Annotated in this window: 51 protein-coding genes (1 of these 51 cut by a window edge); 25 read left to right on the top strand and 26 right to left on the bottom strand. The window is 71.1% G+C overall.

The annotated features are described in order from the left end of the window. The 3 genes in view from GA0115233_RS12270 to GA0115233_RS12260 are tightly spaced (at most 1 nt apart) and all read right to left on the bottom strand, a layout consistent with a single transcriptional unit that may run on beyond the window. Positions 1-379, bottom strand: the beginning of a protein-coding gene (locus GA0115233_RS12270) for an AIM24 family protein (RefSeq protein ID WP_093720217.1). It extends 416 nt beyond the left edge of the window; the window shows 379 of its 795 coding nt (coding positions 1-379); the start codon lies at positions 377-379; the stop codon falls past the left edge of the window. After that, entirely contained in the window at positions 376-1,026 is a 651-nt protein-coding gene (locus GA0115233_RS12265; RefSeq protein ID WP_093720216.1) for an AIM24 family protein, read from the bottom strand. Before GA0115233_RS12265 ends, GA0115233_RS12270 begins: the two co-directional genes overlap by 4 nt. A 1-nt stretch (position 1,027) precedes the next feature. Next, on the bottom strand, positions 1,028-1,660 hold the full coding sequence (locus tag GA0115233_RS12260; RefSeq protein ID WP_093720215.1) for an AIM24 family protein: 633 nt from the start codon (positions 1,658-1,660) through the stop codon (positions 1,028-1,030). Between the two features lie 195 nt (positions 1,661-1,855). Here GA0115233_RS12260 and GA0115233_RS12255 point away from each other — a divergent pair, with 195 nt between their 5' ends. The 7 genes from GA0115233_RS12255 (at position 1,856) to GA0115233_RS12225 (ending at position 8,603) form a co-directional block, all read left to right on the top strand. After that, a complete protein-coding gene (locus GA0115233_RS12255; RefSeq protein WP_093720214.1) occupies positions 1,856-2,203 on the top strand; it encodes a DUF3817 domain-containing protein in 348 nt (115 codons plus the stop codon). Further along, positions 2,200-2,499 carry an MTH1187 family thiamine-binding protein gene (locus tag GA0115233_RS12250; protein ID WP_093720213.1) on the top strand — a complete coding sequence of 100 codons (300 nt, stop codon included), beginning with the start codon at positions 2,200-2,202 and terminating at the stop codon, positions 2,497-2,499. Before GA0115233_RS12255 ends, GA0115233_RS12250 begins: the two co-directional genes overlap by 4 nt. Positions 2,500-2,668: 169 nt before the next feature. Further along, positions 2,669-3,430: a hypothetical protein gene (locus GA0115233_RS12245; protein ID WP_093720212.1), complete on the top strand. Its 762-nt coding sequence runs from the start codon at positions 2,669-2,671 to the stop codon at positions 3,428-3,430. Continuing rightward, positions 3,427-4,107, top strand: coding sequence for a DUF4166 domain-containing protein (locus GA0115233_RS12240; RefSeq protein ID WP_093720211.1), 681 nt, complete (start codon positions 3,427-3,429; stop codon positions 4,105-4,107). The genes GA0115233_RS12245 and GA0115233_RS12240 overlap by 4 nt, the downstream gene beginning before the upstream one ends. Beyond that, the gene (locus GA0115233_RS12235) at positions 4,104-4,751 is read left to right on the top strand and encodes a TetR/AcrR family transcriptional regulator (RefSeq protein ID WP_093720210.1); all 648 of its coding nucleotides are present in this window, start codon (positions 4,104-4,106) and stop codon (positions 4,749-4,751) included. Before GA0115233_RS12240 ends, GA0115233_RS12235 begins: the two co-directional genes overlap by 4 nt. A gap of 90 nt (positions 4,752-4,841) precedes the next feature. Then, complete coding sequence (locus tag GA0115233_RS12230) at positions 4,842-6,644, top strand: glycosyltransferase family 2 protein (protein WP_250746923.1); 1,803 nt, start codon at positions 4,842-4,844, stop codon at positions 6,642-6,644. Between the two features lie 3 nt (positions 6,645-6,647). After that, positions 6,648-8,603, top strand: a complete 1,956-nt coding sequence (locus tag GA0115233_RS12225) for a kelch motif-containing protein (protein ID WP_093720208.1) — start codon at positions 6,648-6,650, stop codon at positions 8,601-8,603. Positions 8,604-8,607: 4 nt separating this feature from the next. On the opposite strand, the gene GA0115233_RS12220 is transcribed toward GA0115233_RS12225, so the two are convergent. Further along, on the bottom strand, positions 8,608-9,606 hold the full coding sequence (locus GA0115233_RS12220; RefSeq protein ID WP_093720207.1) for a glycoside hydrolase family 6 protein: 999 nt from the start codon (positions 9,604-9,606) through the stop codon (positions 8,608-8,610). A gap of 78 nt (positions 9,607-9,684) precedes the next feature. Next, entirely contained in the window at positions 9,685-10,668 is a 984-nt protein-coding gene (locus GA0115233_RS12215) for an ArsR/SmtB family transcription factor (protein ID WP_093720206.1), read from the bottom strand. 81 nt (positions 10,669-10,749) lie between these two features. On the opposite strand from GA0115233_RS12215, the gene GA0115233_RS12210 reads away from it, so the two are divergent. From GA0115233_RS12210 to GA0115233_RS12195, 4 genes are all read left to right on the top strand, one after another. Further along, the gene (locus GA0115233_RS12210; protein WP_107406428.1) at positions 10,750-12,012 is read left to right on the top strand and encodes an MFS transporter; all 1,263 of its coding nucleotides are present in this window, start codon (positions 10,750-10,752) and stop codon (positions 12,010-12,012) included. A 22-nt stretch (positions 12,013-12,034) separates the two neighbouring features. After that, a complete protein-coding gene (locus GA0115233_RS12205) occupies positions 12,035-12,544 on the top strand; it encodes a MarR family winged helix-turn-helix transcriptional regulator (protein WP_093720204.1) in 510 nt (169 codons plus the stop codon). Between the two features lie 64 nt (positions 12,545-12,608). Then, positions 12,609-12,941, top strand: a complete 333-nt coding sequence (locus GA0115233_RS12200; RefSeq protein WP_093720203.1) for a DUF3817 domain-containing protein — start codon at positions 12,609-12,611, stop codon at positions 12,939-12,941. A gap of 77 nt (positions 12,942-13,018) precedes the next feature. Continuing rightward, positions 13,019-14,719 carry an acyl-CoA mutase large subunit family protein gene (locus GA0115233_RS12195; protein ID WP_093720202.1) on the top strand — a complete coding sequence of 567 codons (1,701 nt, stop codon included), beginning with the start codon at positions 13,019-13,021 and terminating at the stop codon, positions 14,717-14,719. A 262-nt stretch (positions 14,720-14,981) separates the two neighbouring features. Here the strand turns inward: GA0115233_RS12195 and GA0115233_RS12190 are convergent, their stop codons facing one another. Further along, complete coding sequence (locus GA0115233_RS12190) at positions 14,982-15,608, bottom strand: TetR/AcrR family transcriptional regulator (protein ID WP_093720201.1); 627 nt, start codon at positions 15,606-15,608, stop codon at positions 14,982-14,984. Between the two features lie 202 nt (positions 15,609-15,810). Here GA0115233_RS12190 and GA0115233_RS12185 point away from each other — a divergent pair, with 202 nt between their 5' ends. The 4 genes from GA0115233_RS12185 (at position 15,811) to GA0115233_RS12170 (ending at position 20,071) form a co-directional block, all read left to right on the top strand. Beyond that, positions 15,811-16,782, top strand: a complete 972-nt coding sequence (locus tag GA0115233_RS12185) for a tetratricopeptide repeat protein (protein WP_093720200.1) — start codon at positions 15,811-15,813, stop codon at positions 16,780-16,782. Between the two features lie 655 nt (positions 16,783-17,437). Beyond that, positions 17,438-18,076: a DUF6230 family protein gene (locus GA0115233_RS12180; RefSeq protein ID WP_093720199.1), complete on the top strand. Its 639-nt coding sequence runs from the start codon at positions 17,438-17,440 to the stop codon at positions 18,074-18,076. Positions 18,077-18,207: 131 nt separating this feature from the next. Continuing rightward, positions 18,208-18,768, top strand: coding sequence for a DUF6114 domain-containing protein (locus tag GA0115233_RS12175; RefSeq protein ID WP_093720198.1), 561 nt, complete (start codon positions 18,208-18,210; stop codon positions 18,766-18,768). Beyond that, positions 18,758-20,071: a hypothetical protein gene (locus tag GA0115233_RS12170; protein ID WP_093720197.1), complete on the top strand. Its 1,314-nt coding sequence runs from the start codon at positions 18,758-18,760 to the stop codon at positions 20,069-20,071. Before GA0115233_RS12175 ends, GA0115233_RS12170 begins: the two co-directional genes overlap by 11 nt. Positions 20,072-20,175: 104 nt before the next feature. Here the strand turns inward: GA0115233_RS12170 and pyk are convergent, their stop codons facing one another. From pyk to pta, 3 genes are all read right to left on the bottom strand, one after another. Further along, positions 20,176-21,606 (bottom strand): pyruvate kinase, encoded by a 1,431-nt coding sequence (gene pyk, locus GA0115233_RS12165; RefSeq protein WP_093720196.1) that lies wholly within the window; start codon positions 21,604-21,606, stop codon positions 20,176-20,178. Positions 21,607-21,679: 73 nt separating this feature from the next. Then, the gene (locus tag GA0115233_RS12160; RefSeq protein WP_093720195.1) at positions 21,680-22,894 is read right to left on the bottom strand and encodes an acetate kinase; all 1,215 of its coding nucleotides are present in this window, start codon (positions 22,892-22,894) and stop codon (positions 21,680-21,682) included. After that, entirely contained in the window at positions 22,891-24,981 is a 2,091-nt protein-coding gene (gene pta, locus GA0115233_RS12155) for a phosphate acetyltransferase (RefSeq protein WP_093720194.1), read from the bottom strand. The genes GA0115233_RS12160 and pta overlap by 4 nt, the downstream gene beginning before the upstream one ends. Positions 24,982-25,214: 233 nt before the next feature. Between pta and GA0115233_RS12150 the strand changes: the two genes are divergently transcribed. Next, positions 25,215-26,240, top strand: a complete 1,026-nt coding sequence (locus GA0115233_RS12150; protein ID WP_093720193.1) for an ATP-dependent 6-phosphofructokinase — start codon at positions 25,215-25,217, stop codon at positions 26,238-26,240. A gap of 33 nt (positions 26,241-26,273) precedes the next feature. Here GA0115233_RS12150 and GA0115233_RS12145 read toward each other — a convergent pair whose 3' ends face one another. Further along, positions 26,274-27,005, bottom strand: coding sequence for a helix-turn-helix transcriptional regulator (locus tag GA0115233_RS12145; RefSeq protein ID WP_093720192.1), 732 nt, complete (start codon positions 27,003-27,005; stop codon positions 26,274-26,276). A 377-nt stretch (positions 27,006-27,382) separates the two neighbouring features. Then, positions 27,383-27,997 (bottom strand): maleylpyruvate isomerase family mycothiol-dependent enzyme, encoded by a 615-nt coding sequence (locus GA0115233_RS12140; protein ID WP_093720191.1) that lies wholly within the window; start codon positions 27,995-27,997, stop codon positions 27,383-27,385. Positions 27,998-28,081: 84 nt separating this feature from the next. Between GA0115233_RS12140 and GA0115233_RS12135 the strand changes: the two genes are divergently transcribed. Next, positions 28,082-28,570: a MarR family winged helix-turn-helix transcriptional regulator gene (locus tag GA0115233_RS12135; protein WP_093720190.1), complete on the top strand. Its 489-nt coding sequence runs from the start codon at positions 28,082-28,084 to the stop codon at positions 28,568-28,570. 112 nt (positions 28,571-28,682) lie between these two features. Here the strand turns inward: GA0115233_RS12135 and GA0115233_RS12130 are convergent, their stop codons facing one another. After that, entirely contained in the window at positions 28,683-30,098 is a 1,416-nt protein-coding gene (locus GA0115233_RS12130; RefSeq protein ID WP_093720265.1) for a cation:dicarboxylate symporter family transporter, read from the bottom strand. A gap of 152 nt (positions 30,099-30,250) precedes the next feature. Between GA0115233_RS12130 and GA0115233_RS12125 the strand changes: the two genes are divergently transcribed. Together GA0115233_RS12125 and GA0115233_RS12120 are read left to right on the top strand one after the other, a co-directional pair. Next, positions 30,251-31,900, top strand: a complete 1,650-nt coding sequence (locus GA0115233_RS12125; RefSeq protein WP_093720264.1) for an ATP-binding protein — start codon at positions 30,251-30,253, stop codon at positions 31,898-31,900. Beyond that, positions 31,897-32,586 (top strand): response regulator, encoded by a 690-nt coding sequence (locus tag GA0115233_RS12120; RefSeq protein WP_093720189.1) that lies wholly within the window; start codon positions 31,897-31,899, stop codon positions 32,584-32,586. The genes GA0115233_RS12125 and GA0115233_RS12120 overlap by 4 nt, the downstream gene beginning before the upstream one ends. On the opposite strand, the gene GA0115233_RS12115 is transcribed toward GA0115233_RS12120, so the two are convergent. Then, positions 32,579-33,112: a hypothetical protein gene (locus GA0115233_RS12115; protein WP_093720188.1), complete on the bottom strand. Its 534-nt coding sequence runs from the start codon at positions 33,110-33,112 to the stop codon at positions 32,579-32,581. The two genes, GA0115233_RS12120 and GA0115233_RS12115, sit on opposite strands and share 8 nt — an antisense overlap. Positions 33,113-33,158: 46 nt before the next feature. Here GA0115233_RS12115 and GA0115233_RS12110 point away from each other — a divergent pair, with 46 nt between their 5' ends. Next, positions 33,159-34,007, top strand: a complete 849-nt coding sequence (locus tag GA0115233_RS12110) for a 5'-methylthioadenosine/S-adenosylhomocysteine nucleosidase (RefSeq protein ID WP_093720263.1) — start codon at positions 33,159-33,161, stop codon at positions 34,005-34,007. 59 nt (positions 34,008-34,066) lie between these two features. Here GA0115233_RS12110 and tgmC read toward each other — a convergent pair whose 3' ends face one another. The 5 genes from tgmC to GA0115233_RS12085 all read right to left on the bottom strand — a co-directional run bounded on the left by tgmC (position 34,067) and on the right by GA0115233_RS12085 (position 37,376). Then, the gene (gene tgmC, locus GA0115233_RS12105; protein WP_093720187.1) at positions 34,067-35,200 is read right to left on the bottom strand and encodes an ATP-grasp peptide maturase system methyltransferase; all 1,134 of its coding nucleotides are present in this window, start codon (positions 35,198-35,200) and stop codon (positions 34,067-34,069) included. Next, complete coding sequence (tgmB, locus tag GA0115233_RS12100; RefSeq protein ID WP_176711748.1) at positions 35,197-36,150, bottom strand: ATP-grasp ribosomal peptide maturase; 954 nt, start codon at positions 36,148-36,150, stop codon at positions 35,197-35,199. The genes tgmC and tgmB overlap by 4 nt, the downstream gene beginning before the upstream one ends. Then, on the bottom strand, positions 36,147-36,461 hold the full coding sequence (gene tgmA / locus GA0115233_RS12095) for a putative ATP-grasp-modified RiPP (RefSeq protein WP_093720186.1): 315 nt from the start codon (positions 36,459-36,461) through the stop codon (positions 36,147-36,149). The genes tgmB and tgmA overlap by 4 nt, the downstream gene beginning before the upstream one ends. Positions 36,462-36,780: 319 nt before the next feature. Next, the gene (locus GA0115233_RS12090; RefSeq protein ID WP_093720185.1) at positions 36,781-36,990 is read right to left on the bottom strand and encodes a hypothetical protein; all 210 of its coding nucleotides are present in this window, start codon (positions 36,988-36,990) and stop codon (positions 36,781-36,783) included. After that, on the bottom strand, positions 36,987-37,376 hold the full coding sequence (locus GA0115233_RS12085) for a hypothetical protein (protein WP_093720184.1): 390 nt from the start codon (positions 37,374-37,376) through the stop codon (positions 36,987-36,989). The genes GA0115233_RS12090 and GA0115233_RS12085 overlap by 4 nt, the downstream gene beginning before the upstream one ends. A gap of 201 nt (positions 37,377-37,577) precedes the next feature. Between GA0115233_RS12085 and GA0115233_RS12080 the strand changes: the two genes are divergently transcribed. After that, the gene (locus tag GA0115233_RS12080; protein WP_093720183.1) at positions 37,578-38,804 is read left to right on the top strand and encodes a helix-turn-helix transcriptional regulator; all 1,227 of its coding nucleotides are present in this window, start codon (positions 37,578-37,580) and stop codon (positions 38,802-38,804) included. Here GA0115233_RS12080 and GA0115233_RS12075 read toward each other — a convergent pair. Next, positions 38,785-39,447, bottom strand: a complete 663-nt coding sequence (locus GA0115233_RS12075) for an HAD family hydrolase (RefSeq protein ID WP_176711747.1) — start codon at positions 39,445-39,447, stop codon at positions 38,785-38,787. The two genes, GA0115233_RS12080 and GA0115233_RS12075, sit on opposite strands and share 20 nt — an antisense overlap. Before the next feature lie 205 nt (positions 39,448-39,652). Beyond that, on the bottom strand, positions 39,653-40,135 hold the full coding sequence (locus GA0115233_RS12070) for a hypothetical protein (RefSeq protein WP_369691365.1): 483 nt from the start codon (positions 40,133-40,135) through the stop codon (positions 39,653-39,655). Between the two features lie 595 nt (positions 40,136-40,730). Here GA0115233_RS12070 and GA0115233_RS12060 point away from each other — a divergent pair. Continuing rightward, on the top strand, positions 40,731-41,009 hold the full coding sequence (locus tag GA0115233_RS12060; protein WP_093720180.1) for a hypothetical protein: 279 nt from the start codon (positions 40,731-40,733) through the stop codon (positions 41,007-41,009). A gap of 226 nt (positions 41,010-41,235) precedes the next feature. Here the strand turns inward: GA0115233_RS12060 and GA0115233_RS12055 are convergent, their stop codons facing one another. The 3 genes from GA0115233_RS12055 to GA0115233_RS12045 form a co-directional block, all read right to left on the bottom strand. Further along, positions 41,236-42,090, bottom strand: a complete 855-nt coding sequence (locus GA0115233_RS12055) for a methionyl-tRNA formyltransferase (protein ID WP_176711746.1) — start codon at positions 42,088-42,090, stop codon at positions 41,236-41,238. Beyond that, positions 42,087-42,323 (bottom strand): MbtH family protein, encoded by a 237-nt coding sequence (locus GA0115233_RS12050; protein ID WP_304363113.1) that lies wholly within the window; start codon positions 42,321-42,323, stop codon positions 42,087-42,089. The genes GA0115233_RS12055 and GA0115233_RS12050 overlap by 4 nt, the downstream gene beginning before the upstream one ends. Before the next feature lie 97 nt (positions 42,324-42,420). Beyond that, positions 42,421-48,768, bottom strand: coding sequence for a non-ribosomal peptide synthetase (locus tag GA0115233_RS12045; protein WP_176711745.1), 6,348 nt, complete (start codon positions 48,766-48,768; stop codon positions 42,421-42,423). Positions 48,769-48,974: 206 nt separating this feature from the next. Here GA0115233_RS12045 and GA0115233_RS12040 point away from each other — a divergent pair, with 206 nt between their 5' ends. The 3 genes from GA0115233_RS12040 (at position 48,975) to GA0115233_RS12030 (ending at position 52,049) form a co-directional block, all read left to right on the top strand. Beyond that, positions 48,975-49,346 carry a MerR family transcriptional regulator gene (locus GA0115233_RS12040; RefSeq protein WP_093720177.1) on the top strand — a complete coding sequence of 124 codons (372 nt, stop codon included), beginning with the start codon at positions 48,975-48,977 and terminating at the stop codon, positions 49,344-49,346. A gap of 5 nt (positions 49,347-49,351) precedes the next feature. After that, positions 49,352-49,666, top strand: a complete 315-nt coding sequence (locus GA0115233_RS12035) for a thioredoxin family protein (RefSeq protein WP_093720260.1) — start codon at positions 49,352-49,354, stop codon at positions 49,664-49,666. Positions 49,667-49,835: 169 nt separating this feature from the next. Further along, on the top strand, positions 49,836-52,049 hold the full coding sequence (locus tag GA0115233_RS12030) for a HelD family protein (protein WP_176711750.1): 2,214 nt from the start codon (positions 49,836-49,838) through the stop codon (positions 52,047-52,049). Here GA0115233_RS12030 and glgB read toward each other — a convergent pair. From glgB to GA0115233_RS12015, 3 genes are all read right to left on the bottom strand, one after another. Next, a complete protein-coding gene (glgB, locus tag GA0115233_RS12025; protein WP_093720176.1) occupies positions 52,046-54,520 on the bottom strand; it encodes a 1,4-alpha-glucan branching enzyme in 2,475 nt (824 codons plus the stop codon). The two genes, GA0115233_RS12030 and glgB, sit on opposite strands and share 4 nt — an antisense overlap. Beyond that, positions 54,517-55,929 (bottom strand): maltokinase N-terminal cap-like domain-containing protein, encoded by a 1,413-nt coding sequence (locus tag GA0115233_RS12020; RefSeq protein ID WP_093720175.1) that lies wholly within the window; start codon positions 55,927-55,929, stop codon positions 54,517-54,519. The genes glgB and GA0115233_RS12020 overlap by 4 nt, the downstream gene beginning before the upstream one ends. 121 nt (positions 55,930-56,050) lie before the next feature. Then, positions 56,051-56,608: alpha-glucosidase C-terminal domain-containing protein (locus tag GA0115233_RS12015; protein ID WP_176711744.1), on the bottom strand; the 558-nt coding region annotated here is incomplete at its 5' end.

The following is a 56,608-nucleotide window of genomic DNA, read 5'->3' as shown; positions in this document are numbered from 1 at the left end:
CGATCGATTGCTTGAGCGACAGACTTGGCTGAAAAGCGAGCAGGTTGCCTGAGCGAATGGTCAGGTTGCCGTCGTCGAGGTCGTAGGAATTCACATCGAAGGCCCGATCTGCGAGAAGCATCTTCCCCGAGCCCTCGGCGACCACCCAGTCGCTCGCGTGCAGTGGTGAATGGAAGGACGTACGGACGAGCCGCTCCAGCCGTCCGTGGCCGATCCCGTTGAACTCCATCGAGCCGTAGTAGGCGATCATCTTGCCCTTCTGGAGGAACCACTGGCTTCCCTTCAGTTCCACGCAGAAGGTGTAGCTGTCGACGTTGTCGTCGGACGGCAGGGTCATCGGGTCGTGGATCACGGGCCCCGCCCCCGGGTAGTGGCTCACAGCTTCTCCTCCGATGCCTGGACGTACACCACGCCGCTGCCGCTGAGCTCCAGCTGGAACGCCTCGCCCGAACCCCGGCCCACCATGTCCCGCCAGCCCAGCGCGGTCGACAGCTTGTTGCGGACGTCGCCGTGGTGGGCGACATAGGCCTGCGGGTCGACGTGGACCGGGCGCTGCGGGGTGATCGGCAGCTCCAGTACGCCGCCGTGCGCCATGACGGCGACCGCGCCGTGCCCCTTGAGGGTGGTGGTGAACAGGCCCTGGCCGGTGACCTGGCCGCGCACCATGCCCATCACGCCGCCCTGGGAGCCCAGGAACATCGTGCCCTGCTCCAGGGTGCCCTCGAAGGCCAGCAGACGGTCCGCCTCGACGTAGAGGGTGTCGCCGGTCAGCTGGATCACCTGGACGTGGTGGCCGCCGTGCCCGAAGAAGACGGTGCCGCTGCCCTCGACGGTCATCAGCGGGGTCGCCTCGCCCGCGACCCGGCGGCCGATCATGGACATCAGTCCGCCCTGGCCGCCGGTCGTGTTCGGGGTGAAGGACACCTCGCCCTTGTAGGCGAGCATCGCGCCGCGCTGACTGAACAGCCGCTGCCCGGGCAGCACGGTCGCCTCGATCATCTTGGAGTTGATCTCACGCAAGGCCATGTCAGAGGTCCCCCGCGATCGTGTTGCGCTCGCTCGGCTGTACGTAGACCAGGCCGTCGCCCTCGAAGCGGATCTGGAAGGCCTCGCCGCCGCCCTCGCCCATCAGCGTGCGGAAGGTCACACCCGACTGGAACGACTGCCGCAGGTTGCCCTGGTGGGCGATGTACGCCCCGGGGTCGACGGTCAGCGGGTACTGGGCGCTGACCCGGAGCACGACCGCCGGCCCGTCCGAGGTGATCGCCGCCTGGCCGTGCCCCTCGACGGTCGTGGTGAACAGGCCGTTGCCCTGCGAGGCGCCGCGCACGCCGGTGAAGGTCGTCCCCGTCCGCAGGCCCGCGTCGGTCGCGAGCAGGTTGCTGGACTCGACGTAGAGCTTGTCCCCTTGCAGGTTGACCAGGTTGATCTCGGACGCGCGGTCCGCGAACCAGCAGGTCCCGTGCCCCTTCACCTCCATCACCGTCATCTGCTCGCCGGTCAGGCGCCGGGTCACCATGCCCCGGATGCCCTCACCGCCGCCGCTGAGCTTCTTGAACGCCATCTGTCCGTCGTACGCCACCATCGAGCCGTTCTTCGCCTTCACGGCGTCCCCGGTCATCTCGACGGCGAGCACCTTGCTGCCCTGAAGTCGGAACATCGCCACGCAGGCGACGGTAGCCGCCGCCGACGGCCCGAGGGTAGGGCCCGAGACCGGAGATCCACCCGGAACCGGCCCTTAAGGGACGCCGCACCGCGACCCCCGGGCCGGAGGGCGCCCGCCGGTTTGCCACAATGGGCGAACGTTTGTGCTCGCGTTCACAAACTCCGACCTCTCTCCCATCGAAGGTGATCCGTGGACATCAAGACCGCCACCGCCCTACGCCGCCTCCGTCTCGTCTCCACTCCCGAGGCGGTGTCCTTCCTCCTGCTGCTGGTCTGCTCGGTGCTCAAGCGCACCACGGACTTCAACGCGGTGCCCGTGATGGGCGGCATCCACGGCTTCCTGTTCGTGCTGTACGTGGTCTTCTGGGCGGACGCCTGGAACCGCGCGAAGTGGCCGCTGAAGACCGCCGTGCTGTACTTCGTCCTCTCCGTCCTGCCCACCGGCGGCTTCTTCGCCGACCGCAGGCTGCGGCGCGAGGCCGAGGACGCGGTCATCGCCTCCCGCGCCCGCCAGGAGGGCGTGGTGAAGGCGTCGTGATCGTCGCCTTCTCCGTGACGCCGCTCGGCGTCGGCGAGGACGTGGGGGAGTACGTCGCCGACGCCGTCCGGGTGGTGCGCGAGTCCGGTCTGCCGCACCGCACCGACGCGATGTTCACCTCCATCGAGGGTGAGAGCTGGGACGAGGTGATGGACGTCGTCAAGCGTGCCGTCGCCGCCGTGGAGGCCCGCGCCCCGCGCGTCTCCCTCGTGCTCAAGGCGGACATCCGCCCCGGTGTGACCGACGGACTGACCTCCAAGGTGGAGACCGTGGAGCGGTACCTGGCCGCCGAGTAGCCACCGCCCCTTTTCGCGGAACCCCGGCCCCGCGCGGGCCGGGGTTTTGTCGCGCCATGGTTTTGAGCGCCCGCTCAAAACGGCCTTGAGCACTCGCTCAAAAGCGTGTACGTTTCCGCGTCAGGAGGTTTGAGCACTCGCTCAAACACACGTTGACCTGGGGGATCGCATGGGCCGTTCCGGTCTGTACATCGAGGCGCGGATCCGCGCCGATCTCGACACCCTGTGGGCCCGCACCCAGGAGCCGTCCGAGCACCGGCGCTGGGACCTGCGCTTCACCGAGATCGACTACCTCCCGCGCGAGGAGGGCGAGCCGCAGCACTTCCGCTACGCCACGCGCGTACTGCCCTTCCTCACGGTCGCCGGGACGGGCGTGTCGGCGGGGGAGAAGGAACGCCCCGACGGAACCCGTACCTCCGCCCTGCGCTTCTCCTCCCCGCACCCCCTCTCGCTGCTCGCCGAGGGCAGCGGCTACTGGCGCTACATCCCCGACGGCGACGGCGTCCGCTTCCTCACCGGCTACGACTACCGCCCCCGCTGGGGCGCCCTCGGCGCGCTCGCCGACCGCCTGCTGTTCCGCCCGCTCATGGGCTGGGCGACCGCCTGGTCCTTCGACCGTCTGCGCCTGTGGCTGGAGCAGGGCATCACCCCGGAACGGGCCCGCCGCAACTGGCTGGTGGAGCTGACCGTCCGCGCTCTCGTCATCACCTTCGCCTGTACGGGTCTGGGCCTGGAGTCCGTGCTCCGCCTGCTCGGACCCTTCGCGGCCTCGGCGGCCTACCTGTGCCCCCTGCTGCTGGCGGCCGCGGTCTGCGTGGCCCTGTTCAAGTCCCCCCTGCCCACGACCCCGGCGGCCCGCCGCTGCCAGCGCCAGCCGCTGACCGGCGCCCGTGCGCCCCGCCTGATGCGCACCCTGGAGAACCCGCGATGACCTCGATCTTCCGCACCGCCATGGGCCCCGACTTCCACCGCCTCCACCCCCAGCTGCAGCGCCGCTTCTCCGTCGGTCTCGCGAGCGGTGAGGCCTGCACCGGACGGGGCGTCATGGACCGCGTCTGGCACGGCGGGGCCTTTGTGAAGCCCTTCCTCGCCCTCGGGGGCACGCGGAACATCCTCGTCCCCCGCGAAGGGCGCCGCGTACCGTTCATGATCGAGAACGTGCCGTACGCCGACTCCTTCGGGCGTGAGACGGTGAGCTTTGTGCGTACCTTTGATCTGCCCGGGAGGGCCCGGCGGTTCGATGCCCAGATGGTGCTGAGCCCCCGGGGCGACCGGGTTCTCGACTACCTCGGGACCCATCAGCACCTCGCCACCGATCTGTTCCTCCGGGCCGAGCCCGACGGGTCGCTGCTGATCCGGTCCGGGGAGCACCGGTTCCGGGAGGGTGTGGTGGATGTGCGGGTGCCCGAACTGGTCGGGGCCACGGCCGAGGTGCGGGAGTCCTACGACGACGCCGCGGGACGGTTCCGTATCCAGGTGCGGGTGGTGAACCGGTACTTCGGGCCCCTCTTCGGCTACGAGGGCTCCTTCCGGGCCGAGTACACCGACGTCCGGCGCTGCGGGGTGCGCCCCGGACTGCGGCCGGTGCGTGAGGAGGCGCGGGCGTGAGCGCGGAGACGGCCAAGTCGCTGGAGACCAAGACCAAGCTGCTTGAGGGCGCGCTGCGCACGCTCACCGAGCAGGGCATCGCCAAGACCTCCGCACGGGCGGTCGCCTCCGCCGCCGGGGTCAACCAGGCGCTGGTCTTCTACCACTTCGGCTCGCTGACCGACCTGCTCGCCGCGGCCTGCCGATACGGCGCCGAACAGCGCGTCGCCCGCTACCGGGACCGTTTCGCCGACATCACCTCGCTGACCGAGCTGCTCGCCTTCGGCCGGGAGATCCACGAGGAGGAGAAGGCCTCCGGCTATGTCTCGCTGCTCGGCCAGCTCCTGGCCGGCGCCCAGACCCATCCCGGCCTCGCCCCCGCCACGGCCGCCGGTCTCGACCTGTGGATCACCGAGATCGAGCAGGTCCTCACCCGGGTGCTGGCCGGTGCCCCGTTCGGCGAGTTCGTCGACGCGCCCGGTCTCGCCCGCGCGGTGGCGGCCTCCTTCGTCGGAATCGAACTGTACGAAGGGGTCGACGCGCAGGGCGCCGGCGCGGCCCTCGACGCCCTCGAACAGCTCGGCCGTCTGGTGGCCGCGCTGGACGACCTCGGCCCCGTGGCCCAGCGGGCGGTGCGCCATCACCTGAGGCGCACTCGGCGCTGACGGGCCGCCATACCAGGCACCCACCTGGACGCTCCCAGTTCGACACGCCCACAAATGTCCACTTGTGTATGGGTATCGGCGCGATCGTCGATGACTCCTCGATCACTGGAGGGCGCTGTGCGGCCGGAGGGCTATGACTACGACACCCACAGCCGACTCGCCGGACCGCTCACGGAGCCGGACGAAGCGGCCTACCGGGTGCAGTACACCTCACTGCTCTCCCGCGAGCCGCACCGAATACGAGCCGTCCTCCTGATGACCCTGGCGCCCCTGCTCACCGGCGCCCTGCTCGTCTACCTCGTCTGGCCCACCCACTGGGTCGCGCGCGAGGGCGGCGACCGCTGGCTGGTCGACCTCGACATCACCATGCTCGTCTCGATCGGGCTGATCGAGCTGTTCATGGTCGTCAACGTCCTGTCCGTCGCCCACGCCACCCTGGTGGCCCGCGACCCCGTGCCGGTCGTCCCCGAGTCCGGTACCCGCGTCGCCTTCCTGACGACCTACGTCCCGGGCCGGGAACCGATCGACATGGTCCGCGCCACCCTCGAAGGCGCCGTCCGCATCACCCACGACGGACCGCTGGACGTCTGGCTCCTGGACGAGGGCGACGACGAGGCCGCGAAGGCCCTGTGCGCCGAACTCGGCGTCCGCCACTTCACCCGCCACGGCGTCCCCGAGTGGAACCGCCCCAAGGGCGTCCACAAGGCCCGTACCAAGCACGGCAACTACAACGCCTGGATCGCCATGCACGGCGGCGACTACGACTTCTTCGCCTCCGTCGACACCGACCACGTGCCGCTGCCGAACTTCCTGGAGCGGATGATGGGCTACTTCCGCGACCCGGACGTCGCCTTCGTCGTCGGCCCCCAGGTCTACGGCAACTACCAGCACCCCGTCACCAAGGCCGCGGAGTCCCAGCAGTTCCTCTTCCACGCGCTCATCCAGCGGGCCGGAAACCGCTACCGCGCGCCCATGTTCGTCGGCACCAACAACGTCGTACGGATCGCCGCCGTCAAACAGATCGGCGGGCTGTACGACTCGATCACCGAGGACATGGCCACCGGCTTCGAACTGCACCGGCGCCGCAATCCGCTCACCGGGCGGCACTGGCGTTCCGTCTACACCCCGGACGTGCTCGCCGTCGGCGAGGGCCCCGCCTCCTGGACCGACTTCTTCACCCAGCAGATGCGCTGGTCGCGGGGGACCTACGAGACCCTGATCAAGCAGTACTGGAAGGCGCCGTTCTCCATGCCGCCCGGCCGCCTGTTCTCGTACACGCTGATGCTCGTCTACTACCCGATGACGGCCGTCAACTGGTTCCTCGGCATCCTCAGCTGCTTCCTCTTCCTGTGGTTCGGTGCCTCCGGCACCCAGGTCGCCGCCTCCGTGTGGCTGATGCTCTACAGCGACGCGGCGGCCCTGCAGATCGCGCTCTACCTGTGGAACCGCAGGCACAACGTCTCGCCGCACGAACCGGAGGGCTCCGGCGGGCTCGCGGGCATGGCGATGTCGGCGCTGTCCGCGCCGATCTACCTCAAGTCCTTCGGCGAGGCGCTGATCCGCCGGCCCAGCCGGTTCGTCGTCACCCCCAAGGGCGAGGACGTCAGCCCCGACCGGCTGTTGACCTTCCGTATCCATCTGGGGTGGGCGCTGTTGCTCGGCGCCTCGCTGGCCGCGTCCGTGGTGCTCGACCACACCCATGTGGCGATGCGCACCTGGGCGGTGCTCGCCATGGTGATCTCGCTCGCGCCGGTCGCGGTGTGGATCTCCACCCGGGTCAGGGAGCGGCGCGCGGCCCAGTCCACGGTCCCGGCCGCGCGGCCCGCCGACGGCACCGAGTCCGCCCTCGCCGCCCCCGCATCCGTCTCCGGCACCCCGACAGGAGGCAACTAGTCCATGGCTTACCGCCCCTCCAAGAAGACCAAGAAGACCGTCCTCGGCATCGGCGGCATCACGATCCTGCTGGGCCTGAACGCCCCCGCCGCGCTGGATTTCGCGGGGGAGAAGTACCACGAGTACAAGATCGCCCAGCCCGGCTACAAGGCCCGCTACGGGTCCTGGAGCATGGTCGACATCCCCGAGCAGTACCGCACCAACGCCATCCATGCGGCCCTGCTGCACACCGGCAAGGTGCTCATCGTCGCGGGCTCCGGCAACGAGCAGCGCAAGTTCGACGCGGGCGACTTCGACACCGTCCTGTGGGACCCGGTGAAGAACACCTTCAAGAAGATCCCCACCCCGGACGACTTCTTCTGCTCCGGCCACGCCCAACTCCCCGACGGACGCCTGCTGGTGGCCGGCGGCACCGCCCGCTACGAGCTGCTGGACGGTGAGGTCGAGCGGGCCGGCGGCGGTATGCGGGTGAAGAACGAGAGCCCCGACAAGGCCGTGTTCCTGAAGAAGGGCACCCGCTTCCGCTCACCGGCGGGCGTCGAGTACGTCACCAAGTTCGACGTCACCGTCCCCAAGGCCAAGCGCACCTTCAAGGTCACCTACAACAAGGCCGGGGTGATGCAGCCCTGGCAGACCAAGGTCACCGCCAGTGAGGCCCGCGTCTTCGTGGAGGCCATGGAGGAAGGCCCGCTGTCCGTCACCAACAAGCAGGCGCAGTACGAGATCGTCGGGCTGACCGGCGAGGAGGCGAAGAACACCTACGGCCTCTCCGAGAAGATCACCCTGGACAAGCAGGACTTCCAGGGCATCCGCGCCGCCTACGAGTTCGACCCGGTCGCCGAGAAGTACGTCCCGGTCGACCCGATGGACAAGGCCCGCTGGTACCCGACCCTGGTCGGCCTGGAGGACGGACGCGTCCTCGCGGTCTCCGGGCTCGACGACGTCGGGGTGATCGACCCCGGCGACAACGAGATCTACGACCCGAAGACCAAGAAGTGGTCCCCGGGCCCCAAGCGCTACTTCCCCACCTATCCGGCGCTGTTCCTCACCAAGGGCGGCAAGCTCTTCTACCCGGCCGCCAACGCCGGTTACGGGCCCGCCGACCAGGGCCGCGAACCGGGCCTGTGGGACCTGGAGACCAACACCTTCACCAAGGTGCCGGGGCTGCGCGACCTGGACCAGACCGAGACCGCCGCCTCGCTGCTGCTGCCGCCCGCGCAGGACCAGAAGGTGATGATCCTCGGCGGCGGAGGCGTCGGCGAGTCGAAGAAGTCCACCCCGCGCACCGCGGTCGTCGATCTGAAGAAGGACAACCCGGCCTTCGAGGACGGCCCCGACCTGCCGCAGGGCACCCGCTACCTGAACAGCGTGATCATGCCGGACGACACGGTGTTCACCACCAACGGCTCCGAGGACTACCGCGGCCGCAGCGCCAGCAACATCTTCAAGGCGCAGTTCTACGTCCCCAAGGAGAACCGCTTCCGGGAGGCCGCCGCGCCCAAGGTGGGCCGCAACTACCACTCCGAGGCGCTGCTGCTGCCCGACGGCCGCATCGCCACCTTCGGCTCCGACCCGCTCTTCGACGACCAGCAGAACACCAAGCTCGGCCACTTCGAGCAGCGCATGGAGGTCTTCACCCCGCCCGCCCTGCACAAGAACGGCGCCGACCGGCCCGTACTGAAGGACGGCCCCGAGGCGCTGCCCGAGAACCGGGAGGCGACCTTCACCACCGACCACCCCGAACGGATCGCCAAGGCCCGTCTGATGCGGCCCAGCGCGGTCACCCACACCACCGACGTCGAGCAGCGCTCCATCGCGCTCGGCCTGGCCAAGGGCGAGGACTCGGTGACGGTCACCGTCCCCGAGGACCCGGCCCTGGTGCCGCCCGGCTGGTACATGCTGTTCGTGACGGACGCCGAGGGCACACCCTCGGTGGCCAAGTGGATCCAGGTGAAGTGACCCGCTAGCCCTTGGCGTTGCGGGCCAGGCCCAGCGCGTACTCCGGCCACCACTGGCCGGCCGGCGGGCCGCCCGCGCAGGTGCCGTCCGACTCCCCGGGCCGCTTGACCCAGAGGTAGGCGTCCACGACGGGATCCCCGGTCCTCGTCGTGGGCGCGCTGCCGAGGGCGCGGCCCGGCGGGTTGCACCAGACGCCGGGCAGCGGGCCGTTGCCGTTGCGGCTGGTGTCGATCACGAAGTGCTTGCCGTCCAGCCGCCGGGACAGCACCCGTCCGTACTCCTTGGTGACCTCGTCGGTCTGGAAGTTGGAGACGTTGAGCGCGAACCCGTCGGCCTCCGCGATCCCGGCCCGCAGCAGCGGTTCGACCAGCTTCTCCGGCTCCTTGATCCAGGCCGGGTTGCCCGCGTCGAGGTAGACCTTGGTGTGCGGCTGCCGCTTGAAACGACGGATCGCCTCGCTCAGCAACTGCTCCCGCTCGGCGTGCAGTTCGCCCGGCGTGCAGCCGTCCACCATGTGCGCGACGGCGTCCGGCTCCAGCACCACCAGCGCCTTGCTGCCGCCGAGCGACTGGGCGAACCGCTCGATCCACCGCCGGTAGGCGTCGGCGTCGGGCGCGCCGCCCGCGGAGTGCTGCCCGCAGTCCCGGTGCGGGATGTCGTACGCCACGAACACCGCGGTACGCCCCTCGGCGGCCGCCGCGGCGGTGGCCGCGCGGATGGCGGGCCCGGGGTCGCTCTCCCCCGTCGGCCACAGGGCGGCGGGCCGGTCCGCGATCCGGCGCAGCAGCTTGGCGTCCTCGGTCCGGCCCTGCCGCTGCCACAGCTCGATCTGCTGGGCCGCGGGGCTGCCCGGGTCGACCCAGAACGGGGAGCCGGGCGCCGGAGCGGCCTGCCGGGACGAGGCGGCGGCGACGGACGCCTCGTCGATGTCGGCCTCGGACGAACAGCCCACCACGAGTGCGAGCACCGCGAGACCCGCGAGGGTGTGGATCAGCCGGGACATGCTGCTCCCTGGAGCGGAGGTGACGGTACGTCACCAATCGTTCCACAAAGGGGACAATTATTACGGAATCGACATGATTCAGGCGCCGCCCGAGGCCAGCGCGATCCCCAGCGGCGTCCGCTCGTACAGCACCTGGTGGCCGTAGCGCCGGGAGACCAACAGCCCCGTGTCCCGCAGCGTCGTCAGGTGCGCGGACACCGACGAGGGCGCGAGACCCAGACGGTGGGCGAGGGCGGAGGTGGTGGCCGGTTCGTCGAGCGCGGCGAGCACGGCCGCCCGGCCCCGGCCCAGCAGCCGTACCAGTGCCTCGGAGGTACCGGCCGCGGGCTCGGCCCACAGCCCGGCCAGGCCCCGGACCGGATACACCACCGTCGGCTGCCAGGGCGGCTCGAAGCCGCTGACCACGTCCGGCCAGCAGAACACGCTCGGCATCAGCACCAGCCCCTGCCCGCCGAGATCGCGCACATGCTCGGCGGCCACCTCCATGGTCAGCGTGCGGCCGCGGAAGGACAGCCGCCGGTCCAGCTCGGGCAGCAGCGCGCCCAGACCCACCTCCGCCAGCCGCCGGGAGTGGAAGGCGACATCGGCTTCGAGGAGGGAGCGCAGCCGCGGCCAGTCCGGGGCCACCAGGACGCGCCAGGCTTCCGCCAGCAGATCCGCCAGCTCCTGGACGGTGCGGGCGGGGTCGGCCAGCAGCGCCCGGCCCTCGGGGGAGTGCAGGGCGCCCGGGGTGTCGGCGAGCGCGCGTGCCATGTCGTCGCGCGCCGCCTCCGGATCGGCCGAGCGGACCGCCGCGAGCTCCTCCTCGAAGTCGGCCGCGGGACCGATCGGGGGCGGGCCGAGGAAGTCCGGGGTGTGCCCGCGCCTGGGCATCAGCAGCCACAGCGGAGCCAGGTCCAGCGCGCGGGCCGACTCCTGGATCCGGCGCAGCCACTGCGGGTGGTAGCCGTGCCGGTCCCGTCGGCGCAGGGTGCGCACCGCGTCCTGGGTCTCCCACAGCGGGGAGATCGCGAACCGGCACCGGAGGAGATCGTCGTCGCCGAAGCGCAGATGGGACGGCACGGCACCTCCTCCTGATCCGGAACATTCGGCTGTCGCCGAAACTCTACGGCGGGCGGCCCACCCCTGGGCAGGATGCCGCCCATGCCGGACCAGACCAGCCCGCCCGCGTCGGCGGACCTCCAGGAACCCACGGGCTACCGCCGCGTCTTCGCCGTACGGGAGTTCCAGGCCGTCTTCGCGGCCTTCGCGCTCTCCCTGCTCGGCACCGTCGTCGGCGAGATCGCGCTCACCGTCCTCGTCTACGGGCTCACCGGCTCGCCGCTGCTCAGCGCGCTCACCTTCGCCATGGGCTTCCTGCCCTACCTGCTCGGCGGCACCCTGCTCTCGGGCATCGCCGACCGGTACCCCGCACGGCGGGTACTGGTGGTGTGCGACCTGGTCTGCGCCGGATGCGCCCTGGTCATGGCGGCGCCCGGCACCCCCGTCGCCGCACTGCTCGCCCTGCGCTGTGTGATCGCCGTCGTCTCGCCGGTGTTCAGCGGCACCCGCACCGCCACCCTCGCCGAGATCCTCGGCGACGGCGACCTCTTCGTCCTCGGCCGCTCCCTGCTCAGGATGGTCTCGCAGAGCGCCGTACTGATCGGCTTCGGACTCGGCGGCGTCCTGCTCACCGTCGTGACACCCCGCGGCGCCCTGGCCGTCACCGTGACCACATACCTGTGCTCCGCGCTGCTCCTGCGGTTCGGCACCCGGCGCAGGCCCGCCACCGCACAGGGCGGCTCGCTCGTGCGGTACTCCCTCGCAGGCGCCCGCGAGGTGCTCGGCGACCGCAGGATCCGCGCGCTGCTGCTGCTCCTGTGGGTGCCGCCGATGTTCATGGTCGCGCCCGAGGCGCTGGCCGCCGCCTACGCGGACGAGATCGGCATCGGCACGGCCACGGTCGGCCTGCTGATGGCCGCCATGCCGGTCGGCACCATCATCGGCGAGGTGTACGCCGGCTCCGCCCTCTCGCCCGCCGCCCGCTCCCGGATCGTCCTCCCGCTCGCCTCCTGCGGACTGCTGCCCCTGCTGGTCTACCCGCTCGCCCCCGGCCTGGTCTGGATCCTGGCCGCGCTGCTGGTCACCGGGCTGGCCGGGGCGTACACCCTGGGGCTGGACCGCTGGTTCGTGGACGCGGTACCGAAGGAACTGCGCGGACGGGCGATGACCGTGCACACCGCGGGTCTGATGACCATCCAGGGCATCGGCATGGCGCTGGCCGGGGCGGCGGCGGAGTTCTGGCCGGTCGCGACCGTGGTCGGGGTGGTCGGCGCGCTCGGTACGGCCTGCTGTCTCGGCCTCGTCCTGGAGGTGCGGCGGACCTCCCGCGGACCGATGGGCGAGACGGGGCTGACCACGATATGACCGGCCGGTAAGGTCTATTGCCGTGCCGAAGCCGCTCAGTCTTCCCTTCGATCCCATCGCCCGCGCCGACGAACTCTGGAAGCAGCGCTGGGGCAATGTGCCGTCCATGGCCGCGATCACCTCGATCATGCGCGCCCAGCAGATCCTGCTCGGCGAGGTCGACGCGATCGTCAAGCCCTACGGGCTGACCTTCGCGCGGTACGAGGCGCTGGTGCTGCTGAACTTCTCCAAGGCCGGGGAACTGCCGATGTCGAAGATCGGCGAGCGTCTGATGGTGCACCCCACCTCGGTGACCAACACCGTGGACCGGCTGGTGAAGTCCGGCCTGGTCGCCAAGCGGCCCAACCCCAACGACGGGCGCGGCACCCTCGCCTCCATCACCGACAAGGGGCGCGAGGTGGTCGAGGCGGCCACCCGGGACCTGATGGCCATGGACTTCGGGCTGGGCGTGTACGACGCGGAGGAGTGCAAGGAGATCTTCGCGATGCTGCGGCCGCTGCGGATCGCGGCGCACGACTTCGAGGAGAAGTAGGGGGCCGGAGCGGGCCCCGGACCCGCGCGAAGATCGCCCGGAACCTGCGGTTACGCTCGACGGCATGAAATCCAGCGTGCTGACCCGCTACCGCGTCATGGCGTACGTGACCGCCGTGATGCTGCTCGTGCTGTGCACCTGCATGATCTTCAAGTACGGGTTCGACAAGGGCGAGGACGTGACCTTCGCGGTCTCGCAGATCCACGGCGTCCTCTACATCATCTACCTGATCTTCGCCTTCGACCTGGGCTCCAAGGCGAAGTGGCCGTTCGGCAAGCTGCTGTGGGTGCTGCTGTCCGGGACCATCCCGCTGGCCGCCTTCTTCGTCGAGCGCAGGATCGCCCGGGAGACGCTCCCGCTGGTCGAGGGCGCTCAGCCGGCCGCCGTCAAGGCGTAGTCGCACACCGTCGTGAGGAACTGCTCACGGCGGTTTGCCATCGACATTTACTAGGACGTCCTAGTAAATTCGAAGGTATGGACGCTGACGCCATCGAAGAGGGCCGCCGACGCTGGCAGGCCCGGTACGACGCCTCGCGCAAGCGCGATGCCGACTTCACCACGCTCTCCGGTGATCCCGTGGAGCCGGTGTACGGGCCCCGGCCGGGGGACACCTACGACGGCTTCGAGCGGATCGGGTGGCCGGGGGAGTACCCCTACACCAGGGGCCTGTACCCCACCGGCTACCGCGGGCGGACCTGGACGATCCGCCAGTTCGCCGGGTTCGGCAACGCCGAGCAGACGAACGAGCGCTACAAGATGATCCTCGCCAACGGTGGCGGCGGTCTGTCCGTGGCCTTCGACATGCCCACGCTGATGGGGCGGGACTCCGACGACCCGCGCTCGCTCGGCGAGGTCGGGCACTGCGGGGTCGCCATCGACTCGGCGGCCGACATGGAGGTCCTGTTCAAGGACATCCCGCTGGGTGATGTCACCACCTCGATGACGATCAGCGGCCCGGCGGTGCCGGTGTTCTGCATGTACCTGGTGGCGGCCGAGCGGCAGGGTGTCGACCCCGCGGTGCTCAACGGCACTTTGCAGACGGACATTTTCAAGGAGTACATCGCCCAGAAGGAGTGGCTGTTCCAGCCCGAGCCGCATCTGCGGCTGATCGGCGACCTCATGGAGCACTGTGCGGCGGGCATCCCGGCGTACAAGCCGCTGTCGGTCTCCGGGTACCACATCCGCGAGGCCGGGGCGACGGCCGCGCAGGAGCTGGCGTACACGCTGGCGGACGGCTTCGGGTACGTGGAGCTGGGGCTGTCCCGCGGGCTGGACGTGGACGTCTTCGCCCCTGGCCTGTCCTTCTTCTTCGACGCGCACGTCGACTTCTTCGAGGAGATCGCCAAGTTCCGTGCGGCGCGGCGCATTTGGGCGCGCTGGATGCGGGACGTGTACGGGGCGAAGTCGGAGAAGGCGCAGTGGCTGCGGTTCCACACGCAGACCGCGGGTGTCTCGCTGACCGCGCAGCAGCCGTACAACAACGTCGTGCGGACGGCCGTCGAGGCGCTGGCGGCGGTGCTGGGCGGGACGAACTCGCTGCACACCAACGCGCTCGACGAGACGCTGGCGCTGCCGTCGGAGCAGGCGGCGGAGATCGCGCTGCGCACGCAGCAGGTGCTGATGGAGGAGACCGGGGTCGCCAACGTCGCGGATCCGCTGGGTGGTTCGTGGTACGTCGAGCAGTTGACGGACCGGATCGAGGCGGACGCGGAGAAGATCTTCGACCAGATCAAGGAACGGGGGATGCGGGCGCATCCCGACGGGCGGCACCCGATCGGGCCGATCACCTCCGGCATTCTGCGCGGGATCGAGGACGGGTGGTTCACCGGGGAGATCGCCGAGTCGGCGTTCCGGTACCAGCAGTCCCTGGAGAAGGGTGACAAGAAGGTGGTGGGCGTGAACGTCCACACCGGGTCCGTCACCGGGGACTTGGAGATCCTGCGGGTCAGCCACGAGGTGGAGCGGGAGCAGGTCCGTGTGCTCGGGGAGCGGCGGGCCGGGCGGGACGACGCGGCGGTGCGGGCCGCGCTGGACGCGATGCTCGCGGCCGCGCGGGACGGGTCGAACATGATCGAGCCCATGCTGGACGCGGTGCGCGCGGAGGCGACACTCGGGGAGATCTGCGGGGTGCTCCGCGACGAGTGGGGGGTGTACACGGAGCCTGCGGGCTTCTGAGGCTGACGGCGGGGGTGGGTGCGCAGCCCGGCGCCATCGGGGGGCCTCCCCCGGAGGGGGGACCCCCAGCCCACCCGTGCCGCCCTGCGGCACGACTGCCCGCAGCTATGCCGGTTTGTGCCGCCTGGGGTCCCACTCTGGGGGAGGCACGGCTGCCCGCAGCTGCGTGCGTGCCATGGCGACGTAGGTCGACTGCAGCTACCTGGGGGCGCGGGGAACTGCGCGACCAGTCATCCACGCACCCGCAGTCCGCGACGAAACCTCAGTCGGCAGATGCGGCCGCCAGGCCCGCCACGAGTACCGTCGTGAACCGGTGGACCCACGCCGCGTCCGCCGGTTCCGCGCTGACCAGGCAGCGGTGGACCACCGCGCCGGCGACCACGTCGAAGATGAGGTCGACCGTGCGGGAGGCCTCGGACTCGTCCGTTTCCGGAGGGAGTTCGCCGCGGGCCTGGGCGCGGGCGCGGCCCTCCAGGACGAGCCGCTTCTGGCGGTCCACGATGGACGCGCGGATGCGTTCGCGAAGGGCTTCGTCGCGGGTCGACTCCGCGACGACCGCCATCAGCCCGCTCTTGGCCTCCGGCCGCGCCAGGATCGCCGCGAACTGATGGACCACGCCCTCGATGTCCGCGCCCAGCGTCCCGCAGTCGGGGAGTTCGAGTTCGTCGAAGAGCTCCGCCACCGCGTCCACGACGAGTTCGTTCTTGCCCGCCCAGCGCCGGTACAGCGTCGTCTTCGCGACCCCCGCCCGGGTCGCCACGTCGGACAGCGTCAGCTTCGACCAGCCCAGCTCCACCAGCGCCTCCCGGGTCGCCGCGAGGATCGCCGCGTCCGCCGCCGCGCTGCGGGGGCGTCCGGTGGCCCGTGGGGCCGGAGTGCTGCTCTGCATGCCAAGCACGATAACCACGCCTGCTGTGCGTCGGCGCCGTGAGGCAGATCACCGCCCCCGCGTCCCCGGGAGGCACTCGGTGCCATTACGCTACGACTCGTAGCGAAACCACTGGCGTGGGGTGGGGACCCCCCGCATCGAAAGCTTGACCGGCTTTCTCATCGCTTTTCACTCGCGCGCGAGAACGGGGGAGGATAGACGCATGCAGCCACGGAACATGTCCATGAGCGGAGTCGTCGACCTCGCCGCGGTGAAGGCGGCCCAGGAGGCCAAGGCGAAGGCGGAGCAGGCGCGCGCCGAAGCGGCCCGGCAGGGCGGGGGCGGGGCCGTCTCACCCGCGGACCTCGTCATCGATGTCGACGAGGCCGGGTTCGAGCGAGAAGTACTCCAGCGGTCCACCGAGGTACCCGTCGTCATCGACTTCTGGGCCGAGTGGTGCCAGCCCTGCAAGCAGCTCAGCCCCGTCCTGGAGCGGCTCGCCGTCGAGTACAACGGCCGCTTCCTCCTCGCGAAGATCGACGTCGACGCCAACCAGATGCTGATGCAGCAGTTCGGCGTGCAGGGCATCCCCGCGGTGTTCGCCGTCGTCGCCGGACAGGCGCTGCCGCTCTTCCAGGGCGCCGCGGGCGAGCAGCAGATCCGCGAGACCCTCGACCAGCTGGTGACCGTGGCCGAGCAGCGGTTCGGGCTGACCGGTCTGCAGGTCGACCCGGAGGCCCAGCCTGGCGACCGGTCGGCGCCCGCCGCCCCGGCCGGTCCGCACGACGCGCTGCTTGAGGCCGCCGTACAGGCCCTGGACGCGGGCGACTTGTCCGGGGCGATCCGGGCGTACCAGAACGTTCTGGGCGACGACCCGGGCAACACCGAGGCCAAACTGGGGCTCGCGCAGGCCGAGTTGCTCCAGCGGGTGCAGGGCGCCGATCCGCAGACCGTGCGCAAGGAGGCCGCCGAGAGGCCCGGTGACCCGCAGGCGCAGATCGCCGCCGCCGACCTGGACCTGGTCGGCGGTCATGTGGAGGACGCCTTCGGCCGGCTCATCGAGACGGTGCAGCGCACCGCCGGTGACGACCGGGAGGCCGTACGGGTAAGGCTGCTGGAGCTGTTCGAGGTCGTCGGGGCCGACGATCCCAGGGTGGCGGCGGCGCGCCGGGCCCTGGCGCGAGCCCTGTTCTGAGCGAGTCACGAAGCCCGTTCTGACCGGTCACCGCATGCGCAAGCGCGTGTGACGGGAGTGAAGGAACCGGCCAACCTGGTGCCACTGCGGCCGCGCTTTACCAAATCTTGGTAATCGCGGCCGCTGTTACTGCCAGTAAATCAAGGGCGTTGGTCTGTCGGATTCTGTCCGGTGATTCCTGGATTTGTTCACCCCCCTGAGGCGACCGAGCGTCGCCGTCCGAGACCGGCGGGTCGCCCCTCGGTTATCCGGCCGTTACTAGCGAGTAACGAACCCCCTTGTGCGGGCGGCCAGAATGCACCACGATCGGCCACGCTCGGTCCATTCCCGAACTGCCCCGACAGCCAGCCGGGGTGACGGGAGTCCAGGGTCCCCACCGGGCAGAACCGGCGGCAATGACGCCGGTTCTTGGGCAGGGGGGTCTTCGCTCTCCGGCGAAGCCTGTCCAGCAAGGTTGTGCGTGATGCGTGTCAGGCGCGACCAGTGGTTGTCGCTCGGGGGTGATCGCCGGTGATTCGGGCGCGGTTCCCGCGCCGCCGAGTGCGGGCGCTCTCCTTCCCGAGGACGTAGCACTTCTCCCATCCCTGCCCGGCTGAGCCGTCGAGTCGTACGAGCCAGTCAGGGCCAGGAGATGTACGTCCGAGAAGGAGGAAATATGGAGTCCCAGGTGCGTGGCGGGACCAGATGGAAGCGGTTCGCCGTCGTGATGGTGCCCAGCGTCGCCGCCACGGCTGCGATAGGTGTCGCCCTCGCGCAGGGCGCTCTCGCCGCGTCGTTCAGCGTGTCGGGCCAGTCGTTCAAGGTGACGACGAAGCAGCTCGACGGTACGGGCTTCGCCCAGTACGGCGCCCTCGACGAGGGTTACACGCTCAGCGGCAAGAAGACGGTTCACCCCGTCGCGGTCTCGGCCTTCAAGTCCGCGACCATCAACAGCCTGTGCCAGTCGGTTGTCACCCCTGACATTCCGATCCTCGGCAACGTCAGCCTGATCCTTCGGGCCGGCGAGGACCCGAAGAAGCCGGTCGAGGCCGAGAACCTGTACATCGACGTGGCCGACCTTGAGGCCGACGCGACGTTCAAGGGCATCGACATCGGTGTGGCCGCCAAGGACGCCAGCAAGGGTCCGGGCATGAAGGGCGGCGGCGAGCAGGCCAACCCGTTCGGCTTCGCCCAGCAGGCCGACTCGGTCGTGCTGAAGGACGTGAAGCAGACGGCGTGGGCCACCACCGCCGGAACCTTCAAGCTCAGCGGTCTGTCGATGAAGCTGTCGACGGGTGTCAAGGAGTGCTACTAAGCACTCACTGACGGGCGGGGGAGCCGGTGGCGCCCCCGCCCGTCCACCATCCGGGCGTCCTCTTCACACGTCCGCACCCCCAGCATCACAACTCACCACCACAGCAACGCCGCAGCAGGGAGCTGTTTTCCATGAGCGCCGAGACTCCTGCCGTACCCGGCCGTGATGAGCACTACCTCCGGGTCATGAGGCGGAACTTCCGCGCCTGGCGGGGCGCGAGGCCCTTCTGGGCCGGTCTGTTCGTCATGCTCGGCGGACTCCCGATCGCCTACTTCCCGTACGCGAACCTCCAGATCGGTCATCTGACCCTGGCGATGTCGACGACCGCGGGCGCCGGCTCCCTGATCATCGGTGTGCTGCTGATGGTGCTCGGCGTCAGCCTCTGGTTCCAGAAGCACGTGCGCGTCTTCGCGGGCGTCGCGGCGATTCTGCTGGCGCTGGTGTCCATTCCCGTCTCCAATCTGGGCGGCTTCCTGATCGGCTTCCTGTTCGCCCTCGTGGGCGGCGCGATGGCCGTCGCATGGGCGCCCGGGGTGCCGCAGCAGCCGCAGCAGGCGGAGGAGAGCGCGGACCAGCAGGAGGCCGCCCCCGAGGGCGAACTCCCGGCCGAGCAGGACGCGGTGGACGAGCCGAACGATCTGTCAGGAACGAGCCCGGCGAACGGGGCGAACGGGAGGCACAGTGCCGGCTGACGAGGTGACCCACGGGACTGACGTGGACACGTCCCGTGCGAGAACCGGGCCGCGGCATGCGGCTCCCAAGAAGCCGCTGTTCACCAGGTTCCACATGCCGGCCGGCAAGGCGATAGCCCTGGCCGCGATGCCGACGGCGGTCCTCATGGGGATGGGGTTCACGCCGACGCTCGCCAACGCCGAGGACCAGCCGGCCGCCAAGAGCCTCACGGCCGACGAGTACAAGGACTGCGTGCTCGCCCTGGAGGGCGAGGCCGAGGAGTCCGCGTCCCCGTCGCCGTCCGCGAGCGAGAGCGAGTCCCCCGCCGAGGACGAGTCGGCGGAGCCGACCCCGACCGAGACGGCCGGGACCGGCACGGACGGTTCCTCTTCGTCGGATTCAGGTTCCGACGACAAGGACGAGCCCGAGCCGACCCCGTCCGCGAGCAAGACCCCCGAGCCGCAGTCCGGCGGCGGCGAGGCCACCCCGGCCACGCCCACGCCGACCCCCACCGAGTCGGACCCCAATCTGCTGGAGCAGATCGGCGGTGCGCTGGAGGACATCTTCACGCCCGGCAAGGACGACGAGGAGACCGCGAGCCCCACGCCGTCGGCCACCCCGTCCGCCACGCAGTCGCCGAGCGCCGACGAGGACAAGCCCGAAGAGCCGGTGAAGGAGACCGCCGAGAAGGTCACCGACACCGCCAAGGACACCGTCAAGGACGCGGCGAAGGACACCACCGACGCGGCTGCCGAGGCGGCCGACGACGCCGCCGAGGCGGTCGAGGAGGCGGCCGACGAGGCCACCGCCACGCCCAGCCCGTCGGCGACCGAGAGCGTCGACCCGGAGGACTGCCCGGCCGCCACGGACGCGGAGGGCGGTGTCGACAACACGGTGCCGGTGCCCGACGACCCGTGGTACCTGAACGCCAGCTCGCTGCTGCTCAAGGGCGCCGACTACAAGGGCATCGTCAAGGTCCGTACGGCGAACGGCAGCACCAAGGAAGTGCTGAAGTACGTCATATCCGACGGCACCGACATCGGCGACCTGCACCAGACGGTGAAGGACCCGCAGACCGGCAAGACGTACCACGTGCAGGCGGGCAAGGGCACCACGTCCACCATCCGCGACGGCAAGACGATCATGTACACCGAGTCCATCTCGGGCAATCTGCTGGGGCTGATCCCGGTGACGTTCAGCCCGGAGAACCCGCCGCCGCTGAACATCCCGCTGATCTACTTCACCAAGGTGAAGGTCGTCCAGGCCGCCCAGTTCGGCGGCACCCTGCACGTCCCCGGCCTGCACCAGTTCGTCACCGACTGAGGCGGCCCGCGTCCCGCCCGTTCGGGAGCCGCACCACGCGCTGAGGGCGCCCCCTGATCCAGGGGGCGCCCTCAGCGCCGTACTCAAGACCCTTCGTGGGGCCGTCAGTTGTGCTGGTCGCCGCCCAGGTGGTGGACGCGGACCATGTTGGTGGTGCCGGGGACGCCGGGCGGGGAGCCGGCCGTGATGATCAGGACGTCGCCCTGGTTGAACCGGCCCAGCTTGGTGACCTCGCCGTCGACCAGGTCGACCATCTCGTCGGTGCTGTTGACGAACGGCACGACGTGCGACTCCACACCCCAGCTGAGGGTCAGCTGGTTGCGGGTGGACTCGTCGGTGGTGAAGGCCAGGATCGGCTGGGAGGCGCGGTAGCGGCACAGCCGGCGGGCGGTGTCACCGGACTTGGTGAAGGCGACCAGGCCCTTGCCGCCGAGGAAGTCGGCGATCTCGCAGGCCGCGCGGGCGACCGAACCGCCCTGCGTGCGCGGCTTCTTGCCCGGCACCAGCGGCTGCAGGCCCTTGGCGAGCAGCTCCTGCTCGGCCGCCTGGACGATCTTCGACATCGTCTTGACGGTCTCGATCGGGTACGCGCCCACGCTGGACTCGGCGGAGAGCATGACCGCGTCGGCGCCGTCCAGGATCGCGTTGGCCACGTCGGAGGCCTCGGCGCGGGTCGGACGGGAGTTGGTGATCATCGACTCCATCATCTGGGTCGCCACGATCACCGGCTTGGCGTTGCGGCGGCACAGCTCGATGAGCCGCTTCTGCACCATGGGGACCTTTTCGAGGGGGTACTCGACGGCCAGGTCACCACGGGCGACCATGACACCGTCGAACGCCATCACGACGTCCTCCATGTTCGCCACCGCCTGCGGCTTCTCCACCTTGGCGATGACCGGGACGCGGCGGCCGACCTCGTCCATGACCTTGTGCACGTCCTGCACGTCGTTGGCGTCCCGCACGAAGGACAGCGCGACCATGTCGCAGCCCATGCGCAGCGCGAACCGCAGGTCCTCGACGTCCTTCTCGGACAGCGCGGGCACGTTCACGGCCGCGCCGGGCAGGTTGATGCCCTTGTGGTCGGAGACGACACCGCCCTCGATGACGATCGTCCTGACCCGGGGGCCCTCGACATCCAGGACCTTCAGCTCGACGTTGCCGTCGTTGATGAGGATCTGGTCGCCGCGCGAGACGTCGCCGGGCAGGCCCTTGTAGGTGGTCCCGCAGATCTGCTTGTCACCGGGGACGTCCTCGGTGGTGATGACGAACTCGTCGCCACGCTCCAGCTCCACCGGACCCTCGGCGAAGGTCTCCAGACGGATCTTGGGGCCCTGGAGGTCGGCGAGCACACCGATGGCCCTGCCGGTCTCGGCGGCGGCGGCCCGGACCCGGTCGTACCGGCCCTGGTGCTCTTCGTGCGAGCCGTGGCTGAAGTTGAAGCGGGCCACATTCATGCCCGCCTCGATCAACGCGACGAGCTGTTCATGGGAGTCGACCGCGGGGCCGAGAGTACAGACGATTTTCGAACGGCGCATGGGGCGATCCTATCGGTTTGTTTCGCTGCGGAATATTCCGTCTGGCGGAAAATACAAAAGGGCGGGATGCCGCTCAGGTGAGAATGTCCGAGCCCTTTACCAGCGCGTACGTCTGCGTCGCGATCTCCAGTTCCTCGTCGGTCGGTACCACCGCCACGGCCACCCTCGCGGACGGCGGCGAGATCAGCCGCGGCTCGTCGCTCCGTACGGCGTTCAGCTCGTCGTCCACCGCGAGGCCCAGCTCCGCCAGGCCGGCCACGGCAGCTTCCCGCACCGCGCTCGCGTTTTCCCCGACTCCCGCTGTGAAGGCCACCGCGTCCACCCGGCCGAGCACCGCGTAATAGGCGCCGATGTACTTCCTCAACCGGTGAATGTATATGTCGAAGGCGAGTTGCGCCGATTCGTCACCCTCCTCGATCCGGCGCCGGATCTCCCGCATGTCGTTGTCCCCGCACAGCCCGATCAGCCCGCTCTTCTTGTTGAGCAGATTGTCGATCTCGTCGGCGGACATTCCCCCGACCCGCATCAAGTGGAAGATCACCGCCGGGTCCAGGTCCCCGGAACGGGTCCCCATCACCAGCCCCTCCAGCGGGGTCAGCCCCATGGACGTGTCCACGCACCGCCCGCCGCGCACCGCCGAGGCCGAGGCGCCGTTGCCGAGGTGCAGCACGATCACGTTCACCTCCTCCGGCGCCTTCCCCAGCAGCTTCGCCGTGGCGCGGGAGACGTAGGCGTGCGAGGTGCCATGGAAGCCGTAGCGGCGGATGCGGTGCGCGTCGGCCGTCTCCACGTCGATCGCGTAGCGGGCCGCAGACTCCGGCATCGTGGTGTGGAAGGCGGTGTCGAAAACGGCGACCTGCGGCAGGTCCGGGCGCAGCGCCTGCGCGGTGCGGATGCCGGTGAGGTTCGCCGGGTTGTGCAGCGGGGCGACCGGGATCAGCCGTTCGATCTCGGCGAGCACGGTGTCGTCGATGACCGTCGGCTCGGTGAAGTGCTTGCCGCCGTGCACCACCCGGTGCCCGATCGCGGCGAGCTCCGGGGAGTCCAGGCCCAGCCCGTCCCGGGACAGCTCCTGGGCCACCGCCTTCAGCGCGGCGTCGTGATCGGATATCGCCCCGGACCACTCCCGGGTCTCCCCGTCGGCCGGGCTGTGCTTCACACGCGAGGTCTCCTCGCCGATCCGCTCGACGAGGCCCTGCGCGAGCCGCCGGCTGTCGCTCATGTCGAGCAGCTGGTACTTCACCGACGAGGAGCCGGAGTTCAGGACGAGGACACGGGACGAGGTCACAGCTGGGACGCCTTCTCGACGGGGGACTGGGCCTGGATCGCCGTGATGGCGACGGTGTTGACGATGTCCTGCACCAGCGCGCCGCGGGACAGGTCGTTGACGGGCTTGCGCAGACCCTGCAGCACCGGGCCGACGGCGATGGCGCCGGCCGAGCGCTGCACGGCCTTGTAGGTGTTGTTGCCGGTGTTCAGGTCCGGGAAGATCAGCACCGTCGCCTGCCCCGCGACCTCGGAACCGGGCAGCTTGGTCGCGGCCACCGACGGCTCCACCGCGGCGTCGTACTGGATCGGGCCCTCGATCTTCAGGTCGGGCCTGCGCAGCCGCACCAGCTCCGTCGCCTCGCGCACCTTGTCCACGTCGGCGCCCGTACCGGAGGTACCGGTGGAGTACGACAGCATCGCGATCCGCGGCTCCACGCCGAACTGCGCGGCCGTCGTCGCCGACTGGACGGCGATGTCCGCCAGTTGCTCGGCGTCCGGGTCGGGGTTGACCGCGCAGTCGCCGTAGACGAGCACCCGGTCGGCGAGGCACATGAAGAAGACGCTGCTGACGATGGAGGCTCCCGGCTTGGTCTTGATGATCTCGAAGCCGGGGCGGATGGTGGCCGCGGTGGAGTGCACCGCGCCCGACACCATGCCGTCGGCGAGACCCTCCTCGACCATCAGCGTGCCGAAGTAGTTCACGTCCGAGACCACGTCGTACGCCAGCTCCACCGTCACGCCCCGGTGGGCGCGCAGGGCGGCGTACTTCTCGGCGAAGGAGTCGCGCAGTTCGCTGGTGGCCGGGTCGATCAGCTGGGAGTCGCCGAGGTCGATGCCGAGGTCGGCGGCCTTCTTGCGGATCTGGTCCACCGGGCCGAGCAGGGTCAGTTCGCACACCCCGCGGCGCAGCAGCACCTCGGCGGCGTGCAGCACCCGCGGCTCGGTGCCCTCGGGGAGCACCACGCGCCTGAGGTCGGAGCGGGCCTGCTCGAGCAGCTTGTGCTCGAACATCATCGGGGTGATCCGGTCGCTGCTCGGCGCGCTCACCCGCTTGATCAGGTCCCCGGTGTCGACGTACCGCTCGAACAGGCCGAGCGCGGTCTCCGCCTTGCGCGGGGTGGCCGCGTTCAGCTTGCCCTCCAGGGAGAACAGCTGCTCGGCGGTGGGGAAGCTGTTGCCGGGCACCGAGAGCACCGGGGTGCCGGGGGCGAGGCGGCCGGCCAGGGTGAGGATGTCCTCGCCCGGCACCTCGTTCAGGGTGAGCAGCACCCCGGCGATCGGCGGGGTCCCGGCGCTGTGCGCGGCGAGCGCGCCGACCACCAGGTCGGCCCGGTCCCCTGGGGTGACGACCAGACAGCCCGGGGTCAGGGCGCTGAGGAAGTTCGGCAGCATCGCTCCGCCGAAGACGAAGTCCAGCGCGTCCCGGGCCAGCCCCGAGTCGTCGCCGAGCACCACCTTCGCGTCGAGGGCGGTGGCGACCTGCGCGACCGTCGGCGCGGCCAGCGCGGGTTCGTCGGGCAGCACGTAACAGGGGACCGGCAGCCGGCCGGAGAGCCGCTCGGCGATCGCGTCCCGGTCCTCCCGGGCCACCCGGTTGGTCACCATGGCGAGCACGTCGCAGCCGAGGCCGTCGTAGGCGCGGTAGGCGTTGCGGGTCTCGGCCAGCACCGATTCGGCGGTCTGCCTGCGGCCGCCGACGACGGGTATGACGGAGGCGCCGAACTCGTTGGCCAGGCGGGCGTTGAGGGACAGCTCCTCCGGGAACTGGGTGTCGGCGTAGTCCGTGCCGAGGACGAGGACCACGTCGTAGTCCCGGGCCACCCGGTGGAAGCGGTCGACGAGGGTGGAGACCAGTTCGTCGGTGCCCTGCTCGGCCTGGAGGGCGGAGGCCGCGTGGTAGTCGAGGCCGTAGACCGTCGCCGGGTCCTGGGTCAGCCGGTAGCGGGACCGCAGCAGGTCGAAGAGACGGTCCGGCCCTTCGTGCACCAGGGGACGGAAGACGCCCACCCGGTCGACCTGGCGGGTCAGGAGCTCCATCACCCCCAGTTCGACGACCTGGCGACCGTCCCCGCGGTCGATCCCCGTCACGTACACGCTGCGCGTCACGCGTGCTCTCCCCTTCGTCCAACGACCGAAGCCGGGTGGCCTGCACCGTCGGGTGGCATGCACCGTCGGGTGTCATAAAAATCGCCCACCGAGGTGAGCAGAACCCTCTTGACAATACCTCCGCCGGTAGCTAAGGCGCCCGTCAGTCCGAGGGTGCGGCATCGCCCTCCCGGACGTGAAACAATCGGACTGGCTCACCGGTGGTATCAACAGCGAGCAGGAGACACAGCACGATGCGTATCGGAGTTCTCACCGCAGGCGGCGACTGCCCCGGCCTGAACGCAGTGATCCGGTCGGTCGTGCACCGGGCCGTCACGACGTACGGCGACGAGGTCATCGGCTTCGAGGACGGCTACTCCGGCCTCCTGGACGGCCACTACCGCTCGCTGGACCTCAACGCCGTCAGCGGCATCCTGGCCCGCGGCGGGACCATCCTGGGCTCCTCCCGGCTGGAGCGCGACCGGCTTCGCGAGGCCTGCGAGAACGCCTCCGACATGATCCGCGACTTCGGTATCGACGCGCTGATCCCGATCGGCGGCGAGGGCACGCTGACGGCGGCCCGGATGCTGTCCGACGCCGGTCTGCCCGTGGTCGGCGTCCCGAAGACCATCGACAACGACATCTCCTCCACCGACCGCACCTTCGGCTTCGACACCGCGGTCGGTGTCGCCACCGAGGCGATGGACCGCCTGAAGACCACCGCCGAGTCCCACCAGCGGGTGATGGTCGTCGAGGTCATGGGCCGTCACGCGGGCTGGATCGCCCTGGAGTCCGGCATGGCGGCCGGCGCCCACGGCATCTGTCTGCCCGAGCGTCCGTTCGACCCGGCCGACCTGGTGAAGATGGTCGAGGAGCGCTTCGCGCGCGGCAAGAAGTTCGCCGTGATCTGCGTCGCCGAGGGCGCCCACCCGGCCGACGGCACCATGGACTACGGCAAGGGCGAGATCGACAAGTTCGGCCACGAGCGCTTCCAGGGCATCGGTACGGCCCTGGCGTACGAGCTGGAGCGGCGGCTCGGCAAGGAGGCCAAGCCGGTCATCCTCGGCCACGTCCAGCGCGGCGGTGTGCCGACCGCGTACGACCGTGTCCTCGCCACCCGCTTCGGCTGGCACGCCGTGGAGGCCGCGCACCGGGGCGAGTTCGGCAAGATGACCGCCCTGCGCGGCACGGACATCGTGATGGTGCCGCTGGCGGAGGCGGTCACCGAGCTGAAGACGGTCCCGAAGGACCGGATGGACGAGGCGGAGTCGGTCTTCTAGACCGCCTGTATCGCCGTATGTACCGGGGGCGGTTCAGATCGCCCCCGGCGCCCGGTCGCTGACCCTGGTCCAGAAGTGGTCGACGATCCGGTCCAGGAACTCCCGGCCCGCCGCGCTGGTGCCGCCCTCGCTGCCCCAGCTGAGGGTGGCCACCATCTGGCCGTGGTACTCCCGGTGCAGTTCCTGCAGCGCGTCCTCCACCAGCCGCCGGTCCAGCGGCACCAGCTTGCCGACCGGGCGCGCGTACGCCTGCCAGCGCGTCGTCACCGCGCTGCGCAGCAGATCGGCGAGCCTGGCGTCCCGCCCGGTGACGGTGACCAGGTCGGGCAGCCGCAGTCCGAGCAGTTCGGCGAGGGCGGCGGACTGCCGCTCGGTGCCGCGCCAGTCGTCGCCCTCCTCCATCCGCAGGTACGCCTGCAACTCGTGCCCCACGGCACGCGCGACATCCTCCGGCGCCAGCCCGCGGGCCATGCGGTGCTCGCGCAGGGTCCTGGGCCGGCCGAGGAGTTCACCGGGCGAGCACCACAACACGCCGGCGAGAGCGGTGAGTTCGGGGTTGCTGGGGACGGCGACCCCGCGTTCCCAGGCGGTGACGAGGTCCGGGGTGACGTAGGGCAGGCCGTAGGAGACCCGCATGCCGTAGGCGACGTGCTCGGGGCCCATGCTGAGGGCGGCGCGCAGGCGGCGGACGGCGGGGGCGTTGAACGGGGGAGTCGGCGGGCTGGGGCGGTTCGGCTGAGCAGGGGGTCGGCGCACTTGCCTCAAGCTAGGGGCGCGCGGGAGTGGTGACTACGGTCTGTTCGGCCAGGATCACGGATTGTAGGAACGTACGGTTCCGGCCGTTCGGGAGGCGTGGCCGAAGATCGCCGGTGGGGTTGGGGGCGCATGCGAGTGCTCTGCGCGCCGGGGCGTTCGCGCGGGGGCGCGAGGCTGGGGCGCGGGGTCGAACGGCAAGCTCAGTGGGCATATTCGCGGATGCTTGCGGGCGCCGGACCTCCGGTGCTTGCCCATGACCGGTTCCGTCGGGGCGGTTGGTGCTTCGTCCGGGTGATCGGACGTCGAAGACGAGTGCGCCGTAGGCGGTGCGCGGATCGGCGTGGACGGCGCGGCGCAAACCGTGCGGTCCGCCGTCCCGCAGTGGCCTACTTCCGGGCCCGCGCCGCCCGCTCCCGACCTGTCAGCAGCATCAGCAGATCGGCGATGGGGGCGCGGATCTCCTCGCCCTCGCCCCGGGTCCACTCGATGTCTGTCGCCACCAGCTTCTTCCGGGGCAGGGGCCAGGGGCGGGGCGGGAAGCGCATGGTCCAGACGCGGTCGGCCGCGTCGCGGGCCGCAGCCGGGGGCATCTCGCGGTGGCGGCCGAGGGGCAGGGCGATGTCCTGGCCGTGGACCAGAATGTCCAGCAGGGGCTCCCGGGGTGTGGTCATGGGGGCCAGCCGGCGGGAGCCGACGATGCCGCGCAGATCGGCGACGATCTCTTCGGTCGGTTTCGCCGCCGCGCGCACCGCGGTGTCGTGGATCAGGCGGTCCATGTTCCCCCGGGCGCGCACCATGTCGCGCACCAGGTCGCCGTAGGAGAAGCGCGGCGCCAGGGTCAGATGGGCCGCGACATCCCGTACCCGCCAGTCGCCGCAGGCGGTCGGGGTCTCCCACTCGGGCGGGGTGAGCCCGTCCAGGAGGTCGGCGAGCGTCCGGCGCTGCTCGTCGACGATCCGCCAGCGCTCGTCCGTGCCCAGGACGACGGTCACAGGAATCACCACCCACTCAAGTGGTAAGCTTCTCTGACCAAATTAGTCAGAGAGACTGACCAATGTCAAGGTGCGTTCGAGGGGGCGTCGTCCGTGGTCGTCGAGAGCGAGCCGAGCACCGGCGTTCTGCTGTTCCTGCCCTACCGGGCCCTGGAGGACCGGGTCTTCGCCGCCCTCGCCGAGGCCGGATTCGACGACTTCACCCCGGCCCAGGCCCGGGTCATGCAGCGCGTCGGACCCGAGGGCACCCGGCTCACCGAGCTGGCCGAGCAGGCGCAGATCACCAAGCAGACGGCCGGTTTCCTGGTCGACCAGCTGGAGAGGGCCGGGTACGTACGGCGCGAGCCGGACCCCACCGACGGGCGGGCCCGGCTGGTGTGCCTCGCGGACAAGGCGCTGGCGGCGAAGGAGGTCGCCGACTCCGTGGTCGCCGAGGTGGAGCGGGAGTGGGAGGAGCACCTGGGCAGGCGGCGGATGAAGCAGCTCCGCGAGGCGCTCACCCTGCTCCGGGAGATCACCGACCCCTGGGGCCCCGGACAACAGGAAACCCCGAGCGGTCAGGCAGGCGGGGGAAGCGCCTAACCGCTCGGGGCTTTCGGGGAGGCGGGTCCTGGTGGTCAGGACCGGGACCCGCCGGGTCCTGGATCTTGTCCGGTCTGTGCCTCGGACCGTCTTTGTCCTCGGCGCCCTTGGCCTACGCCTTGGCGAGTTCCTTCTCGCCGCCCTGCTCCGGCACCTCCGCCGGGGCCGCCTCCTCGGATTCGTGCCCGTCGTCGAGGAGCGTCTTCTCGTCGAAGGGCAGGTGTCCGGCGAGCACCTGGTCGACCCGGCCGCGGTCGATCTCCTTGGTCCAGGTGCCGATCAGCACCGTGGCCACCGCGTTGCCCGCGAAGTTCGTCAGGGCGCGGGCCTCGCTCATGAACCGGTCGATGCCGACGATCAGGCCGATACCGTCCACCAGCGCGGGCTTGTGGGACTGCAGACCGCCCGCCAGGGTGGCGAGCCCGGCGCCGGTGACACCCGCCGCGCCCTTCGAGGCGACCAGCAGGAACAGCAGCAGCGGGATCTGCTCGCCGATCGACATCGGCGTACCCATGGCGTCGGCGATGAACAGGGACGCCATGGTCATGTAGATCATGGTGCCGTCGAGGTTGAAGGAGTAGCCGGTCGGGACCGTGATGCCGACGACGGGCTTGCTGACGCCCAGGTGCTCCATCTTCGCGATGAGCCGCGGCAGCGCGGACTCGGAGGAGGAGGTGGACAGGATCAGCAGGAACTCCCGGCCCAGGTACTTGAAGAGCGTGAAGATGTTCAGGCCCGCGACCACCCGCAGCAGGACGCCGAGCACGATGAACACGAACAGCACACAGGTGGTGTAGAAGCCGAGCATCAGTACCGCGAGGCTCTTCAGGGCGTCCACGCCGGCCGAGCCGGTGACCGCGGCGATGGCACCGAAGGCGCCGATCGGGGCGGCCCACATCACCATGGCGAGGATGCGGAAGACAAGGCGCTGGATGTGCTCGACACCGCGCAGGATCGGCTGCCCGGCGCTGCCCATGGCCTGCAGTGCGAACCCGGCGAGCAGGGCGATGAGCAGGGTCTGGAGCACCTCGCCCGCGGTGAACGCGGACACGATCGTGGTCGGGATGATGCCGAGCAGGAACTCGGTGGTGTCCTTGGCCTCCGCGTCGACCTGGGCCTGTCCGACCTCCTTGACGGCGTCGGTCACCGCGAGGCTGGAGCCCGGGTCCAGGATGTTGCCGACGACCAGGCCGATACCGAGGGCCACCAGCGACATGACCAGGAAGTAACCCAGCGCGATACCGCCGACGGCGCCCACCTTGGCGGCTTTTCGCACCGAGCCGATGCCCAGCACGATCGTGCAGAAGATGATCGGCGAGATCATCATCTTGATCAGGTTCACGAAGCCCGTACCGATCGGCTTCAGCTCCACCGCGAAGTCCGGCGCGATCAGCCCGACGGCGATGCCGAGGGCGACCGCGACGATCACCGCGATGTACAGATAGTGCGTGCGGTCCCGTTTGGCAGCGGGTGCCGTCCTGGGGGTACTGGCGGCCACGGTCGCCCTCCTTGACGTCGTCGTCGGCATCACCGGCGTGCGGCTCACGCCCGGGGGTTTTGAGGAATGCCGTGACTATCTCCCGGCGTGTGAGGGCGGTCACCCTTACGTTCATTTAGTTCGCGCTTACGTCGGGACACCCACCGACGACATGCGCATACGTCCCGATGCACACTGACGACATGCGCATCCCCGTCCCCCGCCCCCGCAGCCTGGCCGGCCAGCTGTTCGCCATGCAGGCCGTGCTGATCGCGGTGCTCGTGACCGGATACGCGCTGTTCAGCTACGTCAGCGACCAGAACCAGGCCGAGGAGGCGGCGGGCCGCCAGGCACTGGCCGTGGCCCGCTCGATAGCCGACTCGCCCTCCGTACGGCAGGCCATCCGCACCGACAACCCGTCCTCCTCGCTCCAGCCGTACGCCGTGCATGTGCAGCAGGACACCGGGGTCGACTTCGTCACGATCATGAACCCGCGGGGCATCCGCTGGACCCACCCGAACCCCGACGAGATCGGCCAGCGGTTCATCGGCCATATCGACCCCGCCCTTCAGGGCCGCTCCTTCACCGAGACCTACACCGGCACCCTCGGCCCGTCCGTCCGCGCCGTCACCCCGATCTGGGACGGCGGGCGGATCGTCGGCCTGGTCAGCGCGGGCATCAAAGTGGAGGAGATCAGCAAGCGGGTGCGGGACGAGCTGGCCGCACTGCTCGGGGTCGCGGGCGGCGCGCTGGCGCTGGGCGCCGTGGGCACGTACGTGATCAACGCCCGGCTGCGGCGGCACACCCACGGCATGAACGCGGCCGAGCTGAGCCGGATGCACGACTACCACCAGGCCGCGCTGCACGCGGTGCGCGAGGGACTGCTCATGCTGGACGGGCAGTTCCGGGTGGCGCTGATCAACGATGGCGGCCGGGAACTGCTCGGCGTCTCCGAGGAGGCGGTCGGCACCTCGGTCGCCGAGCTCGGGCTGCCGCCGTCGCTCACCGGCGCGCTGCTGTCCTCGGAGCCGAGGGTGGACGAGGTGCATCTGACGGCGGACCGGGTGCTGGTGGTGAACACCTCGCCGGTCTCCGGCGGCGAGCGCCGCGGCGCCGTGGTCACCCTGCGCGATGTGACGGAACTCCAGTCCCTGATGGGCGAACTGGACTCCGAGCGCGGCTTCACCCAGGCGCTGCGCTCCCAGGCGCACGAGGCCGCCAACCGGCTGCACACCGTGGTCTCGCTGATCGAGCTGGGGCGCGCCGAGGAGGCCGTGGAGTTCGCCACCGCCGAACTGGAGCTGGCCCAGGCGCTGACCGACCAGGTCGTGGCGGCGGTCAGCGAACCGGTGCTGGCGGCGCTGCTGCTGGGCAAGACGGCGCAGGCCAACGAGCGGGGCGTGGAGCTGGTGGTGTCCGCGGACAGCCGCCTCGACGACGGGCTGCTGCCGGTGTCGCTGCCCGCCCGGGACCTGGTGACCATCCTCGGGAACCTGATCGACAACGCGGTGGACGCGGCGCAGGGCAGCATCCGGGCGCGGGTCACGGTGACCGCGTACACGGAAGGGTCCGAGCTGGTGCTGAAAGTCTCGGACACCGGCGCCGGGGTGGACCCGGAGCACGCCGAGGCGGTCTTCGAGCGGGGCTTCTCCACCAAGCCCGCCGCGGGTCCCGGCGGCCGGGGCCTCGGGCTCGCACTGGTCCGGCAGGCGGTGGGACGCCACGAGGGCACCCTGACGGTGACCGACGCCGCCGGGGGCGGGGCCGAGTTCGAAGTGCGGCTGCCCCTGGGCGCCGTACCGGCCGGTGAGGGCGTAGTTTCTGGGGGCGCAGTCTCTGGAGGCGACGTATGAGCACCGACACACCGATCCGGGTCCTGGTTGTGGAGGACGACCCGGTCGCCGCCGATGCCCACGTCATGTACGTCAACCGGGTCCCCGGATTCGTCGCGGTCGGCAAGGTGCACACGGGCGCGGAGGCCCGCCGGGCGCTGGACCGCACCCCGGTGGACCTGCTCCTGCTCGACCTCCACCTCCCCGACGTACACGGCCTCCAACTCGCCCGCTCGCTCAGGGCGTTGGGACACCACACGGACGTGATAGCGGTGACCTCGGCACGCGATTTGGCGGTGGTCCGGGAGGGGGTCTCGCTGGGTGTGGTCCAGTACGTCCTCAAGCCGTTCACCTTCGCGACCCTGCGTGACCGTCTCGTCCGGTACGCCGAGTTCCACGCGGCGGCGGGCGAGGCCAGCGGCCAGGACGAGGTCGACCGCGCTCTGGCGACCCTGCGCGCCCCCAGCCCGGCCGCCCTCCCGAAAGGCCTGAGCGCCCCCACCCTGGAGCGGGTCACGGTGGCACTGCGGGACTCCGCGGAGGGCCTGACGGCGACCGGCGTCGCGGAGGCGGTGGGCATCTCCCGCATCACGGCCCGCCGCTACCTGGAGCACCTGGTGGACGCGGGCCGCGCGGCCCGCAGCCCCCAGTACGGGACGGTGGGGCGGCCGGAGCTCCAGTACCGATGGGTGACGGGCCCTAGCTGAACGGCAGCGCGTAGCGGACGACCTGGGCGCCGAGCCCGAGCAGCGCCAGCGCCTCGAACACCGACACGACGACCAGCCCCGCGGAGGTCTGCCCGGCGCCCCAGTAGACGGCGAGTCCGGCGAGCGGGACGACGCAGAAGGCGAGCAGGTCGACAGCGCACTGCACGATCTTCCGGGACTGCCGCCGCGCGTCGGTGCGATGCGCGGTCTCCCAGCGGAAAGCGCCCTCGGCCCCGGAGAGCTGGGTCAGCCGGGGCCCCAGGTCCTCACGGACGTACTTCCCGATCGCGGAGATCTTCTCGTCGTTGACCAGGTAGGTCCAGCCGAGGACCACACACACCGGCGGGACGGCGAGCAGCATCGCGGACTGCCCGGCCTGCGCCGAGGCCGCGATCACGGCGGCGACGACGGTGAGCGTGACGTAGAGGAGATTGTCTCGGAACCCGATCCGGGTCTTCTGCTCGTCCTTGACGGTCTGGTACTCGGCGAGGAGCAGCTGACCAATCGTCACATCCGGCTCCGCCATGTACTTTTCCTCCCCCGGTGACGGTTCCTGGCAGTACCTTAAACGCGTGCCGCAGACTTCACCCCTCGTCGTCGTCCTGACCGCACTGCCCGTCGAGTACGACGCCGTGCGGGCCCATCTCGGCGACGGATCCGAGGAGTTGGTCCACGACGACGGCACCCGCGTGGAGTGCGGGCGGCTCGCGGGCACCGACTGGCGGCTGGCGGTCGCCGAGTTGGGCGAGGGCTCGATGAACGCGGCCGCGCTGACCACGCAGATCCTGGGCTGGCTGCGCCCGGAGGCGGTGCTGTTCGTGGGGGTCGCGGGCTCGCTGAAGGAGGACGTGGCCATCGGCGACGTGGTGATCGGCACGAAGGTGTACGCCGTGCAGGGCGGCAAGGTGACCCCGGACGGCTTCCACGCCCGCCCGGAGGTGTGGCACGGCTCGAACCGCCTGGTGCAGGCCGCGCGCTCGGCGCTGCGCGGGCTGGACGGCGTACGGGGCCATCTGAAGCCGATCGCCTGCGGTGACGTCGTCCTGACGGACCAGGAGTCGGCCTTCGCCGAGTTCGTCCGCCGCCACTACAACGACTCCAACGCCATCGAGATGGAGGGCGCGGGCGCGGTCCACGCGGCGCACGTCAGCGGGCAGGTGGACGCGTTGGTGATCCGTGGCATCAGCGACGCGGCCGATCCCGACAAGTCCGCCGCGGACAAGGGCGGTTCGCAGGAGCGGGCGGCGGCGCGTGCGGCGGAGGTCGCGGTGGCGGTGCTGCGCAAGCACCGGCCGCGAGGCAGTTCCGCCGCTGCCTCCACCGACCGGGAGGGCGCTCGCTACGGCGGCGACCACATCGATTTCCGGGGCGGCGTCTTCAACGGCCCCGTCGTCGGCAAGCGGGTCGAGCGGAACGGGTAGGGGTCCGGGATGCTTGGTCTCCAAGAAGACACCGGCAGACGGGGCCGGTCAGCGGGCCGTCAGGCCTTCGGCCAAGTGACCCGCTGAGCCTCGGGGGTGACGGTGGCCTCGAAGCGCTCCAGGGAGGGAGAACCGTCGGCCCGCCAGCGCAGCACGTGGTCCTCGACCATGTCCCACAGCGGGACGGGCCCGCCCTGGCGGACGGCCCAGCGCTCGCCGTCCCTGGCGAGAGTCGCCCACGCGCCGGCCTCGACATCGACCAGGACGTGCTGAGTGGCACCCGCCAGTGCCAGGCTGATGTGCTGGGCGCGCGGGGCGGCCAACTGCGCCACGAACCGTGCATCCCAGTCGTCCAGGACGTCCGGGCCGAGCCGGGCCTCCCGCTCGGTTCCGGATTCGAGGTCGGGGAGCATGCCGAGCGATGGGGGCAGCTGTGGTCGGGCGAGCATGAAGGAGATCTGTCCGCCGAGGAATCCGCCGTGTGCCACGCCGTCGCCGTCGACGGTCAGCCGGGCCAGCTCCGACGCGTACAGCCATCCGCACACCGTGGCGAGGACGACCCCGCCCGGTGCGGTCTGTTCGATCCAGGCGTGCGGTACCTCCAGGACGCCGCAGGTGGCGATCAACCGGTCGTACGGTGCACCGTCCTTGTGCCCGGCGAGGCCGTCACCGACGACCAGCTGGGGAAAGTAGCCGCAGGACCCCAAAGCAACACTGGCGCGGCGGGACACTTCGACGTCCACCTCCACCGATGTGACCAGCTCGTCTCCAAGCCGGTGGCACAGCAGCCCGGTCGAGTAGCCGGTGCCCGTGCCGATCTCCAGCACCCGGCTGGCTTCCTCGACCCGGAGTTCCTCCAGCATCCGCACCACCAGGCTCGGCAGGGTGCTGGACGACGTGGGGGCGCGCAGAATCTCACCGAGGATGTCACCGGGCATCACGGTTCCGGCGATCTGGGTGACGAGCGACTCGTCCGCGTAGCAGCGTTCCAGCCAGTCGGCCCTGTCGGGCAGGACCGGCCGCCATGCGGTCGGCGCTGAGCCTTCGACCTGCTCGAAGAAGCCGCTGCGCAGGAACTCATGGCGAGGCACGGCTTCGACAGCCGTGCGCCACGACGCGGTGCGCAGGAAGCCGCCTTCTGCGAGGCGGTCGGCCAGCGCCCGGCGCAGGGCTGTGGAGTCCATGAGGGTCATCGGCAGCGTTTCCTTTCGAGAAGGTCTGCCGTGGCGGCGAGCATGGGCAGTCCGGTCTCGGGTTCGAGCCAGTACCACTGGCCGGACGGGTTGCACTCCAGGAACCACCATTGCCCCTGCCGGTCGATGGCGAAGTCGAAAGCACCGAAGACGAGACCGAAGTGGGCCAGGTATGCGTGCAGGGCTTCGGCGATGCCGGGCGGCGGGGTGACAACGGAGTAGTGCAGGCGGCTGTAGTCGGTGCGCCAGTCCAGCAGGCCGGAGTCGATGCGAACGGGGAACACCCGGTCCCCAATGACGGTCACCCGGACGTCCGCGGTCTTCTCGATCCGTCGCTGGAACAGGTGAGCCGTGCCCAATGCGGTCTCGCCGATTTCCTCAGCCGTCACGTCGGCGACTTCCACCGTGCAGGACACGCCGTCGATGCGGTACAGCGGCGCCGACAGCGGCTTGTAGATCACGGGGGCGTACTGCTTGATGAACGCCCGTGCCACATCCGCGTCCGCGGTGATGAGCGTTGGCGGGAAGCGCAGGCCCACGGCCGCGGCTGCGGCCAGGCCGGAGGGTTTGAACTCTGCGTCCCCGATGCGGTGGGGATGGTTGACGTACAGGCAGCCAGGGAGCGAGGCGAGTACGCCGCCGAGCCCGTAACGGGCCTGGGTGAGGGCGAACCGTGCGTCCTGCTTGTCCAGGTGCGGGAAGGCGAAGCCGGAAGGCCGCCGGTAGTACAGGGACCGGACCTGTGCCAGGTCGGCGGTCCGCGACGGCGTGGACAACGTGCCCTCCACGCCGTTCGACGTGATCGTGGCCGCGACCGACAGGGCGTGGGGGAAATCCCCCGAGTCGAACCGCACGACTGGGACACCCCGGTCGTGCAGCTCAGTGATCACCACGTCGGCCGTGGGGTCGTCCAGGTTGGTGACGACCAGCACCGGACCGGCATCGCTCACTGGTCGGTGTCGTTCCCGGTGTCCTGGTCACCGCCGCCGCCACCACCGCCGGGGCCAGCGCCATCGGACGGGTTGCCGGTGTTGGTCGCCGGATTCGTTCCAGTGCTGGTGCCGTGCTTCCCCATCTCCAGCACACGGCCGTCCGCGTCGAAGTAGTGCGTCGTCTGGGTGGTCGGCTCGATCTCGGCACGGGCGTAGCCCGGCGCCATCGTCGGGTATGGGGCCATGCGCCGCACGCCCCAGGGGGGCGGGGTGACCGCGTCGGACGGCAGAGGTGTCCCGGTCGGGAGCCGGTCGGAGTGAGCGAACAAGGGCTTTCCTCTCTTCCTCGGTTGTGTGCTGACCCGTCCCCCGGGGAGCTTGCGGTCTCCCGGCGGGACGGGCGTTCGAGGGGTGCGACCCTGACCCTGCGGTCGCCGTGGGGCCCCTGACGCCGGGGCAGGGCGACCGGTCAGCGGCCGGTGCAGCGGACCGTGTTGACGCAGCAATCGTGAACGCGGCCGGAGTACGTCGAGCCTCGTAGTCGTCGTACAGGGGCCGGCAGCGAGTGGCCAAGTCTGCGCGCGTGCGCCGGGTGCAGTGCTGCCCGTCCAGCCGACGCCTCCGCCACCCGACGACGCTCCGCCGCGTTCACCGAGGCATGTCCTTGCGCGCGGCATCCCATTCTTGACGCAGCGTCTCCGCCTCCGGGCACAGTTCCGGCGTACCGACCGCGCGGCCGATCCAGTCCAGCTCGGGCCTGCACGTCCGGCAGGCCGCGCAGTGATCCATGAATCGCCGGTACGCCGTACCTGCACGACCGGTCAGCACCTGGCCCAGCCGGGCCGTCACGCTCCTCACGCCGTCTCTCCCTGCTCCTCACCGAGGCGGGGCCCGAAAGCGTCCGCGATGGCGGCGCGCAGGACGTCAGGATCAGTGAGCCAGCCGCCGTCGCCGGGGCACATCCGCCAGTACGGGCCCGGCCCCTCCGCGCGCCTCGGCGGCGGGATCGTGATGCTGGCCCCGGCACCGAGGGCGCGGGTGTTCTCCACATCCCACTCGGCGGCGGTGCCAACGCGGACGAACAAGTAGAGGACGCTCCTGTCCTGGACGACGGCGCCGCAGCGGGCACCGAGGATGGCCATGGCGGAGAGACCGACGCTGCGAGGCACGCGGATCGCATCCCAGTAGTGCCCGGCGTCGTGCAAGGCAGGGCCGGTGGCGGACGGTAAGCGGGTGGTCTGCATCGACAAGCGAGGCTCCTCGGGCGCCCGGAGTGATCAGGTGCCGACAAGAATGGCCCCTGAAGAGACCGCTTCCAAGGACTTGGACAGGTCTCTTCCCTGCCGGAAAGAGGACTTTTTCTGCTCCTGGTGGGTGACGACTGGCCAGACGCAGGGCCTACGGCGACACTAGCGGCGGCAGCGCTCAATTCTGGAGGTGCGGCAGTGGCACGGCCCGTAGGCAACACCCGACTCAAGGCGGCCCGCGTAGCGGCCGGATACCCGTCCCAGCAGGCACTGGCCGACGCCCTCGGCATCGGAGTAAGACAAGTCCGCAGGTGGGAATCCGACAACCCGCCGTCCCCTCACCCCGAGGTCGGGCAGGCTCTCACACGCATTCTCGGACAGGACCTGGCCGCGCTCGGTTTCACCCCACCCGCAGGCGAGGCCCCCGGTCACGGGCGCCGCACTGTGCTCGCCGCAACCGCCGCGGCGGTGGGCCTGGCTGCCGTCCCCACCCAGGCCCTCGCGGTCCAGCCCGCCTCCGTCGCCGCAGACTACGGGGCCGTGACCCGTTCGCACCGCCGCCTGTACTGGTCCGTTGCCCCCGCCACCCTCCACCCCGCCGCGGTCTCCCACGCCACCCTCGGCTGCGCCCTGCTCCCCGAGACCGTCGGTCAGAGCCGGCAGCGCGTCGCCGCAGCCCTCGCCGAGACGTACTTGCTTGCTGGGAGGATCGAATTTTTCGACCTGCGCGACGCCGACCGCGCGCAGCAGACTCTCCTCCGCGCGCTCCAGGCGGCGGGCGAGGCCGACAATCCCCTGCTCGGCGCTGCGGTCCTCGCGCACACCGCGTTCATTCCGGGGTGGGCGGGCGACCGGGATGCGGCGGTGGAGCGGATGGTGGCCGCGCGCACGTATGCCCGCCGCGGCCCGGCCTCTGCCGAACTGCTCGCTTGGCTGGACGCGGTGGAGGCAGAATGCGAGACCAGATGCGGTCACACAAGGACGGCGCTGCACCTGATCCGGCACGCCGAGGACCTGCTGGCCCAAGGCAGCGAGCACGAAAGCCCCGAGTGGCTGGACTGGTTCAACGCCGTCAGGCTGGCCGCCTTCAAGGGCAACACCCAGCTGAAGGCGGGGCACCTACCGCAGGCGCGAGTGACGCTGCTTGAAGTCCTCGACGCCCTCGACCCCGCGGAAGAGAAGCAGAGTTCGGTCGTCCTCGGGGACCTGGCCGCCGTCGAGGCCGCGGCCGGCAACCCCGAGGCAGCATGCAAGTACGCGGTGCGGGCGCTCGATCAGTTGGAGCGCACCTGGTACGCGACCGGCATGGACCGGGTGCGGGAGGTGCGGCGCGCCCTAGCGCCGCACCAGCACGAGCGGTGTGTACGGGAGCTGGATGACCGGCTGTACGGGTGGGCGACGACGGTCAGTGCTCTCGCCCGTTAAACTGCCGGATACGCGGCGCGAGTTCGGTGAGGCTGTCGACGCGGAACGTCGGGAGCTTCTGGGCTTCCTCGGTGTTCCATTGGATGGTGGCCCATGGCCCGCGGTGCACGAGCGCCGTCTGCATTCCCGCCGCGGCGGCCGGACGGATGTCGTTGTCGATGCGGTCGCCGACGTACAGCATCTCCCCGCGCGCGGCGGGAACGACCTCGGCGACCTGGTCGAAAAAGCCCGGGTCGGGCTTGCTGGCGCCCCAGTCGTCGGACGTGCCGATGAGGTCCACGGCGCTGCTGAACAGCTCCCGAAGGATCTTCCCGGCGCGCACGGTCTGGTTGCCCGCAATGCCCAGCCACAGGCCGTCCGCCCGCAGCGCGGCGAGCGCGTCACGGACGTCCGGATACAGGTCGGCCTCACCGAAGGTCTCCGCCTTGCCCACGCCGGCGCGCTTCTCCCGCTCCTCGTACAGGTCGAAGCCTGGCCGGAACTCCTGAAACACGTCGCGGTAGTCCCGGCCCTGGGCGATGACCGCGCCGAACATGGCATGGAAAGTGTGGCGGGGCACGCCGAGCCAGTCGGCCCAGCTGCTGTACTCGGTCGTCTCGTCCACGAGGCACTCGCCAACGTCGAAGATCACAGCGCGAATCATGAGGGCGAGGCTATCGGGGCATGACGAAGGGCCCTCACCGCACGATGGCGGTGGGGGCTTCGGGGCCACAGACGTCTGTAGACGTCTACAGATGGATCAGTTGGGCAGCAGGGAGACCACGGCGGCGATCAGGTCGCCGATTCCGACCAGGCGCCGAGTTGAGCGAGGGGCAACCGCCCCTTGTTCAGCTCGCTCACGTCGGCCTTCAGGCTGTCGATCTCCTTCGCATGTCGGTGCGGAGCCGGCTGAGGTCCTTCTGCAGCCGCTTGAGCTTGCGCTCGTCGGCGAGTCCGGATAGGGCGTGGACGCCGCCGAGGCGTACGGCGGGTGAGTCGTCGCCGAGTTGGGAGACGGCGGTGGTGAAGCGTTCGGTGTGCAACCGGGTGGTATCGCAAAGGGCGCCGTTCTCGTCGACGCGCTGGCGGCGGTAGGCGACGGCCAGGGCGACCAGGGCGCCCGCTCCTGCCACCACGCCGATGGCGAGTTTGACGAGGTCGAACAGGGTCCTGGAGTCGATGCGGCGCTCGGGCTTGAGCCCGCGGACGTCGAGCAGTTCCCACCCGGCGTAGAAGACGAGTGAGGCCGCTGCCAGCGCGGCGGTGAAGGCCAGGGCCAGGACAGTGCCGACGGGCCATAAGCGCAGACCGGGTCGCTGCGCGCGGCGTCGCGATGGTAGGTGTGGATTCACGGCCCAAAAGACTGGGTTTGGCTCGGCATTGGTTGCAAGAGCCGTCACTCAGTCCTTCTGCCGTTTCCAGAAGCTGCATAGCCTGCCGGGCAGCCGGTGTCGTCCTGTGCCCGGCCGCCCGCGCCATCCTGCACTGCGGCTCGCTCGACCTCCCCAGGGCCTGCCTCGGCAGCACCACCCGCCCCTCCGAACGGCAGAACAGATGAATAGCCCCTGCAAACAGCAAGCACACTTCCGGTCGGCACAGGACTGAGCCCAACTACCAGTCGCACAAGCGACCTACCCGATACCCCGGTGCCGTCACAGGTTGGTCACACCCCGCCTGCTGCGCTGCGTTAGTGGCATGGTGCCGTCCGTGAGGAAGCTCAGAACTCTTGTGGTCACAGTCCTGGTTGCTGCGGTATGCATGGCATGCGACTCCGACTCCGACTCCGATACCACGGGCACCGCGGCCTCGACGCACCCGGCCAGCAACACGCCCAGCAAGCCCGCCCCCACGAGCGCCGGTCCAACTCCGACCCCGACCGCGTCGCCGTCGAGTTCGGCGGCCGATACGGCGGCGTCACCGTCGGCCGCACTGTTCCCTGGACGCAAGGTGCACCAGAGCGCGGACGGTGTCACCGCGAACCGGGGCACGTACGGCAAGGGCTGGCCGTGGAAGTCGCACGATGTCGTGATGGCGTGCAGCGACGCGGCCAATGGCGGCGCGTACCTGAACGCGGACGACGGTGAGAACTACCTGCTGACCGGGACGATCGCCCAGCCCGGTTTCTTCAAGGGCAATGCGGGCGTACTGCTGTGGGACGGCAAGGACGGCGACGCGTACGCGGAGTGGGTGGACGCCGGCGAGAGGCTGTGCTCGGACGGGGCCTGACGTCGAGGACCGCCCCTCGTGTGGGGGCGGGCCCGTCGTAGCACCGGTGGCAGGGCCGCGTACAGCCCTGCCACTCGGCGGGGTGCGTCCGGGCTCGGTGACCGCTGGAACGCCTCGTCGAGGAGCGAGTCCATGCTGCGGTGGCACCAGCCGTACGTGGCGATGCCGAAGCCGGTTTCGGGTACGCCCACGCGCCGGCCAGCCCCACCCGCCCGGCTGGTCGGCGCTAGTCCAGCGGGTCCGCCGCCAGCACCCACAGGCGGCCCGTGCCGCAGGTGATGCGGCGGCCGGTGCCCGGGGGCGGTTCCTGAAGGGTGGTGCGGCGCAGGCGCCACCGTGACCCGTCGATCACCGCCACCGGCCCCTGCACGCGCGGGTGATGACCGGCGATGTTCCACGCCCTGACCTGGGTGTGGATCCGCGCGGCGTCCGCCGACCAGTCCACCGTGGCGTAGTCCTCCGAGAAGAACCCGGCCCAGGAGCCCTCACCGGGCGGCTGCGGTTCGCCCGCCTCGCCGCGCACCAGCCGGGACAGGACCTGCGGCAGCAGCTCCGAAGCGGCTTGCAGGACCCGGGAGTTGACTCCGGTGAACGACCAGATCTCCTCGTCGAGCGGGATCGTGGTCCGGGCCAGTACGGAGCCGGTGTCCAGCTCCGCGTCCATCCGGTGCCAGGTCACACCGATGGTCCGTTCGCCGTTGCGCACGGCCCAGCCCACCGGGTTGGGGCCCCGGTAGGAGGGCAAATGGGACGGGTGGCAGTTGACGGTGCCCAGGCGGGGCACGGTCACAGCGGCGGCGGGCAGCTTCTTCGGGTAGCCGTAGCTGACGGCCGCGTCCACGGCGTAGGCGCGCAGCAGCCCGGCGACGGACTCCGTGCTGAACGGGATTCCCAGGTCCACTCCCGGCGGCAGATCGTGCTCGCCGAGCACATGTCCGGGCCAGTCGGCGGGGCGCCGGTAGCCGATCACCACCGGCACCCGGTGGCCGAGTGCCTGTACCGCCTCGACCAGCGGCGGCGCGGTCTGCGGCAGTGCCGCGACGACGCCGACGCGCAGGGCGGGCGGGTCCGGGGCGGTCACCGGCCGGCTCCGGCGGTCCGGAGTGAACGCGGCCGCAGATCGGTCCAGTCCGTCTCGATCCAGGCCATGCAGGTGGCGCGGTCGGCGCGGGGGTGCACCTCGCGCCAGCCGTCCGGTACGGGGATGTGGGCGGGCCACAGGCTGTGCTGGTCCTCGTCGTTGGCTAGCACGAGGAACGTGCCGTCGGGGTCGTCGAAGGGGTTCATGGGGCTCATGGGGTTGAAGGGGGGCATGGGTCTCCTTGTGCGGCGGCGGCGTCAAGCACCGCCGGATGTGAAGCGGTGTCCGTCGGGAGAGAGCACTGCTGAAGGGGCGGGGACCGGCGTTCGCTCAGTCGTGGGCGCCCGGCTCCGTGGGCACCGGCGCGGGTTCCGGGGTGAGCGCGGCGGCCAGCGCGGCCGGTGTGGCCCGCTGCATCACCTGGGCCAGGGAGGCCGACGGGTCGAGGCGCTCGCGCAGCCGCTGGAGCAGGCGGGCGGCGAGCAGCGAGTGCCCGCCCAGGTCGAAGAAGTTGTCGTCGACACCGACCCGTTCGAGCCCCAGCACCTCGGCGTAGGCCTCGGCCACCACCCGCTCGGCCGGGGTGCGTGGTTCCCGCAGCACGGCGGGCGCCCGCTGCGGCTCGGGGAGCCGACGGTGGTCCACCTTGCCGTTCACGGTCAGCGGCATCCGGTCCAGCACCATCACCCGCGCCGGGAGCATGAAGTCCGGCAGCACCTCCGCCAGCGCGGCCCGCAGGGCACCCCCGTCCAGCGCCGCGCCCACGGCGTATCCGGTGAGTTCCTTGCCGCCGCGGCCGTCCGGCCCCGCCACCACCGCGGCCTGCACGACGCCGGGGAGCGCGGCCAGCGCGGCACGCACCTCGTCCGGCTCGATCCGGTGTCCGCGGATCTTGACCTGGTCGTCGTTGCGGCCGGTGAACTCCAGTGAGCCGTCCGGCAGTCGGCGCGCCAGGTCGCCGGTGCGGTACATCCGCGATCCGGGAGGCCCCCACGGGTCGGCGACGAACCGTGCCGCGGTGAGCCCCGGCCGTCCCAGATAGCCGCGCGCCACCTGGTCGCCCGCCAGGTACAGCTCGCCGACCAGCCCGTCGGGCACCGGTCGCAGTCCGGTGTCCAGCACCATCACCCGCGAACCGGGCACCGGGCGGCCGATCGGGGGGCGGGCCGGCCAGTCGGCGGACTCCCCCTCGACCTCGCCCGCCGTCACGACGTGCGTCTCGGCCGGTCCGTAATGGTTGTGCAGCCGCTTGCCGTCGCTCGCGCACAGCGCGCGCAACTGCGGTCCCACCACCAGCGCCTCCCCGGCCTGCACCAGATGCCGCAGGTCGGGCAGGGTCTCCCGGGCCCCGTCGGCGAACTCGCACAGCGCGGCGAGCACGGGCGTGGGCGCGAACAGTTCGGTGACCCGGTGCTCGCGCAGCCAGGCCGTCCACGCGGCCGCGTCGGCACGGGTGTCCGCGTCCGGCACGGCCAGTGTGCGGCCCGTGCACAGCGCGGTGAGGACCTCCTGGGTGGCGACGTCGAACGCCATCGACGTGAACTGGGCGGTCACCGCGCCCGGTTCGGCCGGGAACCGCCGCTCGTGCCAGTCCACCAGCCGGTCCATGGCGGCCCCGGGCATCACCACGGCCTTCGGCGTCCCCTGCGTTCCGGAGGTGTGCACCACGTACGCCGGCTGACCGGGCAGCCGGACCGGACGGACCCGGTCGGCGTCGGGCACCGGCTCGGGCGACACGTGCCGGGGCTGCAGCCGCATGCGCGGTACGGAGGTGGGGACGAGCGCCAGGGCCTCGTCGAACTCCTCATGCCGTACGAGCAGGGCCGGGCGCCCCTCGGCGGCCAGCGCCGCCACCCGGGGAGCGGGGTGGCGCGGGTCCAGCCACAGGTAGGCGGCGCCGGCCTTGAGCACCGCCAGCATCGCCGTCACCGCGTCCCGGCCGCGCCTGAGGCACAGGGCGACCACGTCCTCGGCGCCGATGCCGCGGGCGGCCAGTTCCCCGGCCAGCCGGTCCGAGGCCGCGTCCAGGCCGCGGTAGTCCAGTGCTCCGTCGCCGTCGACCACGGCCGCCCGGCCGGGCTCGGCCCGCACGCATGCCGCGAACCGCTCCAGCACGGGCACCGGCGCGGGCAGCGGCACGCGCGTCTTTGACCGGCCCACGGCGAGCGCCGGGGCGACCGGGAGTGCCGCGGGCGCCGACAGATCCGCCGTCAGCGCGTCCAGCGCCTCGACGAACCGCTCACCGATCCCACGGGCACCGCTCTCGCCGATGTTCCCCGGCCGGTACTGCACCCGGATGCTCATCCGTTCACCGGGCGACACCAGCAGGCACAGCGGATAGTGCGTGCCGTTCTCCACCCTGCTGGACGTCACCCGCAGCTCCGCACCCCACCGGGTGGCGAAGGCGTCCGTGTACGTCTCCAGCACTACCACGGTGTCGAACAGTTCGCGCAGCCCGCACACCCGGATGATCTCCGCGAGACCCAGATGCTGGTACGGCATCAGCTCGGTCCGCTGCTCCTGAATCGCCGCCAGCAGCGCGCCCCGGTCCCCGGCCGCGGCGGTGTCCACCCGTACCGGCACCGCGTTGTTCATCAGCCCGACCATGGACTCGACCCCGTCCAGATGCGGCGGACGGTCGGCGACGACCGTGCCGAACACCACGTCCGCACGGCCGGTCAACTGCCCCAGCACCAACGCCCACGCGCCCAGGACCAGGGTGTTCAGGGACAGCGCCCGCTCACGCGCCCGCGCCCGCAGGGCCGCCGTCCGCTCGGCGGACAGCTCCAGCAGGACCGTGTGCGGACGGCCCCGCCGCTCGGCGCCCGGCGGCATCAGCAGCGTCGGTTCCGTCACGTCGGCGAGCAGCCCCTGCCAGTGCTTGCCCGCCAACTCCGCGTCCTGGTCGGCCACATGGCGCAGGTAGTCCAGCGCGGACGGCCGGGCGAGGGGACCCGGCACCTCTCCGGAGGCGAACCGGCCGTACAGGTCGGCCAGGTCGGCCAGCGCCACCTGCATCGACCAGCCGTCCATGAGGATGTGGTGGTAGCTCAGCAGCAGCCTGGAACGGTCGGCGCCCAGCCGCAGCAGCACCGCCCGCAGCAGTGGCGGCGCGCCCAGGTCGAACGGCTCGTCCCGGTCCCGGCGGGTCTCCTCCTCGGCCGCACGGGCGCGGTCCGGCTCGGGCAGCCGGGAGAGGTCGACCTCCCGCAACGGGACCTCGACGGTCCCGGGCACGAACTGCACGGCCTGCCCCCGGCAGTCCCACCGGAACCCGGCCCGCAGCGCCGGATGCGCCTCGGTGAGCCGGGACAGGGCCAGGCCCAGCGCGGCCGTGTCGACTGGTCCGGCCAGGTCCAGCACGGTCTGCACATGGTAGGGATCGGCGCCGTCGGCGTCCCGGTGGGCGTGGTACAGCAGCCCTTCCTGCAACGGGGAGCAGGGCCACCGATCCCCCTCGCGCCGCGCGGGTACCGACCGCGCCCCGACCCGCTCCCCGGTCTCCGCCGCGCGGGCGAGAGCGGTGAGCACGTCGGCCCACTCCGCGGCCAGGCCCGTGGCGTCGCCGCTGTCCACCAGCCGTGCCGACCAGCGCCACACGGCCGTCAGCAGCGGCTCCCCGGTGCGCTCGTCGACGACCGCGTTGACCTCCAGCGGGTGCGACAGCGGCTGCCGGGCGGCCCGGTGGATGCCGAGCACGGGCGCTTCGGCGGCGTACGGCCAGCCCTCGGCGCCCGCGACGGCGTACCGGCCCAGGTAGTTGAAGAGGACGGGCCGTCCGGGCGCGGCGGACAGCAGACCGGCCGTCTGCGGATGCAGGTGCCGCAGCAGTCCGTACGAGGCGCGGTCGCGCGGCACCCGCTGCCACTGTTCGCGGACGGCACGCACCGCGGCGGCGAGGGCCGCGTCCCCCGCGCCCGGGTCCGCCGCCTGCCCGGGGCACTCCAGGCGCACCGGGAACATGCAGGTGAACCAGCCCACCGTGGCGGACACATCGGCCCCCTCGGCACCCGCCGCGCCGTCCCGACCGTGCCCCTCGGTGTCCAGGACCAGCGTCCGGGAACCGCCGCGCCGGGCCGCGGCCACCGTCAGCGCCGCCAGCAGCAACTCCTGGGTGGTGGCGCCGTAGTGGGCCGGAGCCGTGGTGAGCAGGGCGCGTCCGACCTCGGCCGGCAGCACCGACTCCAGGGAGCGGGACGTGCCGACGGTGTCCAGCTCCGGGTCCAGCGGCCCGCGCGCGGGCCAGGGCCGCTCCGCCGGGACGCCCGCCGCCAGCCAGTGCGGCAGCGTCGCCAGCACCTCGTCACTGTCGGTCCGGTCGTTGTTCTCCCGCACCCAGCGCAGGTAGGGGGTGGCCGTTCCCCAGGCGCCCAGGGACCGCGGGTCCTCGGCGGCCCGCGCCAGGTCCTGGGCGATCACCTGCCAGGAGACCCCGTCCACGACCAGATGGTGCACGGCCAGCAGCAGTCGGCCCGGCCGCTCGGCGCCCGCGTCCCACCACACCGCGCGCAGGGTCCGGCCCGCGGGCAGGTCCAGCGACCGCATGGCGTGCCCGACCGCCTCCCGGACGGCGTGCGGGCCGGGAGTTCCCGGCAGTTCCCGCACGTCCACCACGTCCAGCAGGGTGCTCGCCTCGACCTCGCCCGGTGTCAGCACCTCGGGCTGCCACACGGCGTCGGTGGACGGGTCGGGGAGCCGGGTGCGCAGCGCGTCGTGCCGGTCGAGCACCGCCTGGAGGGCGGCGAGGAGCGCCGGCCGCGCCAGACCGGCCGGTGTCTCCAGCAGCGCCGACTGGACGAACTCCTTCACTCCCGGGCCCTGTTCGCGCAGCCACAGCGCGATCGGCGGCATCCGGAGCCTGCCGGTGGCCTCCTGGTGCAGCAGGTCCGCGGCCGGGGTCGCCGCCTGCGCGGCGGCGGCCAGGGCGCCGGGGGTGCGCAGCCGGAAGACGTCCTGCGAGCTGATCGCCACGTTCTCCCGGCGAACCCGGCTGACCAGCCGCATCGCGGTGATGCTGTCGCCGCCGAGGGCGAAGAAGTCGTCGTCGGTGCCCGTGCCGGGCAGCCCCAGCACCTCGGCGAAGGCCGCGCACAGCGCCCGCTCGGCGGGCGTGCGCGGGACCCCCGCCCCGGCGCGTACGGCGGCGGGGGCGGGCAGTGCCGCCCGGTCGACCTTGCCGTTCACGGTCAGCGGGATCTCGTCGATCAGCAGTACGGCCGTGGGCACCAGGTATTCGGGCAGTACACGGCCGAGGCGGGCGCGCAGCTCCTCCCCGGTGAGCTCCGTCGCGTCGGGCTCGGGTACCGCGTAGCCGACCAGCCGCCTGTCCCGTACGACCACCACCGCCTGGGCCACTCCGGGCAGGGCGGCCAGGGCGGCGCGTGCCTCGCCCGGTTCGACCCGGTGGCCGCGGATCTTGACCTGGTCGTCGTTGCGCGCCAGGTACTCAAGGGCGCCGTCCAACCGGCGGACGGCCAGGTCCCCGGTGCGGTACATACGGGCGCCCGGCGGGCCGTAGGGGTCTGCGACGAACCGCTCGGCGGTCAGGCCCGGCCGCCCCAGGTACCCCAGGGCGACCTGCTCGCCGGCGACATACACCTCGCCGGGCTCGCCGACAGCCACCTCGGCCAGATCCGGGCCGAGCAGCCGTACGGTGGCCCCGGGCAGACCCGTGCCGATCGGGACCCGTTCCCCGGGGACCGGCTCGCCCGGCGGCAGCGGGTGCCGGGTGGTGAAGGTGGTGCACTCGGTGGGGCCGTAGACGTGCTCGATCCCCAACTCGGGGCAAGCTGCCCGGACTTGGGCGAACGCTCGCGGGTCGGCGGCCTCGCCGCCGGTGAGGACCGTGTGCAGTCCGCGCAGCGCGCCGGGGTCGTCGGCGGCGATCTGGTTGAACCAGGCGGTGGTCAGGAAGACACCGGTGACACCGTGACCGGCGGCCAGCGCGGCAAGCCGGTGCGCGTCCACCCGGTCCTCGGCCGGTACGACCACCGTGCCGCCGCGGGGGAGCGGCAGCCACAGGTCGTGGCTGAGGGCGTCGAAACCGAGGGCGGAGACCAGCGCCGTGACCCGGTGGCCGGGCCGCTCCCAGCGGGGGTCGGCGGCGAAGCTCGCCAGATTGCGGTGGGTGAGCTGCACACCCTTGGGGCGGCCGGTTGATCCCGAGGTGTAGAAGACGCAGGCCACGCGGTCCGGCTCGCCGTCCGGTGAGCCGGAACCCAGGCTCTCGCCGCCGGGGGAGACGGCGGGCACGGGAACGGGCACGGGCCGGGGACCGCCCGGACGCGCGGTCTCCGCGTCCGGCACGAGTACCGCCACGCACCCCGCGTCGTCCTCGATGGCGGCCAGGCGTTCGGCGGGGGTCCGCGGATCCAGCACGACGGCGGCGGCACCGGTCTCGAAGACCGCGAGCAGCCCCGCGATCAGCCGTGCCGAACGCGGCAGCCGCAGCGCGACCGCCGTACCCGGTCCGACTTCGGCCGCCCGCAGCAGGTTGGCCAACTCCTGTGCCCAGCAGCACAGTTCGCGGTACGACCAAGTCCTGCCACCCTCTTCCACGACGGCGGGGAGGTCCGGTGCGCGGAGTGCGACGGTGGCGACGGCCCGGTGCACGGGAAGCGGGAAACCAGAGTCGCCGACCGGGTAGGAGCGGGTCCCGGTCGCTGCAGAAAAGATCATGGACTTCATCCAAAACGCACCGAAGTGACGTTCCGCCCGCCGGTCACCCGCTCGGCTCAGTCCGGTCATCCGATCGGGTGTACAAAAGCTTTGTCCATGTCCAAGCCGGGCCTCAATTCCCTGGTGCCGAGCCCATGTTCGGCGGGCGTCCGCGCTTCGAGGAGGGCGTTGCCTTGACGTCCGCGTCAAGGTCTACGGTCGTACGTATGCGAATCGGCGAGCTGGCCGAGCGGGCCGGGACCACGACCCGGACGCTGCGGTACTACGAGTCCCGGGGGCTGCTGCCCGCGCGGCGCACGACTAACGGTTACCGGACCTACGACGAGAGCGATCTGAAGCTGCTGCGGCAGATCCGGACGCTCCAGGACTTCGGGTTCGACCTGGAGGAGACCCGGCCGTTCGTGGAGTGTCTGCGGGCCGGGCATCCCGAGGGCGACGTGTGCCCGGCCTCGCTCGCGGTGTACCGGCGCAAGCTGGACGAACTCGACGCGCTGATCGGCGAGTTGCAGGCCGTGCGGGCGAAGATCGGGGTGCGGCTCGCGCTCGCGGAGGATCCGAAGTGCGAACTGGGAGGGTAGCCGTGGTGCAGGAAGTGACGGATGGCGACTTCGCGAGCGAGGTCATCGGGGCGGGGCAGCCGGTGCTGGTGGAGTTCACCGCCGACTGGTGCCCGCCCTGCCGGCAGATGGGGCCGGTGCTGCGCGCGCTGGACGAGGAGACCGGGGAGCGGCTGAAGGTGGTGCAGCTGAACGTGGACCGCAATCCCGACATCACCAACGCCTACAAGGTGCTGTCCATGCCCACCTTCATGGTCTTCCGGGACGGGGAGCCGGTGAAGTCGATGGTCGGGGCGCGGCCGAAGCGACGGCTGCTGGAGGAGCTGGCCGACGTCGTCTGAACCCGGTCCGGAACAGCGGAAATCCCCCGGGTAATTGCGTCCGGGGGATTTCTTTGCGTATATTCAATGATTCGCGACTTCAGAAGAATTTGATCGCGAAGAAGCTGAGTAAGTGCAGTATATCCGGGCGGGAGTGGAATTGTCAAACAGCGAATTTCCGGACGACGAAATGCGCGCCGAGCAGAAATTCATCGACGGCCTCTACGCGCGCGTGGACGAGCTGCGCGGCGAGACCCAGGCCGGGGTCACCGACGCGCTCGCCCAGGGAAACACGCCGATGCAGGCCCGTCTGGAGCGGGACATCCTGGTCGCCGAACGCTCCGGACTGCTCGCCGCCCTGAACGCGGTCGACGGCTCGCTCTGCTTCGGCCGAATCGACCTCTCCTCCGGCGTCAGCCACCACATCGGCCGTATCGGACTGCGCACCGACGACACCGAACGCACCCCGATCCTCATCGACTGGCGCGCCGATGTCGCCCGCCCCTTCTACCTGGCCACCGGCCACACCCCGATGGGCCTGCGCAGGCGTCGGCACATCAGCACCCACGACCGGACCGTGACCGCGCTGCACGACGAGATCCTCGATCTCGGCGACGAGGAGCGCACCGGCCACGAGGACCCGAGCGGCGACGCCGTGCTGCTCGCCGCCCTCAACTCCGCGCGCACCGGCCGCATGGGCGACATCGTGCGGACCATCCAGGCCGAACAGGACGAGATCATCCGCGCCCCGCACCGCGGCGTCCTGGTCGTGGAGGGCGGACCCGGCACCGGCAAGACCGCCGTCGCCCTGCACCGGGCCGCCTACCTCCTCTACGAGCACCGCGAACTCCTCGCCCGCCGGGCCGTTCTGATCGTCGGCCCCAACCCCGCCTTCCTCGGTTACATCGGTGAGGTCCTGCCCTCCCTCGGCGAGACCGGCGTACTCCTGGCCACCGTCGGCGAGTTGTTCCCCGGCGTACGGGCGACCGCCGTGGACACCCCGGAGGCGGCCGCCGTGAAGGGCCGCGCCGACATGGCCGACGTGCTCGCCGAGGTCGTACGCGACCGGCAGGCCCTGCCCGACCCGGTGATCGCCATCGAGCACGACCGCGAGGTACTGATGCTCGACGACGGCCTGGTGAGCGTCGCCCGCGACCGCACCCGCGCCGCCGAACTCCCGCACAACACGGCCCGCGAGGTCTTCGAGGGCCACATCCTCAACACCCTCACCGACATGGTCGCCGAACGCATCGGCACCGACCCCTACGACGGTACGAACCTGCTGGACCCTACCGACATCACCCAGATCCGCGACGAACTCGCCGAGAACCCCGAGGTCTGGTCCGCGATCGACCAGCTGTGGCCGGTGCTCACCCCGCAGCGCCTGGTCGCCGACTTCCTCGCCGAGCCCGAGGGCTACCTCACCGACGCCGACGCGGCCGCCGTACGCCGCCCGGTGACCCGGGCCTGGACGGTGGCGGACGTCCCCCTGCTCGACGAGGCCGCCGAACTCCTCGGCGACGACGACCGGGCGGCCCGGCTGCGGGCCGAGCGCGAGCGGGAGACCCAGGTCGCCTACGCGCAGGGTGTGCTGGACGTCTCCTACGCCTCCCGCACCTACGAGTTCGAGGACAAGGACGACGACGAGTCGGAGGTGCTCTCGGCGCACGACATCATCGACGCCGAGCGGTTCGCCGAGCGGCAGGAGGAAGAGGACCACCGCAGCGCCGCCGAGCGCGCGGCGGCCGACCGCACCTGGGCGTTCGGGCACATCATCGTCGACGAGGCGCAGGAGCTGTCCCCGATGGCCTGGCGGCTGCTGATGCGGCGCAGCCCGACCCGCTCGATGACCCTGGTCGGCGACCCGGCGCAGACCGCCGAGGCGGCGGGCGTCGGCGCCTGGGCGGACATCCTCGGCCCGTACGTGGAGGACCGCTGGACGCACACCCGGCTCGGCGTCAACTACCGCACCCCGGCCGAGATCATGGAGCTGGCGGCGGGCGTGGTCCGCGCCGAGAACCCGGACTTCGAGCCGCCCAGCTCGGTGCGGTCCACCGGCGTACGCCCCTGGGTCCGCGCAACCGACGACGTGCCGGGCGCGGTCGCCGAGGCGGTCGCCGAACTCACCCCGGAGGAGGGCCGCCTGGCGGTGATCGCCCCGCGCGACCTGCACCGCCGCATCGCCGCCCGCCTCGACGGGGTGACGGCGGGCGCGGAACCGGACCTCACCCGAACCGTCGTCCTGCTGGACCCGCGCCAGGCCAAGGGCCTGGAGTTCGACTCGGTCCTGGTCGTCGAACCCGGCCGCTACGGCACCAGCGACCTCTACGTCGCCCTGACCCGGGCGACGCAGAGGCTGGGCGTCCTGCACACCGGGAACCTGCCCGAGGGGCTGGCGGCCTAGGCGGGGCGCAGCCAGACGGTCGACAGCGGTGGCAGCGTCAGGCGGACGCTCGTCGAAAAGCCGTGCCAGGGCTGGCCTTCCGGCTTCAGGGCCTCCGGATTGACGACATCGCCGCCGCCGTACCGGGCGGCGTCGGTGTTGAGGGCCTCGTACCAGGCCGGGACCTCCTCGGGCACCCCGAGGCGGTAGTCGTGGCGTACCACGGGCGAGAAGTTGGAGACCGCCAGCAGGGGAGTGCCGTCGGCGGCGTGGCGCAGGAAGGCGAAGACATTGTCGTCCGCCGCGTCGCCGACCACCCACCGGAAACCGGCCGGGTCGGTGTCCCGCTGCCACAGCGCCGGGGTGTGCCGGTACACCGTGTTCAGGTCCCGGACCAGGTCCCGTACCCCCCGGTGGTCCGGCTCGGCGCCGTAGGCCGGATCCAGCAGCCACCAGTCCGGCCCGTGCGCCTCCGACCACTCGGCGCCCTGCGCGAACTCCTGCCCCATGAACAGCAGTTGCTTGCCGGGGTGGGCCCACATGAAGCCCAGGTACGCCCGGTGGTTGGCGCGCTGCTGCCACCAGTCGCCCGGCATCTTCGACACCAGCGACCGCTTGCCGTGCACGACCTCGTCGTGCGAGATCGGCAGCACGTAGTTCTCGCTGTACGCGTACACCATCGAGAAGGTCATCTCGTGGTGGTGGTACTTGCGGTGCACCGGCTCATGGGCGAGATAGCCCAGCGAGTCGTGCATCCAGCCCATGTTCCACTTCAGCCCGAAGCCGAGCCCGCCGCTGTCGGTCGGCCGGGTGACACCCTCCCAGGCCGTCGACTCCTCCGCGATGGTCACCACACCCGGCGAACGCCGGTACACCGTGGCGTTCATCTCTTGGAGGAAGGCCACCGCGTCCAGGTTCTCCCGCCCGCCGAACACATTCGGCGTCCACTGCCCCGGCTCGCGCGAGTAGTCGAGGTAGAGCATCGAGGCGACCGCGTCCACCCGCAGCCCGTCGATGTGGAACTCCTCGCACCAGTAAAGGGCGTTCGCCACCAGGAAGTTGCGCACCTCGCGCCGGCCGAAGTCGAACTCCAGCGTGCCCCAGTCGGGATGCGCCGAGCGCAACGGGTCCTCGTGCTCGTACAGCGGGCGCCCGTCGAACTCGGCCAACGCCCAGTCGTCGCGCGGGAAATGGGCCGGCACCCAGTCCATCAGCACCCCGATGCCCGCCCGGTGCAGGGCGTCCACCAGGAACTTGAAGTCGTCCGGCATGCCCAGTCGGGCCGTCGGCGCGTAGAACCCGGTGACCTGGTAGCCCCAGGAACCCCCGAAGGGGTGCTCGGCGACCGGCATGAACTCCACGTGCGTGAAGCCCAGGTCCTTGACGTACGCGGGGAGCTGCTCGGCGAGCTGCCGGTAGGTGAGCCCCGGCCGCCAGGAGGGGAGGTGGAGCTCGTAGACGGAGAAGGGCGCCTCGTGCACGGGGGTCTCCCCACGCCGCGCCATCCACTCCGCGTCGCCCCACTCGTACGCCGACGCGTGCACGATCGAGGAGGTGTTCGGCGGGGCCTCGGTACGGCGGGCCAGCGGGTCGGCGCGCAAGGTCCGTGAACCGTCGGGCCGGGTGATCTCGAACTTGTACAGCTCGCCCTCGCCTATCGCCGGGACGAACAGCTCCCACACCCCGCTCCCGCCCAGCGAGCGCATCGGGAACCCGGTGCCGTCCCAGAAGTTGAAGGTGCCCGCCAGCCGCACCCCGCGCGCGTTCGGCGCCCACACCGTGAACCGGGTGCCGGACACGCCCTGGTGCGTCATGGGCTCCGCGCCGAGCGCCCGCCACAGCTCCTCGTGCCGCCCCTCGCCGATCAGATGCAGGTCCAGCTCACCGAGCGCGGGCAGGAAGCGGTACGGGTCCTCGGTCTCCAGCTCCGCGCCGTCGTACACCACGAGCAGCCGGTACTCCGGCACCTCCGCCAGCGGCAGCAGCCCCGAGAAGAACCCGTCGCCGTCGTCGTGCAGCTCGCTTTGGGCGTCCCCGGTGAGCACGGTCACGGAACGGGCGTACGGCCGGAAGGCCCGGAAGGCCACACCGCCGGGCACGAGGTGCGCGCCGAGGACGGCGTGCGGTGCGTGATGGGTGCCGGCCAGCAGCCGGGCACGGTCGTCGGCGTTCACGGCGGGGGAGACGGTGATCTCGGGGGGCGGTACGGGCTTTTTCGCCGGGGTCTTCTTGGAGGGAGCCTTCTTGGCGGGAGCCTTCTTCTCCCCGGACTTCTTGGCGGGGGCCTTCTTCACCGCCGCCTTCTTCGAGGCCGCCTTCTTCGTGACCGCTTTCTCGGCCGTGGCCTTCTTCGCGGCGGACTTCTTGGCGGTCTGCTTGACGGCCTTCTTCGCCGCTTTCTTCGCGGCCTTCTTCGCGATGCTCTTCTCCTCGGACGTCTGCTCGGCCGGCTCGTGCGGGTCCGGACCGGGGGACGGGGCTCGGCGGGTCACGGGTGGGGCCTCCTGGGCGCGGGTGAGGTGAGCGGGGCAGGGGTGCCGTCGTCCAAGGCGAGACGGCGTACGGCCGACAGCGGTACCGGAAGCCAGTCGGGGCGGTGGCGTGCCTCGTAGACGACCTCGTAGACCGCTTTGTCGGTCTCGCAGGCCCGCAGCAGTACCGGATCGGTGCGCGGGTCCGCGCCGGAGACCTCGGCGTAGCCGGAGCAGTACGCCGCCCGGCAGCTCTCCGCCCAGCCCGGCACCGGCGACGGGGTGGAGTGGGCCGCGTAGTCGAAGGAGCGCAGCATTCCGGCGATGTCCCGCAGCGGGGGCTGCGGCATCCTCCGCTCGGTGAGCGACTTGGCCGGCTCCCCCTCGAAGTCGATCAGCCACCACTGCCCGGCGGGCGAGCGCAGACACTGACCCAGATGCAGATCGCCGTGCACCCGCTGGGCGGTCCAGGTGCGGCCCTCCGCCGCCAGTGCGGCCAGAGCCTCGAACGCGGACCGCAGGCCCGGCTCGTACGGCCGCAGCGCGGGCACCGCCTGCGCGGCCGCCACCAGGCGCTCCGTCATGGCCGAGGCCATCAGCTCCACCTGCGTCCGGCCGAGAGTGACCGTCGGCAGGGCGCGGGCCAGGGCGGTGTGCACCTCGGCGGTGGCCCGCCCGAGCGCCCTCGCCTCGGCGACGAAGTCCTCCCCTTTGGCCAGTTCGCGCAGCGCCAGCTCCCAGCCGTCCGCGGCGCCCTGCACGAAGGGCTGGAGCACCCCGAGCACATACGGCTCCCCGTCCAGCTCCGCCCGTATCCACGCCGTCGGCGGGGGCACCCGGGGACAGCCCTCGCGGGCCAGCGCCAGCGGCAGCTCCAGATCGGGGTTGACGCCGGGCACCACCCGGCGCAGGACCTTCAGGATGTAGGTGTCCCCGTAGACGATCGAGGAGTTGGACTGCTCGGAGGTCACCACCCGGGGCACCAGGCCCGGGCGGATCTCCTGCTCCCTCTCCGCCTCGAAGAAAAGCCCGCCGATACGTGCCCTGGCGCGCAGCGCCTCCAGGAGCACCTCGGCGGGCCGGGGGTCGTACAGGGCCTCGTACACCGTCCGTCCGGTGAGCGGGCCCCGGTCCACATGGCCGATCAGCGCGGGCGCCAGCCGGGGCGGCAGCGCCTCGCGCACACCTATCAGGAGCTGGTAGCAGTCGCCGGGCACGGGGGACTGCTCGGCGCGCACCAGCAGGTGGTACAGGCCCAGTTTGCTGTCGGACGGCAGGAGTTCGGTGGCGCCGACCAGGGTGAACCCGGTGACGGGACGCCCTTTCCCGGCGAACCACCGCTGCCGTGGCAGCCACTCCCGCAGCAGCGGATCCAGCGATTCCAGCAGGCCCGGAGTCGAGGTGAGGCTACGGCTGACGGCTTCCGACATGACGTCGCGTCCTTTCCCCGGGAGTGGCGGGGTGTGAGTGATGCGTGCCCCCGGCGGGACGGGGGAAACCGCCCCGCCGGGCCGTGCACCGGTCGCCCCGGCCGTGGTCCTGGATGTGCGTCTAGCTGTTCTCCTTGCGGAGGCGGAACCAGTAGAAGCCGTGCCCCGCCAGCGTCAGCAAGTACGGGAGTTCCCCGATGGCCGGGAATCGCACCCCGCCGAACAGTTCGACGGGATGCCGTCCGCTGAACCGCCGCAGGTCCAGCTCCGTCGGCTGCGCGAACCGCGAGAAGTTGTGCACGCACAGCACGAGGTCGTCCTCGTACTCGCGCAGGAACGCCAGCACCGCCGGGTTGGACGACTGGAGTTCGGTGTACGAGCCGAGTCCGAAGGCGGGGTTCTGCTTGCGGATCTCGATCATCCGGCGGGTCCAGTGCAGCAGGGAGGAGGGCGAGGCCATGGACGCCTCGACGTTCGTCACCTGGTAGCCGTAGACCGGGTCCATGATCGTCGGCAGGTACAGGCGCCCCGGATCGCTGGACGAGAAGCCCGCGTTGCGGTCCGGCGTCCACTGCATCGGGGTGCGGACGGCGTCGCGGTCGCCGAGCCAGATGTTGTCGCCCATGCCGATCTCGTCGCCGTAGTAGAGGATCGGCGAGCCGGGCAGGGACAGGAGCAG

Source organism: Streptomyces sp. DI166 (genome assembly GCF_900091315.1).
Taxonomy (GTDB): Bacteria; Actinomycetota; Actinomycetes; order Streptomycetales; family Streptomycetaceae; genus Streptomyces; species Streptomyces fuscus.
Note: the sequence above shows the minus strand (reverse complement) of the source record. Positions and strands in the feature narration are given on the sequence as shown.

What these genes read in the sequence shown, in the direction of transcription:
- GA0115233_RS12030 (WP_176711750.1), top strand. Translation starts at nt 49,836, where the DNA reads ATGCGCGCCGAGCAGAAATTCATCGACGGCCTCTACGCGCGCGTGGAC.
- GA0115233_RS12085 (WP_093720184.1), bottom strand. Translation starts at nt 37,376, where the DNA reads ATGCAGACCACCCGCTTACCGTCCGCCACCGGCCCTGCCTTGCACGAC.
- GA0115233_RS12115 (WP_093720188.1), bottom strand. Translation starts at nt 33,112, where the DNA reads ATGGCGGAGCCGGATGTGACGATTGGTCAGCTGCTCCTCGCCGAGTAC.
- GA0115233_RS12200 (WP_093720203.1), top strand. Translation starts at nt 12,609, where the DNA reads ATGAAATCCAGCGTGCTGACCCGCTACCGCGTCATGGCGTACGTGACC.
- GA0115233_RS12075 (WP_176711747.1), bottom strand. Translation starts at nt 39,447, where the DNA reads ATGATTCGCGCTGTGATCTTCGACGTTGGCGAGTGCCTCGTGGACGAG.
- GA0115233_RS12230 (WP_250746923.1), top strand. Translation starts at nt 4,842, where the DNA reads ATGACTCCTCGATCACTGGAGGGCGCTGTGCGGCCGGAGGGCTATGAC.
- GA0115233_RS12225 (WP_093720208.1), top strand. Translation starts at nt 6,648, where the DNA reads ATGGCTTACCGCCCCTCCAAGAAGACCAAGAAGACCGTCCTCGGCATC.
- GA0115233_RS12130 (WP_093720265.1), bottom strand. Translation starts at nt 30,098, where the DNA reads ATGCCGACGACGACGTCAAGGAGGGCGACCGTGGCCGCCAGTACCCCC.
- GA0115233_RS12210 (WP_107406428.1), top strand. Translation starts at nt 10,750, where the DNA reads ATGCCGGACCAGACCAGCCCGCCCGCGTCGGCGGACCTCCAGGAACCC.
- GA0115233_RS12195 (WP_093720202.1), top strand. Translation starts at nt 13,019, where the DNA reads ATGGACGCTGACGCCATCGAAGAGGGCCGCCGACGCTGGCAGGCCCGG.
- pyk (WP_093720196.1), bottom strand. Translation starts at nt 21,606, where the DNA reads ATGCGCCGTTCGAAAATCGTCTGTACTCTCGGCCCCGCGGTCGACTCC.
- GA0115233_RS12180 (WP_093720199.1), top strand. Translation starts at nt 17,438, where the DNA reads ATGGAGTCCCAGGTGCGTGGCGGGACCAGATGGAAGCGGTTCGCCGTC.
- GA0115233_RS12190 (WP_093720201.1), bottom strand. Translation starts at nt 15,608, where the DNA reads ATGCAGAGCAGCACTCCGGCCCCACGGGCCACCGGACGCCCCCGCAGC.
- GA0115233_RS12185 (WP_093720200.1), top strand. Translation starts at nt 15,811, where the DNA reads ATGCAGCCACGGAACATGTCCATGAGCGGAGTCGTCGACCTCGCCGCG.
- GA0115233_RS12260 (WP_093720215.1), bottom strand. Translation starts at nt 1,660, where the DNA reads ATGTTCCGACTTCAGGGCAGCAAGGTGCTCGCCGTCGAGATGACCGGG.
- GA0115233_RS12150 (WP_093720193.1), top strand. Translation starts at nt 25,215, where the DNA reads ATGCGTATCGGAGTTCTCACCGCAGGCGGCGACTGCCCCGGCCTGAAC.
- GA0115233_RS12240 (WP_093720211.1), top strand. Translation starts at nt 3,427, where the DNA reads ATGACCTCGATCTTCCGCACCGCCATGGGCCCCGACTTCCACCGCCTC.
- tgmC (WP_093720187.1), bottom strand. Translation starts at nt 35,200, where the DNA reads ATGACCCTCATGGACTCCACAGCCCTGCGCCGGGCGCTGGCCGACCGC.
- GA0115233_RS12120 (WP_093720189.1), top strand. Translation starts at nt 31,897, where the DNA reads ATGAGCACCGACACACCGATCCGGGTCCTGGTTGTGGAGGACGACCCG.
- GA0115233_RS12265 (WP_093720216.1), bottom strand. Translation starts at nt 1,026, where the DNA reads ATGGCCTTGCGTGAGATCAACTCCAAGATGATCGAGGCGACCGTGCTG.
- GA0115233_RS12175 (WP_093720198.1), top strand. Translation starts at nt 18,208, where the DNA reads ATGAGCGCCGAGACTCCTGCCGTACCCGGCCGTGATGAGCACTACCTC.
- GA0115233_RS12020 (WP_093720175.1), bottom strand. Translation starts at nt 55,929, where the DNA reads ATGTCGGAAGCCGTCAGCCGTAGCCTCACCTCGACTCCGGGCCTGCTG.
- GA0115233_RS12245 (WP_093720212.1), top strand. Translation starts at nt 2,669, where the DNA reads ATGGGCCGTTCCGGTCTGTACATCGAGGCGCGGATCCGCGCCGATCTC.
- GA0115233_RS12125 (WP_093720264.1), top strand. Translation starts at nt 30,251, where the DNA reads ATGCGCATCCCCGTCCCCCGCCCCCGCAGCCTGGCCGGCCAGCTGTTC.
- GA0115233_RS12040 (WP_093720177.1), top strand. Translation starts at nt 48,975, where the DNA reads ATGCGAATCGGCGAGCTGGCCGAGCGGGCCGGGACCACGACCCGGACG.
- GA0115233_RS12045 (WP_176711745.1), bottom strand. Translation starts at nt 48,768, where the DNA reads ATGATCTTTTCTGCAGCGACCGGGACCCGCTCCTACCCGGTCGGCGAC.
- GA0115233_RS12220 (WP_093720207.1), bottom strand. Translation starts at nt 9,606, where the DNA reads ATGTCCCGGCTGATCCACACCCTCGCGGGTCTCGCGGTGCTCGCACTC.
- GA0115233_RS12050 (WP_304363113.1), bottom strand. Translation starts at nt 42,323, where the DNA reads ATGCCCCCCTTCAACCCCATGAGCCCCATGAACCCCTTCGACGACCCC.